General features: G+C 37.7%; 55 protein-coding genes (2 of these 55 running past the window's edge). 1 reads left to right on the top strand and 54 read right to left on the bottom strand.

Translation table 11 applies throughout. The features are described 5' to 3' along the window. From KI343_RS03050 to KI343_RS03005, 10 genes are all read right to left on the bottom strand, one after another. Window positions 1–542, bottom strand: the beginning of a protein-coding gene (locus KI343_RS03050; RefSeq protein WP_212924966.1) for a competence/damage-inducible protein A. Its footprint begins 706 nt before the window's first position; the window shows 542 of its 1,248 coding nt (coding positions 1–542); the start codon lies at window positions 540–542; the stop codon falls past the left edge of the window. Further along, the gene (pgsA, locus tag KI343_RS03045) at window positions 539–1,117 is read right to left on the bottom strand and encodes a CDP-diacylglycerol--glycerol-3-phosphate 3-phosphatidyltransferase (protein WP_212924965.1); all 579 of its coding nucleotides are present in this window, start codon (window positions 1,115–1,117) and stop codon (window positions 539–541) included. Before pgsA ends, KI343_RS03050 begins: the two co-directional genes overlap by 4 nt. Before the next feature lie 329 nt (window positions 1,118–1,446). Next, window positions 1,447–2,346 (bottom strand): helix-turn-helix domain-containing protein, encoded by a 900-nt coding sequence (locus KI343_RS03040; protein ID WP_212924964.1) that lies wholly within the window; start codon window positions 2,344–2,346, stop codon window positions 1,447–1,449. 272 nt (window positions 2,347–2,618) lie between these two features. Further along, a complete protein-coding gene (locus KI343_RS03035; RefSeq protein ID WP_212924963.1) occupies window positions 2,619–3,404 on the bottom strand; it encodes a DUF3388 domain-containing protein in 786 nt (261 codons plus the stop codon). A 448-nt stretch (window positions 3,405–3,852) separates the two neighbouring features. Continuing rightward, window positions 3,853–4,104: a DUF3243 domain-containing protein gene (locus KI343_RS03030; RefSeq protein WP_212924962.1), complete on the bottom strand. Its 252-nt coding sequence runs from the start codon at window positions 4,102–4,104 to the stop codon at window positions 3,853–3,855. 214 nt (window positions 4,105–4,318) lie between these two features. Beyond that, window positions 4,319–5,035, bottom strand: coding sequence for an elongation factor P 5-aminopentanone reductase (ymfI, locus tag KI343_RS03025; protein ID WP_212924961.1), 717 nt, complete (start codon window positions 5,033–5,035; stop codon window positions 4,319–4,321). After that, window positions 5,032–6,327, bottom strand: coding sequence for an EF-P 5-aminopentanol modification-associated protein YfmH (yfmH, locus tag KI343_RS03020; RefSeq protein WP_212924960.1), 1,296 nt, complete (start codon window positions 6,325–6,327; stop codon window positions 5,032–5,034). Before yfmH ends, ymfI begins: the two co-directional genes overlap by 4 nt. Continuing rightward, a complete protein-coding gene (gene yfmF / locus KI343_RS03015) occupies window positions 6,320–7,606 on the bottom strand; it encodes an EF-P 5-aminopentanol modification-associated protein YfmF (RefSeq protein WP_244856683.1) in 1,287 nt (428 codons plus the stop codon). Before yfmF ends, yfmH begins: the two co-directional genes overlap by 8 nt. 192 nt (window positions 7,607–7,798) lie before the next feature. Then, window positions 7,799–9,193, bottom strand: a complete 1,395-nt coding sequence (locus KI343_RS03010; RefSeq protein WP_212924958.1) for an amidase — start codon at window positions 9,191–9,193, stop codon at window positions 7,799–7,801. Next, window positions 9,190–9,375 carry a hypothetical protein gene (locus KI343_RS03005; RefSeq protein ID WP_212924957.1) on the bottom strand — a complete coding sequence of 62 codons (186 nt, stop codon included), beginning with the start codon at window positions 9,373–9,375 and terminating at the stop codon, window positions 9,190–9,192. Before KI343_RS03005 ends, KI343_RS03010 begins: the two co-directional genes overlap by 4 nt. A gap of 176 nt (window positions 9,376–9,551) precedes the next feature. Between KI343_RS03005 and KI343_RS03000 the strand changes: the two genes are divergently transcribed. Then, entirely contained in the window at window positions 9,552–11,618 is a 2,067-nt protein-coding gene (locus tag KI343_RS03000) for a catalase (RefSeq protein WP_212924956.1), read from the top strand. Window positions 11,619–11,729: 111 nt separating this feature from the next. Here the strand turns inward: KI343_RS03000 and KI343_RS02995 are convergent, their stop codons facing one another. The 44 genes from KI343_RS02995 to KI343_RS02780 form a co-directional block, all read right to left on the bottom strand. Next, window positions 11,730–12,455, bottom strand: coding sequence for a GntR family transcriptional regulator (locus KI343_RS02995; protein ID WP_212924955.1), 726 nt, complete (start codon window positions 12,453–12,455; stop codon window positions 11,730–11,732). Window positions 12,456–12,707: 252 nt separating this feature from the next. Beyond that, window positions 12,708–15,038 (bottom strand): FtsK/SpoIIIE family DNA translocase, encoded by a 2,331-nt coding sequence (locus tag KI343_RS02990; protein WP_280530105.1) that lies wholly within the window; start codon window positions 15,036–15,038, stop codon window positions 12,708–12,710. Between the two features lie 259 nt (window positions 15,039–15,297). Beyond that, entirely contained in the window at window positions 15,298–15,498 is a 201-nt protein-coding gene (locus KI343_RS02985) for a YlzJ-like family protein (protein ID WP_212924954.1), read from the bottom strand. Further along, window positions 15,498–16,241 carry a ClpP family protease gene (locus KI343_RS02980; RefSeq protein ID WP_280530106.1) on the bottom strand — a complete coding sequence of 248 codons (744 nt, stop codon included), beginning with the start codon at window positions 16,239–16,241 and terminating at the stop codon, window positions 15,498–15,500. Before KI343_RS02980 ends, KI343_RS02985 begins: the two co-directional genes overlap by 1 nt. A gap of 514 nt (window positions 16,242–16,755) precedes the next feature. Further along, window positions 16,756–17,991: an aspartate kinase gene (gene dapG / locus KI343_RS02975; protein ID WP_212924953.1), complete on the bottom strand. Its 1,236-nt coding sequence runs from the start codon at window positions 17,989–17,991 to the stop codon at window positions 16,756–16,758. A 159-nt stretch (window positions 17,992–18,150) separates the two neighbouring features. After that, window positions 18,151–19,203: an aspartate-semialdehyde dehydrogenase gene (gene asd / locus KI343_RS02970; protein ID WP_212924952.1), complete on the bottom strand. Its 1,053-nt coding sequence runs from the start codon at window positions 19,201–19,203 to the stop codon at window positions 18,151–18,153. A 39-nt stretch (window positions 19,204–19,242) separates the two neighbouring features. Beyond that, entirely contained in the window at window positions 19,243–19,848 is a 606-nt protein-coding gene (gene dpaB, locus KI343_RS02965; RefSeq protein ID WP_212924951.1) for a dipicolinate synthase subunit B, read from the bottom strand. A 2-nt stretch (window positions 19,849–19,850) separates the two neighbouring features. Further along, window positions 19,851–20,729, bottom strand: a complete 879-nt coding sequence (gene dpaA, locus KI343_RS02960) for a dipicolinic acid synthetase subunit A (RefSeq protein WP_212924950.1) — start codon at window positions 20,727–20,729, stop codon at window positions 19,851–19,853. A 263-nt stretch (window positions 20,730–20,992) separates the two neighbouring features. Continuing rightward, complete coding sequence (locus KI343_RS02955) at window positions 20,993–21,259, bottom strand: YlmC/YmxH family sporulation protein (protein WP_212924949.1); 267 nt, start codon at window positions 21,257–21,259, stop codon at window positions 20,993–20,995. A gap of 410 nt (window positions 21,260–21,669) precedes the next feature. Further along, the gene (locus tag KI343_RS02950; RefSeq protein ID WP_212924948.1) at window positions 21,670–22,917 is read right to left on the bottom strand and encodes a M16 family metallopeptidase; all 1,248 of its coding nucleotides are present in this window, start codon (window positions 22,915–22,917) and stop codon (window positions 21,670–21,672) included. A gap of 24 nt (window positions 22,918–22,941) precedes the next feature. Then, window positions 22,942–23,895, bottom strand: coding sequence for a polysaccharide deacetylase family protein (locus tag KI343_RS02945; RefSeq protein WP_212924947.1), 954 nt, complete (start codon window positions 23,893–23,895; stop codon window positions 22,942–22,944). Window positions 23,896–24,180: 285 nt separating this feature from the next. Continuing rightward, window positions 24,181–26,295: a polyribonucleotide nucleotidyltransferase gene (gene pnp, locus KI343_RS02940; protein WP_212924946.1), complete on the bottom strand. Its 2,115-nt coding sequence runs from the start codon at window positions 26,293–26,295 to the stop codon at window positions 24,181–24,183. 251 nt (window positions 26,296–26,546) lie between these two features. Further along, window positions 26,547–26,816 carry a 30S ribosomal protein S15 gene (gene rpsO / locus KI343_RS02935; RefSeq protein ID WP_212925037.1) on the bottom strand — a complete coding sequence of 90 codons (270 nt, stop codon included), beginning with the start codon at window positions 26,814–26,816 and terminating at the stop codon, window positions 26,547–26,549. Between the two features lie 307 nt (window positions 26,817–27,123). Beyond that, on the bottom strand, window positions 27,124–28,065 hold the full coding sequence (locus KI343_RS02930; protein ID WP_212924945.1) for a bifunctional riboflavin kinase/FAD synthetase: 942 nt from the start codon (window positions 28,063–28,065) through the stop codon (window positions 27,124–27,126). A 25-nt stretch (window positions 28,066–28,090) separates the two neighbouring features. Beyond that, a complete protein-coding gene (truB, locus tag KI343_RS02925; RefSeq protein WP_212924944.1) occupies window positions 28,091–28,978 on the bottom strand; it encodes a tRNA pseudouridine(55) synthase TruB in 888 nt (295 codons plus the stop codon). A 99-nt stretch (window positions 28,979–29,077) separates the two neighbouring features. Next, window positions 29,078–29,419 (bottom strand): 30S ribosome-binding factor RbfA, encoded by a 342-nt coding sequence (gene rbfA / locus KI343_RS02920; RefSeq protein WP_042534967.1) that lies wholly within the window; start codon window positions 29,417–29,419, stop codon window positions 29,078–29,080. Between the two features lie 122 nt (window positions 29,420–29,541). Continuing rightward, window positions 29,542–29,820, bottom strand: coding sequence for a DUF503 domain-containing protein (locus KI343_RS02915; protein WP_212924943.1), 279 nt, complete (start codon window positions 29,818–29,820; stop codon window positions 29,542–29,544). Further along, a complete protein-coding gene (gene infB / locus KI343_RS02910; RefSeq protein WP_212924942.1) occupies window positions 29,817–31,913 on the bottom strand; it encodes a translation initiation factor IF-2 in 2,097 nt (698 codons plus the stop codon). Before infB ends, KI343_RS02915 begins: the two co-directional genes overlap by 4 nt. Window positions 31,914–32,196: 283 nt before the next feature. Further along, the gene (locus tag KI343_RS02905) at window positions 32,197–32,505 is read right to left on the bottom strand and encodes a YlxQ family RNA-binding protein (protein WP_212924941.1); all 309 of its coding nucleotides are present in this window, start codon (window positions 32,503–32,505) and stop codon (window positions 32,197–32,199) included. Window position 32,506: 1 nt separating this feature from the next. Continuing rightward, complete coding sequence (gene rnpM / locus KI343_RS02900) at window positions 32,507–32,776, bottom strand: RNase P modulator RnpM (RefSeq protein ID WP_212924940.1); 270 nt, start codon at window positions 32,774–32,776, stop codon at window positions 32,507–32,509. 13 nt (window positions 32,777–32,789) lie between these two features. Then, complete coding sequence (nusA, locus tag KI343_RS02895) at window positions 32,790–33,893, bottom strand: transcription termination factor NusA (protein ID WP_212924939.1); 1,104 nt, start codon at window positions 33,891–33,893, stop codon at window positions 32,790–32,792. 41 nt (window positions 33,894–33,934) lie between these two features. Then, window positions 33,935–34,405: a ribosome maturation factor RimP gene (gene rimP / locus KI343_RS02890; RefSeq protein ID WP_212924938.1), complete on the bottom strand. Its 471-nt coding sequence runs from the start codon at window positions 34,403–34,405 to the stop codon at window positions 33,935–33,937. A 331-nt stretch (window positions 34,406–34,736) separates the two neighbouring features. Further along, the gene (locus KI343_RS02885) at window positions 34,737–39,026 is read right to left on the bottom strand and encodes a PolC-type DNA polymerase III (RefSeq protein WP_212924937.1); all 4,290 of its coding nucleotides are present in this window, start codon (window positions 39,024–39,026) and stop codon (window positions 34,737–34,739) included. Window positions 39,027–39,309: 283 nt separating this feature from the next. After that, a complete protein-coding gene (gene rseP, locus KI343_RS02880) occupies window positions 39,310–40,584 on the bottom strand; it encodes an RIP metalloprotease RseP (protein ID WP_212924936.1) in 1,275 nt (424 codons plus the stop codon). Between the two features lie 247 nt (window positions 40,585–40,831). Further along, window positions 40,832–41,620, bottom strand: coding sequence for a phosphatidate cytidylyltransferase (locus KI343_RS02875; protein ID WP_212924935.1), 789 nt, complete (start codon window positions 41,618–41,620; stop codon window positions 40,832–40,834). Window positions 41,621–41,635: 15 nt separating this feature from the next. After that, a complete protein-coding gene (locus KI343_RS02870; protein WP_212924934.1) occupies window positions 41,636–42,394 on the bottom strand; it encodes an undecaprenyl pyrophosphate synthase in 759 nt (252 codons plus the stop codon). Between the two features lie 511 nt (window positions 42,395–42,905). Continuing rightward, on the bottom strand, window positions 42,906–43,463 hold the full coding sequence (frr, locus tag KI343_RS02865) for a ribosome recycling factor (protein WP_212924933.1): 558 nt from the start codon (window positions 43,461–43,463) through the stop codon (window positions 42,906–42,908). A 2-nt stretch (window positions 43,464–43,465) separates the two neighbouring features. After that, on the bottom strand, window positions 43,466–44,188 hold the full coding sequence (gene pyrH, locus KI343_RS02860) for a UMP kinase (RefSeq protein WP_212924932.1): 723 nt from the start codon (window positions 44,186–44,188) through the stop codon (window positions 43,466–43,468). Between the two features lie 82 nt (window positions 44,189–44,270). After that, entirely contained in the window at window positions 44,271–45,155 is an 885-nt protein-coding gene (tsf, locus tag KI343_RS02855) for a translation elongation factor Ts (protein WP_212924931.1), read from the bottom strand. Window positions 45,156–45,475: 320 nt separating this feature from the next. Next, on the bottom strand, window positions 45,476–46,231 hold the full coding sequence (gene rpsB / locus KI343_RS02850; protein WP_212924930.1) for a 30S ribosomal protein S2: 756 nt from the start codon (window positions 46,229–46,231) through the stop codon (window positions 45,476–45,478). Between the two features lie 225 nt (window positions 46,232–46,456). After that, window positions 46,457–46,960, bottom strand: coding sequence for a hypothetical protein (locus KI343_RS02845; RefSeq protein WP_212924929.1), 504 nt, complete (start codon window positions 46,958–46,960; stop codon window positions 46,457–46,459). A gap of 23 nt (window positions 46,961–46,983) precedes the next feature. Then, a complete protein-coding gene (locus tag KI343_RS02840) occupies window positions 46,984–47,766 on the bottom strand; it encodes a FliA/WhiG family RNA polymerase sigma factor (RefSeq protein ID WP_280530104.1) in 783 nt (260 codons plus the stop codon). Between the two features lie 21 nt (window positions 47,767–47,787). Beyond that, the gene (locus tag KI343_RS02835) at window positions 47,788–48,279 is read right to left on the bottom strand and encodes a chemotaxis protein CheD (protein WP_212924927.1); all 492 of its coding nucleotides are present in this window, start codon (window positions 48,277–48,279) and stop codon (window positions 47,788–47,790) included. A 1-nt stretch (window position 48,280) separates the two neighbouring features. Continuing rightward, the gene (locus KI343_RS02830; RefSeq protein ID WP_212924926.1) at window positions 48,281–48,916 is read right to left on the bottom strand and encodes a chemotaxis protein CheC; all 636 of its coding nucleotides are present in this window, start codon (window positions 48,914–48,916) and stop codon (window positions 48,281–48,283) included. Between the two features lie 2 nt (window positions 48,917–48,918). Then, window positions 48,919–49,395, bottom strand: coding sequence for a chemotaxis protein CheW (locus tag KI343_RS02825; protein ID WP_212924925.1), 477 nt, complete (start codon window positions 49,393–49,395; stop codon window positions 48,919–48,921). 24 nt (window positions 49,396–49,419) lie between these two features. After that, window positions 49,420–50,487: a protein-glutamate methylesterase/protein-glutamine glutaminase gene (locus tag KI343_RS02820; RefSeq protein ID WP_212924924.1), complete on the bottom strand. Its 1,068-nt coding sequence runs from the start codon at window positions 50,485–50,487 to the stop codon at window positions 49,420–49,422. A 168-nt stretch (window positions 50,488–50,655) separates the two neighbouring features. Continuing rightward, entirely contained in the window at window positions 50,656–51,516 is an 861-nt protein-coding gene (locus KI343_RS02815) for a MinD/ParA family protein (RefSeq protein ID WP_212924923.1), read from the bottom strand. After that, complete coding sequence (flhF, locus tag KI343_RS02810; protein ID WP_212924922.1) at window positions 51,513–52,616, bottom strand: flagellar biosynthesis GTPase FlhF; 1,104 nt, start codon at window positions 52,614–52,616, stop codon at window positions 51,513–51,515. Before flhF ends, KI343_RS02815 begins: the two co-directional genes overlap by 4 nt. Continuing rightward, window positions 52,613–54,646 (bottom strand): flagellar biosynthesis protein FlhA, encoded by a 2,034-nt coding sequence (gene flhA / locus KI343_RS02805; protein ID WP_212924921.1) that lies wholly within the window; start codon window positions 54,644–54,646, stop codon window positions 52,613–52,615. Before flhA ends, flhF begins: the two co-directional genes overlap by 4 nt. 20 nt (window positions 54,647–54,666) lie before the next feature. Further along, on the bottom strand, window positions 54,667–55,746 hold the full coding sequence (gene flhB / locus KI343_RS02800) for a flagellar biosynthesis protein FlhB (RefSeq protein ID WP_212924920.1): 1,080 nt from the start codon (window positions 55,744–55,746) through the stop codon (window positions 54,667–54,669). 1 nt (window position 55,747) lies between these two features. Then, entirely contained in the window at window positions 55,748–56,527 is a 780-nt protein-coding gene (gene fliR, locus KI343_RS02795; protein ID WP_212924919.1) for a flagellar biosynthetic protein FliR, read from the bottom strand. A 5-nt stretch (window positions 56,528–56,532) separates the two neighbouring features. Continuing rightward, window positions 56,533–56,802, bottom strand: a complete 270-nt coding sequence (gene fliQ, locus KI343_RS02790; protein ID WP_212924918.1) for a flagellar biosynthesis protein FliQ — start codon at window positions 56,800–56,802, stop codon at window positions 56,533–56,535. Between the two features lie 29 nt (window positions 56,803–56,831). Continuing rightward, entirely contained in the window at window positions 56,832–57,497 is a 666-nt protein-coding gene (gene fliP / locus KI343_RS02785; RefSeq protein WP_212924917.1) for a flagellar type III secretion system pore protein FliP, read from the bottom strand. Beyond that, a protein-coding gene (locus KI343_RS02780; protein ID WP_212924916.1) for a flagellar biosynthetic protein FliO crosses the window boundary here: on the bottom strand, window positions 57,490–57,671 show its 3' end. The gene runs 436 nt beyond the window's last position; the window shows 182 of its 618 coding nt (coding positions 437–618); its start codon lies beyond the right edge, outside the window — the gene reads right to left on this strand; the stop codon is at window positions 57,490–57,492. The genes fliP and KI343_RS02780 overlap by 8 nt, the downstream gene beginning before the upstream one ends.

Raw genomic sequence — 57,671 nt, 5'->3', positions numbered from 1 at the left:
ACTTGCTGTTTACCGGTTAGCTTTTCTAGAAACGGAAAAAGCTCTTCTGAAGAAATTTGTTTCATTTCCCGCGGTACTCCCGGTAAAAAGAACCAATGTGTATCCTGATAATCTACATACATTCCAGGCGCCATGCCAGCATTATTTTCTAAAACACGAGCTCCTTTAAATACGCGAGCTTGCTTCCGGTTATTGGGGGTCATCGTACGATTACGCGCTTTAAAATAATTTTCTATTTTCTCCATTGTTACCTTATGTTCTAAAATTTCAAGACCGGTAAGTTGCTCAAAGCCTTCACGGGTTAAATCATCTTCTGTCGGTCCCAGACCACCAGTAACAATGACAATGTCAGAGCGTGATCCAGCTAGGCGAAATGCTTGTTCAACACGCTCTAAATTATCTCCGACCACAGTATGATTATAAATATTAATACCATACGTAGCTAACCGCTCAGATAGCCATTGAGCATTCGTATTCGCTATTTGACCCAGTAATAACTCTGTTCCCACTGCAACAATTTCTGCTTGATACGTTTTAGTCATTTAGAATCCCTCATTACATGCCAGTTTTTAACAAAATAATCCACACCAGATATAATGGTGAACACTAAGGATAGATATAACATGATTGTGCCAAATGGAAAACTCACATAAGAAAACGGAAAGTTATGCAGCAATAAAACAGCGATAGCCACCATTTGTGTTGCTGTTTTTAATTTACCCATACTTCCAGCAGCCAAAACAATGCCTTCCCCTGCTGCAACTAATCTTAAACCAGTAACTGCAAACTCTCTGCTAATAATAATTATAACAACCCATGCTGGAGCAAGTTCTATCTCTACTAATAAAATTAACGCTGCAGAAACGAGAAGTTTATCTGCTAGAGGATCCATAAATTTCCCTAAATTGGTAACAAGATTATGTTTTCTAGCATAGTAGCCATCTACCCAGTCTGTACCTGCTGCAATGATAAAAATTAAAGCTGCAATAAAATGGGCAATCGGCAGTTGTGTATCTCCTATCTCCCAACTCCCCCAAGGCAATGGAATGCTCATAAGCATAATAAAAAACGGTATCAGTAAAATACGAGAAAAGGTTAACTTATTTGGTAAATTCATTTTACACCCTCCATTATTCATAAAGAGGCTGAGACAAAAGTGTTTTTATCCGTCCATTCCGAACATAATTTGTGCGAATACCAGCTTCGGAAATTTACGCCGCTTTTCGTGGGCTTGGCCTCCGTCTACTTTACAGAAGGCTTGCTGATTGGCAAACTGACAGAAGCATAGTCGCGCTTATGCCTGTGATAAAAAAAGAAGTTCGCTTTTTCTGCGAGGCCCGCCACGCTTTCCCACAGTAGTCTACGTATATTTCCTACGCTCTATTAGCATATTGTTCGGCTTCTAGACGCTACACTTTCTTTTGCCCCAACCTCTTCCTAATTAAATCAATCGTTGCTCATTTGCAAATCTAAGCGCTGGTGAACAGCGGAATTTGGATATTCTATTTCTGTTCCATTAACCGTAACAGCCAACGCTGGTGCGTTACCTATATTTAAGCTAATGGTATCCTGTCCAGAAATATCAATTTCTAAAGGAGATTCATTTCCATCAAAATTACCGCTAAATAAAGATTCACCTTCTGCACTAGTTACCTCTAGCCAAGTATTTAAATCAGGATCAGCTGATTCCAATGTTAAGGTTACTTCTTCCCCAACATTTGTTATTTCAAACACAGATGATGGAGAAGAACCTGTCCCCTCTTCAATAACTTCTACAGAAACATTTTCGTTCTCCTCTGTATCTTGATTGTCATCTTCTTCTGTTTCTTCTTTATTATTGTTTTCTTCGCTATTATTAGTTTCCCCAGTACTGCGTTCTTCATCTGGGTCTGTGATAATTACATTGCCATCTGCATTATTGTCCTCAATTGGCTCTCCTTCGTTTGATGATGAACTTTCACGCATGAAAAAGATAGCTACAGCGACTATGGCGATAATTAATAAAATAACTGTAATCATTGGAATCGATGACGATGAGCGAGATTCTTTATCAGCTTTACTTTCTTTTCTCGTTCGCTGTATGCGGCTATACTGAACATTTTCTTCTTCTTCTGTGCTAGGAAGTTCTTCTTTATGATCGGTTACTAGTTCATCTGGATTTATGCCAACAGCAGATGCATATTCCTTAATAAATGCACGTGTGTAGAACTTCCCTGGTAGAACCTCAAATTTTCCTTCCTCGATAGCAACCAGATATCTTTTTTGTATTTTTGTTTTTTCTTGCAAGCTATCCAATGAGATATCCTTGGCTAGCCGTGCTTCTTTTAATTTTTCACCAACATCCATTTAAAACACCTTCCACCTTTTTAGAAAAACTCGAATTCGCTTTCTCTAAGCAAAAAGTAGTAGTTTTTCTTATACTTGATACGTTAAACGCTTTTTAACTGCGACAAATGCTACTTTAGGAATGGGACTGGGACTGCTCATCCCATCGAAGAGCCTTTGCGATTACCCGTCACGCCAAAATGCGTTGCGGCTCTCTTCCCAAGGTAAAGCATTTCGATCGCCGCCCCGCAGAAAAAAACTTTCTAAAATATTATACTTGCCTGACGTGTAATTTAAAACATGGAAAATCCGTCCTGCCGAAAATTCTCATTCTCCACCGTTTCATAAGTGATTTCTTGGTCTTCCTGCGTACGCAGCTCAATAATATAATCAAAATCTTCCATACTGTACTCTGTCGATTGAACAAATATATCCGGATGCTCAATGACTTTTACAGTTGGCAATTGCATTATTTCCCTAATCAATTGCCAATGTGCTTCTTCATTCATTTTTCTCTTTGAGACGACGCCATCAATGATATAAATATTGTCTTGGTCATATTCCCCTTCAATTAAACTTTTCCGTACAGTTTGTTTAATCATGGTACTTGATACAAATAGCCATCTCTTGTTTGCACTTACACTTGCCGCGACTACAGACTCTGTTTTCCCTACTCTGGGCATTCCTCGTATCCCAATAAGCTTATGCCCTTCCACCTTAAATAATTCAGCCATAAAATCAACTAATATTCCAAGCTCATTTCGCACAAATCGGATGGTTTTACGGTCTTCATTATCATGGTGAATAAACTTCCCATGCCTTACGGTAATTTTATCGCGCAGTTTAGGTTTACGAAGTTTATGGACTTTTATCGCGTCCATCGTTTCTAAAATATATTTCAGTCTCGTTATATTTTCATCATACTTCGATAAGATAAGCATTGCTCTGCGGGAATTCTCAACCCCATTAATCATTATAATGTTGATAGAAAGCATTCCAAGTAAAGATGAAATTTCACCTAGCAGTCCCGGACGATTTTTTAAATTTTCATACTCTAAGTACCATTGTGTTCTATCCATTGTAAGCTCCTTCTTAAAAGTTATCTTTTCAAATAGGTAACTTATGACGTCTTACTATGTACCATCATCTCAAAAAAGATGTGTTTTCTTTTGAAGTCTCTTCGCTAAAACGTGTTTTACTTCTTCTTTGTTCTTTCTCCGCTAATAATTGTGGTTATCATATTTCTATGATCATTTTAGCCTCTACTTTTTGTATTGACCCTCTACCTATAATATACCATCTTTTTCGCTTTTCCTAAACAGCTAATGCTTTTTTTCGTTTCCTATTTTTAAGAGGTATGGAAAAGCAAGCTAACGGCTTCTCGGTATAGGCAATTTCTACGGCCCTCATTAGACGTGAATGTTCTGAGGAGAAGCTGCTGTTAGACGCCCTCTGTAACCATTCTATTATACACAAAGAGAAGCTATATAGGGTATACTATACAGCTTCTCTTTGAATTTTCATTATTTAATCATGCTTTTGGACAAGTTTAATCATAGCGCTGGCGAGAGCTTGTTGTTCTTCTTCCGAAGCTGTGCTCCACAATTCTTTTAGCACTTCTTGTTCTGGCGTTTTAGCATTAACACTTTCCGCTAAATAATCGCCAACTTCAGCTGCTAAATTCGTTAGTGTACTATGGTCAACTCCATTTTCTTCAGCTTGCTGCAAACGGCTTTTTAAAAAACCTTTCCATGAATCAAAGTTATCTAATACTGACATTTGGACATGCCTCCTCAAAAGTTTCTTTAGCATAATGCTCTTTGGCAGAGATATAGCTCTAAAGTCCAAAGCACCGTTGTCAGCCGCCTTCCCTTATCGATGAATTTGCCCATCTAAAAAAGCAAAGGATAACTATCCAACATGCGCTCTGCAACTTTCCTTAAGCATCTATAGTATTTGAGCAATTGTAGAAATTATGCATGTCCCTCGTCTTTTACAAACCGCCATTAATATGAATGATTTCGCCTTGGATATAACTGGATTCCTCTCCCAGTAAATAATGAATCAAATTTGCAACCTCTTCTGGCCGGCCGGCACGATTTGCAGGAACGTCATCGAGAAAAGCATTTGCTTCCTCAAGAGATAAATGATGATTCATCTTCGTATCAATAAAACCAGGGCTAACTGCATTTACTCGGATATTGGATAAGGCCACTTCCTTAGCCAACGCCTTCACAAATACATTTTGTGCCCCTTTCACGCTGGAGTAGACAACCTCATTACTTGCTCCATATTCCCCCCACACGCTTGTAACAAACAAGATGTTCCCTCGCTGCCTAAGAATCATTTCTGGCAAGAAGTGATGGGTAATCAGCCAAGGGGACTTTACATGAACTTGTAATAAATCATCCATTTCTTCTTCCTTCATGTCCTGGAAGAGCCCATGATATGCCTGACCGCTCGCGAAAACAACGGCATCCACAGAAAAAGGAATAGCGCGAATAAAAGCTTTGACTTCTTCTTCCTTCGCTAAATCTGCTTGGTAAGCAGCTAAAATAGCATGTTGATGATCAGATTGCAATAGTTCTTGAACAGGTGCTTGGTTGGAATGATAATGTAACATAAGCTGATATCCTTCATGAATAAGCTTTTTAGCAATAGCTGCGCCAATATCACCGCTTGCACCAATTAACAGGATATTCCCTTTCATTTTTCCTCCGATTGATTGGTAATGGTACATGTTGCCAAACGTTCTTCTTCAATCCAATTCTTCAGGAACCCATTGGCATCATCCACAGTCAATTTTTGAATAAATGGCACTATCTCAAATAAATTTACATTCTTAAATGAATAAGATGCAAACTGATTTGCAATAAATTCCAAGGAATTCATGCCTCGAAGTAACTGTCCCATCTTCTTCTTTTTCATTCGTTCAAAATCTTTTTCACTAATCTCCATATCTCTGGTTGATAAGAGCATCTTATGTACTCGCGAAGAAAATTCCTCCGGTTTCGTTGTATTTGTACCAATACAACTATATCCGAACGAGGATTGCAGATTACTTTCGAAAAAGAAGCTATTATCAATTAAATCTGCTTCATATAGCTCTTGATAAAACTCGCCGCCAGTTGAAAAGAAATGACTAAGGACCATATCAACTAATAAATCACGTTTTAAATATTCTTCCCCTTGAAGAGATTGATTTGGCTCTTTTATACCTACCGCACACTTTGAAATAGATACTGGCATATTAATTACTAAATTCTTTTCTTTAACCGTATCAGGTTCTTCCGGGAATGAACGCTGGATATCCTCTAATTTATCAAATGATTTCTTTTGTTGATTATCACTGATTAAATCCATCATTTGCTGTGGATCGAAATTGCCAGCTATAAATAAAATCATATTTTCTGGATGATAAAAAGTATGGTAACAAGTATACAAATCATCTTTCGTAATGGTATAAATCGAATCTACAGTTCCAGCAATATCAATGTTGACAGGGTGATTATGAAACAATGCTTTATTCGTTCCCATAAACAGACGCCAATCAGGCTGATCATCATACATGTTAATTTCTTGTGCGATAATTCCTTTTTCTTTTTCTACGGATTGCTCCGAAAAATAAGGATCCTGGACAAAATCAATTAATGTCAGTACGTTTTTCTCAATATTACTCGTTGCCGAAAATAAATAAGCTGTTTCTGTAAAAGAGGTAAATGCGTTTGGAGAAGCTGCTTGTTTGGTGAAATCTGCAAACACATCACGATCTTCTTTTTCAAATAGTTTATGCTCTAAAAAATGGGCGATTCCATCTGGAACAGTGATTGCTTCGTCTTGACCAATCGGAACGAAGCTTCGATCAATAGAGCCATAATTTGTCATAAATACACCATATGTTTTGGAAAGCTCTGGTTTTGGCAATAAACAAACATGAAGACCGTTATCTAGCTTTTTTTCATATAAAGTTTCCTTTACTGTATCAAAATATTGTTTATTCATGGGCTTCTCCTCCTTTACTTGTTAGTAAATAAACCGTATCTTCTTGAATCTGTTCTGCTACTTCGATAACTTGTTCTTTTGTAACTTGCCGGATATTTTCAAATAGCTGGTCAACTGTCATTTTTTTATTTCCAACTTCTTGCTGGAACATCAATTCAATCATTCCTCGTGTATGATCCAGCGTTTCTTTTAATTGATTTATAATAAGCAGCTTTGTTTCTTCCAATTCTTCTTCTTTAAAGTCACCTTTTTTCATAGCTTCCAGTTGTTCACGAATAATTGTTAATGCCTTCTCGTAATCTTCTGGGGCAATCCCGCTCACTACCATGAGTAAGCCTTTATGACTTTCTATGCGGGATGATGCATAATAAGCAAGACTGTTCTTTTCACGGACGTTGATAAATAATTTAGAGCTTGGGAAACCGCCAAAAAGTCCATTAAACACCTGTAATGCGGCATATAAATCATCTTTAAAAAGAATATTCGTGCGATAGCCAATATGCAACTTCGCCTGCTGTAACTGATCCTCTTCGATTACTTCCTTAGGTTCCGCTTCATTTGATGATACAGCTGTTTCGAAGACATTCTTTGGAACTTCTTCCTTCTGTTTAAAATAACCTTTGAGTAAAGCTGTCATTTTATCTGCATCAAAGTCGCCGCTGACATAGATATCCATTCTATCCTTTTGGCGAAGCTGTTCGTAATACGCAAACAACTGTTCATTGGTAAGTTCATTTAAATCTTCTTCATAACCGTGCACATGCGTACGGTAAGCTTCATTCGAACACATCTCATCAATTAAACGGATATTAGCATAGCTTGCTTTATCGTCTTTGATGGATTTAATATTTTGAAGTAAAATTTCCTTTTCCCGATCAAATACACGCGGATGAAATGCATTCCCTGTCTGATTGGGTTTATTAACAATTTCATGTAAAAGCTGCACCGCACGTTCAATAACTGAGTTACTATCAGGAAGAAATTTTTCATTTGGAACTTCTAAGTAAAAGGTGATGATATGACTTTCCCCTTTTTTTGTGCCATTAATGGATAGCACAGAACCATAAAGCTCCGCCAATTCCTTTTGCAACTCCATTCTAGTAGGAAAAGATTCCGTTCCCTGTTTTAAAATATAAGGTATTAACGCCCTTTTTGTAACTGTCTCCTTTTCTAATGGGGCACTGAATTTAACTGCAAATGTTACGGTTTTATGCTTTTTATTCGGCAGCATGTGAAGCTGCACGCCATTTTCTTCTTGTCTTATTTCCTTTACACTCATGTTCATCCTCCATTCTATAACTAACTATATCTTATTTTATACGATTCATCGACTATCATCCATTATATTGAAAAGTAATCAAGATAGTACTGCTTTTACATGGAGGTCTTCTCTCTAGAATATTGAAATTGGTTTAGCTATCGGAAAATGTTTAACAGTTTCTCATTCCAAAAACGGCATGATTTTAAAGGATCATGCCGTTTTTAAGGTTTTTCTTAGTGGATCAGTACTTTCCCATATATTCCCAACTTGCAGCAACTGTTTCTCAGAAAGGTGATTTCCAATAAATTGCATTCCGACTGGAAGTCCCCTTTGGTCTAGTCCCATTGGTACAGATAAACTAGGTGTACCTGTTAAATTTACAGGCGCGGTAAATGGCAAACATCGTCGTATAACGTCTAAATTTTGATCTACCCAGTATTCGCTGTACGCTGGAGTGGTGATAGGTATCGTTGGTCCAAGCAATATATCAAATTCTTTAAAAGCTTTTTGAAATCCTTTAACCATCTTTCTCCGAGCTTGTTGGGCTTGAATATATTGTGGCGTATTGGTCAATGCGCCAGCCAAAAAGAAAGTTCGAATGTCTGTAGAATAATCTTCGGGTTGTGTCTGCAACCACTTTTGATGAAAAGCAGATGCTTCACCTGTGACAGTTACATAACCAGAAAATGTGGACAGAGATAATTCAGGAATTTCTATCTCCTTTATTTGCGCACCTAAATAGCTCAGTGTTTCGATTGCATCTTTAAATAGCCTTTCGATATCTGGGTCCAAACCTTGGAGGTAGTATGTTGGGATACCAATTTTTAATCCTTTCATTCCTTTGTGAATATCTTTCATGTAATTAGGTATCGGCACATTCAAACTTACTGGGTCATTGGGATCAAAACCAGCCATACTTTGAAGCATTATAGCCAAATCGGGTACCGACCGCGCCATTGGTCCCGCTGTATCTAATGACATAGCTGAGGGAAAAACACCATTCGTACTAACTAACCCGTAAGTTGGCTTAAGGCCATAAACGCCGCACATAGCAGCAGGTAACCGAATAGATCCGAAAGTGTCTGTTCCAGTCGCCAGTATTGTCAAACGAGCCGCTAAAGAAGCTGCACCGCCACCGCTTGAGCCACCTGGCATGCACTGAATGTCCCAAGGATTCCGTGTATTTCCAAAGAACGGATTCGTTCCAGTTGAGCCAGCGGCAAGCTCATGCATGTTTTGTTTCCCTAGCATTATTCCCCCAGCTCGTAACAATTTTTCGACGCTAGGCGCATTTTGATCAGGAATAAAATCTGTAAAAATTTTAGAGCCAACTGTCGTTCGTATACCTTTTGTATAGTAATTATCTTTAATACCTATTGGAATTCCGTGGAGAGGGCCTTTATATTTACCATGCATGAGATCTTCTTCTGCTGCTCTTGCTTGTTTTAAGGCTAAATCAGGAAGCGGCGTAACATATGTCTTTAATATGGAATCAAATTTATCCATGCGGTCTAATATAATTTTTGTCAACTCTACTGGGGATAGTTGCCGTGACTTGATTAACAGGCCCAGTTCTGTAGCAGTTAAGTAGGAGATGTCAGTCATAGCAATAACTCCTTATCAACAATCGTAATTGGTATTTCCGTATTTAAATGCGGGAATGCATCAAGTGAGATTTGTGCCTGTTTCATCGTCCTGAGTAGGTTATAAATATATGGAATATCATTCTCATAGGCTGATAACCCCTGTAAATGCAGTCCATACCTTATATAATTTGCATTATCCATCAAATTCCCCTTTCTGTGCTATTACACTATATGAAAGGCCTGAAAGAATATGCTTTAGGCAATCATTTTTAATCTTTGTCGGATTCTTAAACATCGTCTGTAGTTGTTCTAATTCAAGGAAATAAACATAAGTATAGAAATGGTATTTATATTTAAATGTCAGGAAGGATGATTATATGGATGAGAAGTCATCAAGGAAGCAAAATCCTGCTAATAAAAACAGTAAACAAGAACAATTAGACCAGTACCGTGTACGGAATACCGGGAAACCCATGACGACACAAGAAGGAAAAAAAAGATCACAAGATCAGGATCAATTAAAAGCTGGTGTGCGTGGGCCCTCATTGCGTCAAGATTATGAGTTTTTTGAAAAGATGTCCCATTTTGTGCATGAAGAAATACCGGAAAGGGTAGTTCATGCAAGAGGTTACAGTGCCCATGGGGAATTTGAATGTTATAAATCTATGAAACATGTGACAAAAGCAGGTTTTTTACAGAAAGCGGGTAAAAAGACGCCATTAACAGTCCGTTTTTCTACTGTACAAGGGCCCAAAGGATCCTACGATACGGCAAGGGATTTACGTTGTAAGGGCGTTAAGCTTTACACAGAAGAAGGAAATCTCGATCTAACAACCATTGCAATGCCTGTGTTAATTAACCAAGACGCGATGAAGTTCCCGGATGCAATGCATGCGTTCCAATCGAAGCAAGATGATGATATACCAACAGCAACCGGTGCACACGACCGCTTTTGGGATTATGTGGCCAATAACGATGAAGCGCTTCATATGGTACTGTGGATTATGTCTGACCGAGGCATTTTAAGAAGCTATCGAATGATGGAATCATGGTCTATTAATACGTACCTATTTGTTAACGAACAAGATGTAGCAACCTTTGTAAGGTACGTTTGGAAGCCTGTCCTAGGTGTCCATTCCCTGCTTCAGGATGAGGCACTCAAAATAGGCGGACTTGACCCCGACTTTCACAGAAAGGATCTCAGAGAAGCTATTGATTATGGTGCTTATCCTGAATATGAACTTGGGGTTCAGTTGATTCCCCTGGAGGATGAATTTAAATACGATTTTGATATTCTTGACCCTGCAAAATTTTGGCCTGAAGAACTCATTCCTGTTCAAATGATTGGTAAGTTAACATTAAATAAAAATATTGATAATTACTTTACGGAGTCTGAACAAGTTGCATTTAATCCTGGAAACGTTGTTCCGGGAATTGACTTTTCCAATGATCCCGTTTTGCAGGGAAGATTAATGGCATATAGAGATGCACAACAACACCGACTTGGCAGCTCCAATTATATTGAATTACCAATCAATAAGCCAATATGCCCATTTCATAATAATCAGCGACGGGGCTATATGAGGCAGCGCATCGATGTTGACCAAGTAAACTACCATAAAAATTCGCTAGCAGATAACACGCCATACACAGTCCCGCCAGAAGAAGGCGGCTATAAAGATTATCCTGGGAAAGTAGATGGACACAAAATTAGAGCGAGAAGCGAATCATTTAAAGATTATTATTCGCAGCCGAGAATTTTTTGGAATAGTTTGACCCCGATTGAAAAGCAGCATACGATCGAAGGCCTAAGTTATCAAGTTGGAAAGGTAAAAAGCAATTCTGTTCGACAGCAGGTTGTTGATAAGCAGTTAGTCCATGTTGATAAGGAAATGGCGTGTATAGTTGCTGATAACATTGGTGTGAATCGTCCAAGCGGATCCAATGTCCCTGTTTCAACAAGTTATCCTTCGCTTAGCCAGGCCAACACACCCAAATACGCATATACACAAAAAGTAGGGGTACTTATCGGGGATGGTTTCAATTCCTACGAGGTTAAAAATGTTCTTAACACATTAAAACAAAATGGTGTTTTTATAGTCATTATAAGCGACACTCTTGGTAAGGTCACCGGAGATGATGGCAGTACCACACTAAAAGTAGATGAAACCTTCATGACATCCAGTCCATATTTAGTTGATTCACTTTACGTTGTTGGTGGACGTTCCAGAAACCAGGAAAAATTCAATGCTGATGTTACAGAATACGTACATGTCGCTTATAAACATTATAAACCAATTGGTGTTGCATCTAATGGAAATCCTTATATTCAGGCATCAGAAAATAATAATTTAGCTGGGGTTATTTTTGCTAAAAATAATCCAAACTTTGGTGAAGAATTTGTCTCTGCTATTGCAGAACAGCGGTTTTGGAACAGAAGATAATATTTGTAAGCTTGGGAAGAGCATTTAAAAATGTTCTTCCCTTCTTCATTGTAATAGAAAAGCTTTTCATATACTGATCGTGTAAACAATAGATAAATAATCTCCCTCACATTATATCCGTTTTCTAACTACATGAAAGCTGAACTTGTCCGCCCGAAAATAATTGGCAGAGTAAAGAACAGCTTCATCCTCGCTTGTATAATGCATCTGTTTTAAAAGAAGCAAAGGCTGGTCTGGGGCACATTGTAAAATATTATAAATCCGCTCATGATAAATAACCGGCTCAATATTTGTCACGGCATAAGAAATTTTTTTTCCTGCTGTCATTTCAATCGTAGTAAAAATAGAGTCTTTTTCCAGGAGTTTCTCTATGGATATATATGAAGTCGGTATCTTATCTATACAAAAAACAACTGGTTCATTATCCGCAGTCCGAATTCTTTCGATCGCCGTTACATGTTCTAACGCAGGCTGATTAAAGAGCGCCTTATCCTTTTCTCCTGCTTCGAGTACATCTGTTGAAATATAGTGGGCGCCCGGCTTTTTACCGGATTGTTCGATCATGCTGGTAACGCTTCGCAGCTCTTCAATGCCTGCTTGAAAAACGGCCTTTGCATTAACAAACGTTCCAACTCCATGCCGTTTCGTAACAATATTATCTTCTTCCAGCATGCGTAACGCTTCTCTTAATGTAGCCCGTGAGACACCCAGTTTTTTGGAAAGCTCATATTCAGATGGAAGCTTTTCATCCTCCTGATATACCCCATCATCAATTCCTTGTTTAATTTGATCGATGACCTGTAAATATAAATGTCGCGCATCCCCACGTATAGACATATTTTTCACCTCTTTTCTTCAAATATTTATTGTCAAGTTATTTTTTACATCTGTTATTAATCCTACCACTTCTTATGCCAGTTTTGTACGTTAAAATAAACAAAAGTTTGTACATTTCTAAGAATACCGGGAACTTGAAATAAACGCTATACTTGTGTTGAAATAAATGCTTTGTTCTGGTGTTTTATGACACTTTTTGCCGTGAAACGAAAAAAAGCCCAATTTACCACTGCAGATAAATTGGGCTCCTTCTTAAGATGTGCTCGAGTGTTCCTCTGGCTGATTAGATATTAGTACCGCGCGGGGCTTGCTTCCTTCATATGGACCGACAATGCCGCGCGCTTCCATGGCATCTATTAAACGAGCTGCTCTCGTGTAACCAATCCGAAAGCGGCGCTGAAGCATAGAAACACTTGCACTTTGCATTTCTGTAATGAGTCCCACCGCATCATCATAAAGCTCATCATCCACTTCATCCATTACTTCATTTGTTTCTTCTGGAATCATCTCTTCCTGATAATTTGCTTGCTGTTGTTCAATACAGTGATCCACAATTCGTTCTACTTCTTCATCTGATAAGAAGGCGCCTTGCACACGGGTCGGCTTAGAAGTACCTGAAGGCATATATAACATATCGCCCCGCCCTAATAATTTCTCTGCACCTCCAGAATCCAAGATGGTGCGTGAATCCGTTGTAGACGAAACACTAAAAGCAATTCTTGAAGGAATATTGGCTTTTATGACACCAGTGATAACGTCTACTGACGGACGCTGTGTCGCAATAATCAAATGAATGCCTGCCGCTCGCGCCATTTGTGCAAGTCTTGTAATAGCATCTTCCACATCATTTGAAGCAACCATCATTAAATCCGCTAATTCATCGACAAGAACAACAATGTATGGTAAATAAGGTTGTTGCTCATCCGCATCAGCAGCTGCATTTTGCTTTCGGATATAAGCGTTGTATCCTTCCATATTTCTAGTACCGCTATCTGAAAATAAATCATATCTGCGTTCCATTTCTGCCACAATCTTTTTCAGTGCTCTCGAAGCTTTTTTAGGGTCGGTTACAACAGGGGTCAATAAATGAGGAATCCCATTATAAACATTTAGTTCCACTTTTTTCGGATCAATCATCATCATTTTAACTTCATGCGGCTTTGCACGCATTAAAATACTTGTAATGATCCCATTTACACAGACACTTTTCCCGCTTCCGGTTGCACCTGCTATCAACAAGTGAGGCATTTTATTTAACTCACCAGCAATAGCTTCTCCAGAAATATCCCTTCCCAAAGCAAATAATAATTTATTTGGTTTAGCGATTTGTTTGTCTAATACCTCTCGAAGCGACACCATAGATATCTCTTTGTTCGGAACCTCAATACCGACCGCTGATTTACCCGGAATGGGCGCTTCAATACGAATATCTTTTGCTGCAAGTGCTAAAGCAATATCGTCGTGAAGTCCTACAATCTTACTTACCTTGACACCAGACTCCGGATATACTTCATACTTTGTAACTGCTGGTCCAACATGTACTTTTGCAATTTTTGCTTTTACTCCAAAACTTTGAAACGTACGATCTAATTTACGAACAGTTGCCTGGATATGTGATTTTTCTTGTTGTTGTGAATTATGTCCCGGATTTGCTAATAAATTCATAGAGGGCAGCACATAGTCATGATTTTCCGTTGCTGTCATGGGCATTGGTTCATGATGCTCTTCTTCGTTAGCTGTATTTGCTTTTTCTTTTTGATTCTCTGCTTTTTCCTTTTTCTTATTTTCTTGTGGCTGTTCCTGGTACACAACATCTGTAAAATCATTAATAAGAAGCTCTCCGCTACTTCCTTCTTGACCAGTTGTTTTCGTTTTATCTGGCCCTTCTGGATTTACAGAAACAGCATAATCCATTTCTTTCTGTTCCTCTTTTCGTTCTGCTCGTCTCTCTCTGGAGCGCTCCATGCGTTCACGAAGATAAGAAAAAGTTGATTTAACAGATGCTACTATCTTTTTGACAAATTCCCCAATTGATAGATTCGTTAGGAATACAACGCCGACTAATAAACAAAAAAATACTACTATTCTAGACCCTGCTATAGAAAATAAATAGTAGGATACGGTAAATAATAGCGCTCCTATCATTCCTCCGCCTGTTTGTACGAGTGTCCCTGTGCCTTCTAAATATTGAAAGTACAGTTGCCAAGTTAATCCAAGAATAGAAACATCATTCGCATTAGTTAATAAGCTTTCCATTACTTGTACATGTGTGAGCAATAGCATGCCAGCAAAAAAAATGTAGAAGCCTATTAATCTTCTAGTTAAGAAATCTGGCGTTTGACGTTTGATAATTAAATAGAAACCAACTATAAATAAGGCAACAGGAACAATAAAATGCCATATTCCCAGGAAAAACTGAAATATATTTCCGAGCCAGTTGGGTATTGCACCGCCACTTAGTATAGTTGCCCCGCTTCCAAATATAGCAATAAATATTAATAATAGTCCTGTTAATTCCATTTGCAGTCCTTTTAACTGTTTCGAAGTCCGTTTTTTTCTTTTCTTTCTCTTTTTGGCAGCCACTTTATTCACCCCTCTATATAGAACAAAGATTAGAAGTATGTAAAACCATATGTCTTATTTCTTACTTAACAAACAAGGAAACTGGAATCAGTTCCCTTTATATCACAGAGAAAATCCATATGGAAAACAAGGGTTTTGTTCTTCTTTTCCGAGTTATCTCCTAAAAAGGCTGCTGTTCCAGTTGTTATGTCATCCATTATTGTCAAATTGTTAAATGGTTTATCTTTTTATTATTTTTCTATTATAGCATAGATTACCATCAACTGATAATTCTTCCTGGTAAAAAATCAGGATTTAAATAATCATTCGGATCACTAGAAATCAGTTGGTTAATTTGATATTTATTATCTTGATTTTTCGATACAAATACCGTTCTTCCTTGCCACTCAATTGCTTGTATTTCTTCATTCGATTCGTCTGGAAAAATATCCTGATAGGCTAATGGTGTGTAGAGTATCATTAAGAAACCCCTTCCTCTCTTGATTGTTCCCCTTGAATCAGATTGTTTAATTTCTGGATTGCTTCTTTAACACCACCAACTTCATCAATTAATCCATAGTTCACAGCTTCCTTACCTACCACGTTTGTGCCAATATCACGTGTTAAATTCCCTTTAGCAAACATCAAATCCTTTAATTTTTCGGTATCGATATTCGAGTGCTCTACAATAAACTGAATGACACGTTCTTGCATTTTATCAAGATATTCAAAAGTCTGTGGAACACCGATAACTAGCCCCGTCAACCTGACAGGATGGATAGTCATTGTTGCAGTTGGTACAATAAAGGAATAGTCTGTAGCTACTGCAATCGGCGCACCAATCGAATGTCCACCACCTAATACGATAGAAGTCGTCGGCTTGGACATAGAAGCGATCATTTCGGCAAGAGCTAAACCAGCTTCAACATCGCCACCGACTGTATTTAATAATATAATTAGCCCTTCAATTTTGGGATTTTGTTCAACAGCAATCAGTTGTGGCAGCAAATGCTCATATTTCGTTGTTTTATTCTGCGGCGGTAACTGGAGATGCCCTTCCACTTGTCCAATAATAGATAAAACATGAATATTGGAGTCCGGTGCTTGAGGAACATTCGATTGTCCAAGTTGTTGAATCTTCTCTACTAAAGAAGACGCATTCGTTTCTTCCTGTTCGGATTCTTTTTCAGCATTATCTTTATCATCATTCATATTTATACTCATCATAAAACCCCTTCCTGCTATTGTTATGATTAGTATAAGCACAATGCTAAAAATAATACGAAGGATGGATAGATGTTTCATTGTATGTAATTAAAAAAGGTGGATAAAAAAAGGCTCTTCACCAAAATCTATGGATGACAATTATAATGAATTTGTTATGAGCAACCGTTTTCCCCGCAGAAGTCTACGTGTTTTTCCTTCGCTAGCTAGACGTGATTAACATATTTATCCTTTACTATCAACCCATAGATTTAGATTTTGGTTTTGAACCAAAAAAGGACAAAGAGCATCTTCCCTGCCCTATGTCCTATTTCATTTGATGTTTATCGCAGTGTAACTGGCTGGGACTGCGATTACTCGTCCCATCGACGGGCTTTTGTAAGACTCCCACTTCAAGAAATGAGTAGAAAATTATATTTCTAAGTGGGAGATCTAACAGCCAGTAACGGCCCGATTCGTTCAACTAACCTTCAGTGGGGGATGAAAGAAAACCCCCACTGAAGGAAGTTTCACTTTATTTTAGAGTAGGTACCTCTACTGCACTTAAACCAAATACCTCATGTAATGCATTAACAGCTGTCACTAGCTCATGATCACGTACCAATACCCAAATCGTTGTATGACTATCTGCAGATTGCAATATTTGCACTCCAGCGTCTGTTAATGCCTGCACAATTTTGGAAGCCACACCTGGCACTCCAGTCATTCCAGCTCCAACAGCTGAAACTTTTGCACAGCCTTCTGTAATTTCAGGGTGAAAACCTAACACCTCTAAAATCTCAATTGCTTTTGCTGTAAGTTCCGCCGGTACAGTATAGGCAACCCCTGTTGGTGAAATATTAATAAAATCAACAGAAATACCTGCTTCAGCCATCGCTTTAAATACTTCCGATTGCACACGATAAGCTGACTCTTTGGTTTGCACCTTAATTTGTGTCACATTAGAAATATGAGCGATTCCAGTGATCATTCGCTCCGAAATATCCATTCCTTCTGCCTCCGTGCGGGCAGAAGTGACCAGCGTCCCTAATTTTTCTGAATACGTGGAACGAATACGCATTGGTATTTTTCCTTGCATTGCAATTTCTACTGCTCTTGGATGGATTACTTTTGCACCTTGGTAAGCCAGATTACAAATTTCTGTATATGTTACAACGTCAAGCGGCCGAGCATTCTTAACTACACGCGGGTCCGCTGTCATAATTCCTTCAACATCTGTAAAAATCTCTACACGTTCCGCTTCTAAAGCGACACCTAAAGCAGCTGCTGAAGTATCACTGCCACCGCGGCCGATGGTTGTTATTTCTCCAGATTCACTTTGACCTTGAAATCCTGCAACAACAACGACATCATGTGTTTCTAATTCCTTTACGATTCTTGCTGGATTAACCTCTTTTATTTTAGCTCGATTAAAATCTTCACTTGTTACGAAACCAGCTTGTGCTCCAGTTAAAGCTATCGCAGAAACATGATTTTTTTGCAGCTCATTAGATAGCACGACAGAAGAAATAATTTCGCCGCACGACATAAGTAAGTCGATCTCTCGACTATCATTTTTATTTGCTGGAAAGTCTATTAAACTTAGCAAACTGTCTGTTGCATAAGGGTCTGGTTTTCTTCCCAGCGCAGAAACAACAACGACTAATTTATATTCTTGAACAAGTGCATCTTTAATATGTCGAATAACATGTTCCCGATTGGTTTCTGATTGTACAGAGGTTCCTCCAAATTTTTGTACTAATACTTGCAATATTAACACCTCAACACTATCCAAGTAATAACTATGGATGCCTAATAGATTTATTACATCATCATTTAAAAGTAAAGCTCTTGCTTAGGTTCCATTATAGAAGCTGTTAAAAGAAGGGCCTCCCAACATCTATGACTGTTCCCAAAAAAGCCTTAAAATTTATTTTTTTAACCAGTTACGTTCCACTAAAACCTGGGCAATTTGTACTGTATTCCACGCAGCACCTTTTAATAAGTTATCAGATACTACCCAAAGATGAAAACCTTGTGGATTATCCAAGTCTTTTCGTACGCGTCCTACAAAAACTTCTTCTTTATCTGCCGCGGATTGCGGTGTCGGATAGTCCTGAGTAGCCGGATTATCTTGCACGACAATCCCATCTGCGCTCTCTAGTACATCCCAAATATCCTTCACTTTTACATCTGATTTACCTAATTCAATATAAACACTTTCGGCATGAGAAGTAGCAAACGGAAGCCGCACACAAGTGGCCGCAACATGTAACTCCTCATCATGCATAATTTTCTTTGTTTCATTAATCATTTTCATTTCTTCAAAGGTAAAACCATTTTCTTCAAACACATCAATTTGTGGCAATGCGTTAAAAGCAATAGGGAAATGTTTTTTATCTCCTTTGACAGGCAAAATCTCTGGCTTTAATTCTTTGCCTTCTAAATAATCTCTTGATTGTTCATATAATTCATCTACCGCTGCGTTTCCTGCACCTGATACTGCTTGGTACGTAGAAACGATAACCTTACTTATTCCAAAAGCATCTTTAATCGGTTTTAAAGCAGCAACCATTTGAATGGTAGAACAGTTTGGATTCGCGATAATCCCTTGATGATTAGCAATATCTTCGGGATTTACTTCTGGTACCACAAGCGGTACATTTTCGTCCATACGGAAAGCACTTGTATTATCGACCACTACTGCTCCTCTTTTTACAGCTTCCGGAGCTAATTTTTTAGAAACAGATCCGCCTGCAGAAAATAATGCAATATCTACACCTTCAAAGGATTCTGGAGTAGCTTCTTCTACAATAATTTTCTCGCCAAGAAATGTTTCTTCTTTTCCTGCTGAACGAGCTGAAGACAATAACTTTAATTGTTTTATTGGAAAATGCTTATCTTCTAGTATTTTTTTGATTTTCTGACCTACTGCCCCTGTAGCGCCTACGATGGCTACATTATATGTTTGTTGCTCTGCCATTCCAATAACTCCCTCCACTAAATAAATGTCAACTAAACTTCATTTTAACACATTTTTCGAGGAATAAGGTACAATAATTGGCTGAATTTGTTTTCCCTTTAATGCAGTCTCTACAGCAGGTATTAATTGATTTAGTTTTGCCGAGAGCGAGGAAGGTTTTTGATAAGGGTTATCTTGCCCAAAGGGAACGAAATACATATGTTTCGCGTTCAGCAAAACAGCTAAATTTTTTGCATTTAAACCGAGGGCATCATTGGTCGTTATTGCTAACACAATCGGCTTTTCGTTCCGTAAAGTAGACTTAGCTGCCATGAGGACAGCGTTATCCGTGTGTGCATTGGCGAGTTTGCTCATCGAATTCCCTGTTAACGGAGCAATAATCATCACATCAAGCGGCTGATCCGGACCATAAGGCTCTGCATCTGGAATGGTTGTGATTACCGGATGATTCGTTATTCTTTCAATCATTTCCACATTATCCTTTGCCTTGCCATGCTTGGTATCTGTATATTGAACGGTTTCTGTAATAAAGGGAATGACTTCTGCACCTTGATTGATTAATTCCTCCATAATCGGAAAAATATGAGGGAAGGTATGATGCGAACCTGTTAAACCAAATCCAATCCGCTTATTGGTTAAACTCATCCTCATTCACGCTCCTCATCTAGAATCTGCTCAATGACATTTGCCAGTATCTTGCCCGCTGTCCTAGGTGCTACAATACCAGGTAAACTCCGCGCTAACATCGCATTAATTCCACGTTTTTTCGCAAAATCAAAATCTGTCCCTCCTGGTTTCGATGCAAGATCAATAATAACTGCATTCGTTGGCAGATTTCTAATTGCTTCCTTTGTAACAACCAAACTTGGTATGGTGTTAATTAAAATATCGCAATCATCTGTATAGTTGCTTAATTCATGTAATGGTATGGCTCTTAACCCCATTTCTGTTATGCGAGCCAGATCCCTGATACTTCTCGCACATACGGAAACTTTTGCTCCAAGCGCAGAGAACTTATTCGCTACCGTATTTCCTACTCTGCCAAATCCCACAACCATCACCCGGGAGGAATGAACTGTCTGATCTGTATGCTCGAAAGCCATCATAATTGCGCCTTCAGCAGTCGGAATGGAATTGTAAATGGCTACATCGTCCCGATCCAGTAAAGGTACTAATGTAATTCCTGCTTTTTTCGTTACGTTTGTTAAATAATCATTCGATATCCCTGTAAAAACAATACAACTGGATTTCAGTTTTTGAAACCACGCTTCATTTAAATTTATTTTTTTATCTGTAAAAACGGTTTCGATATTCCCGCTAGAATCCGTACCTGTAATTGGTAATATAACAACATCTAACTTGCTTTGATCCAATTCATATAATTCTACTTCATTTAACCCTGTAAATCCTTGTTCCAGTTTATCAAACCCACAAAGGATTACTTCATTATCATCATTGCTTTTTAATATCTTTATCAACTCTAAATATCTTGCATCTCCACCTATCACTGCAACTTGTCGACTCATTTTACGTATAACCTCCAGACAACTTTTAACGTATTCATGATTCGATATAGCTTATGAATTTTTAAGTCGGTGGTGAACAATTAAGCCATAAAAGTACAGTCTACTATTGAAAATTTGGCATTCGCCAAGCCTTTTTCGTGATATTCCATTACATATATGCAAATAAGAGAAATGATAACCGCTCGCAGAATAAAAAGCTTGTTTATCTTAGGAAAAGGTATATCTAATTTCCTTTTCCAACAAAATAAACAAGCTTCACTATTTTATATTCTGTTAACTTCCCCTTCTCCAGGCAGCTTTGTATCAATCATTATCATATCTTCGCCAATTTTTCGTATCGATCGCCAATGAATTTTGGTCTCTTCACCTTCTTTAACAAGACCGAACCATTTGTAACTCGGGATAATAAACGCCTCGATTTGACCTGTTTTAGGATTGATTTCTAAATCAGTTTGCCCAAGCATACCAAGCCTTTTGCCTTCGTTTACATTGATAATTTCCTTATCTCCCATATCTCGAAAGCGTACCATAGAAAAACTCCTTTTGTTTTTAATACACTATATGTTCGAATCAGGAAAAACATGCTCTCCTTTTATGGCTCTTCACCAAAACCCATGGTTGACAAATTAAGCTTAAATTGATAAAGGTAACCGCTGCGACGGGTTATGATGGGGTGAGTAATCGCAACCCCAGAAAAACACTACGCTTTCCGTGGGCTTGTCCTCAGCCTCCTTTAAAGAAGACTTGCTGACTGTCAAGCCGACAGGCGCAGACAGAAGCATAGTCGCACTTATGCCTGTGGTAGAAAAAAGAAGACCACTTTTTCTGCGGGGTCTTCACACTGGGACTGCGATTACTCGCCCCACCGAAAACCATTGCGCATTCCCACAGGAGTCTCCGTATTTTTCCTCCGCTAGCTAGTTTTCGCTACCATATTTATTCAACTATTGATTTTGGTGTTGCTCCCCTTTGAATCATTTGGAGCAATTAATGCTCGAGATGGTTTTTGCTCTAATACTTCTTGAATCACGTTACTTACTTGCTGGTCGTTAATGCCATCAATTTCTAAAATTAAGTCGTCTAAGGAACGATGGTTTTGCAATAACAATTCATTTCGACCATTCCGTGACATTCTACTATTGGTACTTTCTAATCCCAACATGAGATTTCCTTTGATCTGTTCCTTACTATTTCGTAATTCTTTTTCTGTTAAACCCTGTTTCACAAAATGATCAAGCGTAGAATAAATAACTTCTTCTAGTTGCTCAAGCTGATCTTTTCCTGTCCCTGCGTAGATAGTCAGCAATCCATTATCTATAAATGAGGCATGATAAGAAAAGACGGAATACGCAAGTCCTTTTTTCTCGCGCACCTCTTGAAATAAGCGTGAGCTCATGCTGCCTCCAAGTACATTATTCATAATAGATAGCGGATATAAATGCTTATTACCTGCTTCATAACCATGGTAACCAAGACATAAATGGGCTTGTTCTGTATCCTTGCTTCGATAAATGGCTTCCTGTAAAAATACCGGCTTCGTTATTTTTTCTTCACTCGCTTTTCTTGTAAAAGATCCAAAATAAGAATCGACATCCTTTATAAATGAACTAGACACATTACCAGCCACCGAAACAACTACACGATCTGGAGTATAATTATCCTCTACATATTTATGTAATTGTTTTTGGTCAAAGGATTGTAATTGTTTCTCTGTACCGAGAATAGGAAATCCTAATGGATGGTTGCCATACGCTGCTTTCGCTAAAAGGTCATGAACAATATCATCAGGAGTATCCTCGCACATTTTGATTTCTTCGTATACTACTTTCTTTTCCCTCTCCATTTCTTCCTCATTAAAGCTTGATCCGAAAAACATATCTGCAAGTATTTCAAGAGCTAATTCCTTATGTGTATCTAATACTTTTGCATAAAAACATGTATATTCTTTAGAGGTAAAAGCATTAATTTGTCCGCCAATGGAGTCAAACGCTTCTGCGATATCTTGTGCACTTCTTGTTTTTGTCCCTTTAAAGAACATATGCTCCAAGAAATGGGAAATCCCATTATTATCTATAGTTTCATTTCTAGATCCTGTTTTAACCCATATTCCAATCGTAACTGAACGAACAGCCGGCATAGATTCTAATATAATACGTACGCCATTACTACTTGTATATTTTTCTATCAATGAATATCCTCCTAAACACCCTGGTTAACGCGATTCGCTTAACAATGATTCTACAGTTCCTATTTTATAACCTTTTTCTTTAATAACGTTAATCATTTGCTCTAAACCATTAGCAGTTGCTTGTGTGGGATGCATTAAAATCATTGCCCCAGGATGAACATTATTTTCTATACGATTAACCATAACCGAAACAGATGGATTCTTCCAATCAATTGTATCCACTGTCCAAAGAATTGTTTCCATCTCCAGTTCTGCTGCGGTTTGCACTGTTTCCTCTTTATAACTTCCGCTTGGCGGTGCGAACCATTTAGGCTGCTTCCCTGTTATTGTTTTCAAGATTTGATTTGTTTCCTCTATCTGAGTATACGCATCTTTGTTCCCGAGCGCTTTCATGTCAGGATGATTATAGGCATGGTTACCGATTAAATGACCTTCTTCCTCAATCATTTTAACCATATTTGCATTATTTTGGGCCCACTTACCCTCTATAAAAAAAGTTGCTTTCACTTGATTATCTTTTAATATTTGGAGCATTTCAGGAATATAAGCTTCCCCCCAAGAAACGTTTATTAAAAGAGAAACCATTTCCTTCTTCGGATGTCCACGATAGATTGGAGATGGCGGTAAATCTTCTAATAAGATATTGGGAGAGGTTTCATTATATACAAGTAAGTCTTCATCCCATTTATCTGCTTGTTTCATTTTCTGGTAGGATTCCTCCACATTCACTTCTAAACCATTCCGTCCAGGCGTTTTCTTCCAAACAGAATCAATGTAGGCGTCTTCCGGATTTTCCTGGTAAGCCTCTTTCTTATTCTCAATTTCCATATACAGCTTGTCTTTTGGTACGGACACTTCTCTTTCCAATGGAGCAATTACTACCGAATCCGTTTGAAAAGGGTTATATCGTATATCAAATACCGTAAAAATTAAAATAAGAAACACAAGGACATGTACATACTTTAAGTATCGCTTCATACTTAATCCCTCCCCTTTATCATTTCTATGCTTGACGGGGACAAGTATGAATTTATTTTTTAGCCTCTAGTGAATGAGAAAAGGCCTGATTTAATTATGTTTTAACCAAGCGTTCAATCCCTTTTTAATTACGTTAAAAAAAAGAAACTGAATTAAAAAATCAGCTTCTTTTTTGGCGGGAATATCTTCTTCCCTAAGTAAAAACTTTCCTTTTATGGCTCCTACCAAAATCTACGGTCCTGCTTTTCCGCTAATACAAGCCCTGATTTTGGTGTTAACCCCTTCTCAGGATTGGGAATTCTCTTCTTTTTGTTCTTGTAGAACTGCTTTTCTAGAAAGATTGACTCTTCCTTGGCGATCAATTTCTTTTACTTTTACCATAATTTGATCCCCAATAGATACGACGTCCTCTACTTTATTTGTACGTTCTTCTGCAAGCTCGGAAATATGAACAAGTCCATCTTTTCCTTTAAAGAGTTCAACAAAGGCCCCAAATTTTTCAATACGTTTTACCGTACCGAGATACAATTGACCAACTTCAACTTCACGTACAAGATCTTCTATAATTTTCTTCGCTTTTTGATTCATTTCGCTATCTGTTGATGAAATAAAGATATTCCCATCTTGTTCAATATCAATTTTCACACCGGTTTCATCAATGATTTGATTAATTTGCTTTCCACTTGGTCCGATGACATCACGAATTTTATCTGGATTAATATTCATTGTTAAGATTTTTGGTGCATACTCAGACAGCTCATCCTTTGGCTCATCGATTGTTTGAAGCATAGAATCCAGAATATGCATACGGCCTTTTTTCGCTTGCGTAAGTGCTTCTTCTAGAATAGCTCTTGATAAACCATCAATCTTAATATCCATTTGCAAGGCTGTAACACCTTTTTCTGTTCCAGCGACTTTAAAGTCCATGTCACCGAGTGCATCTTCCATTCCTTGAATGTCAGACAAAATCGTATAATCGTCCCCGGATTTAACAAGGCCCATAGCAATACCAGCAACTGGTGCTTTAATTGGCACGCCCGCATCCATCATTGCTAATGTACTTGCACAAATACTTGCCTGTGAAGTAGACCCATTCGACTCGAGAACTTCTGATACTAGGCGGATTGTATAAGGGAAGTCTTTTTCATTCGGCACTACTTTTTCAAGAGCACGTTCTCCTAACGCACCGTGGCCAATTTCACGACGGCCTGGTCCACGAATCGGCCCAGTTTCCCCAACGCTATATTGCGGGAAGTTATAATGATGCATAAATCGTTTCGTTTCTTCTAAATCAAGTCCATCTAAAATCTGCACATCTCCTAGCGCTCCCAATGTACATACACTTAGAGCTTGGGTTTGTCCACGAGTAAATAAACCAGAGCCATGCGTACGTGGAAGAACATGAATACGTGAAGATAATGGGCGGATTTCATCTACTTTTCGGCCATCTGGACGTATTTTTTCTTTTGTAATCAGACGACGAACTTCTTCTTTAACAAGTTTATCTAATACAGATTTAACTTGTTTAATGGTTTCTTCTTCTGCCTCTTCTGCTTCATATTTTTCAATGATTTCTTTCTTAACAGCATCAATTGCCTCTTCACGAGCATGTTTTTCGACAACTTGAATCGCAGCTAATAACTTGTCTTTTGCTTCTGCTTCGACATTTGCCATAAGTTCTTCATCTAATTCTGAAACGGTAACTTCGAATTTTTCTTTGCCGCAAGCTTGGACAATTTTTTCCTGGAAGGCAACAAGACGTTTGATTTCTTCATGACCAAACATAATTGCCTCGAGCATAACGTCCTCTGGCACTTCATCGGCACCAGCCTCTACCATGTTAATAGCATCTTTCGTTCCGGCAACTGTTAAATCAATATCACTTTTTGCTTCTTGTTCAACTGTAGGGTTAATAATTAATTCTCCATTTACGCGTCCCACATGGACACCTGCAATCGGCTGTTCAAAAGGAATATCTGAAATACTTAATGCTATGGATGAGCCAATCATTGCAGCTATTTCTGAAGAACAATCTTGGTCCACGCTCATTACCGTACTTATTACTTGCACCTCATTACGAAATCCGTCTGGGAATAACGGTCGAATTGGACGGTCAATTAGTCTTGAGGACAAAATTGCTTTCTCACTAGGACGTCCCTCTCTCTTAATAAACCCCCCAGGGATCTTTCCTACTGCATACAATCTTTCTTCATAGTTAACGGTTAATGGAAAGAACGGTAAGTCTTTTGGTTCTTTGGAAGCTGTTGCTACAGATAATACGGAAGTGTCTCCGTAGTGTATCATACAAGCCCCGTTTGCCTGTTTTGCCAGCTCCCCTACTTCAACCGTAAATTTCTTTCCTGAAATCTCCGTAGAGAATAGCTTTTTTTCATCTGCCATTAGTTTTGTTGCTCCTTTCAAGGCTACAGCAATTAAAATGTGTATGTAGCACTTCATTTAGTACAAATTTTCTTCTATATTATATTTTACAAAAGAATCTCTTTTTATAGCATAAACGATAGCCTACTAGGAATCAATCGCTACTTTCAACTGTACCTAGGGATTAATTTATTTTCTATCGGTTTAAAGAATGCATGCTTACGTTTCTAAACATAAAAGAAAAAGCAGGATTGCTCCTGCTTTTTGCGTTATTAACGACGTAAACCAAGTTTTTTGATTAATTCACGATAACGAGTAACATCTTTATTACGTAGGTAAGTTAAAAGATTACGACGTTTACCTACCATTTTCAAAAGACCGCGACGTGAATGGTGGTCTTTTTTATGTGTACGTAAATGTTCGTTTAATGCAGTGATTTCTGCAGTTAAGACAGCAATCTGAACCTCTGGAGATCCAGTGTCTGTTTCATGAACCTTGTACTCATTAATAATTTCGTTTTTACGTTCTTGTGTAATTGCCATAATGGCACCTCCAAAAATATTATTTGTCATCCCCAATCCCCTAGCATACGTCGGAGTTACGTGATGCCAAGCGATGGTTGTACAAATATAAGGATAGCGTTTTTGAAGAAAAAAATCAAGTATAAAGTGAAACTTCATTTCCGTGGGGGTTCTTTTTATTCCCACGGAATGGGACTGCGATTACTCGCCCAAACAAAACCACTGGTAGTTGAACCAATCGGGCCGTTACTGGCTGTTCGTTCTCCCCCCTAGAAATGACATTTTACTTTTTTCTTGAGGCGGGGATCCAGCAGTCAGTTCGAGAGGTCTATTTATTTGCTAAATAAGCCCTAATTTCTTTATCATCTTGTTTCATTCTTTCAATCAATGCTTCTTTCGAGTCAAATTTTATCTCTTCTCTTGTATAGGATAGCCATTCTACCGTCAATTCTTCCCCATACAAATCACCATCAAAATCAAAAAGGTATACTTCGACAGACATATCTTCTTGATTTTTTGTAAATGTAGGGTTTGTACCAATATTCGCCATTCCGCCATATATTTTATCCTTATGGCGAACACGCGTAGCATAGACGCCTTGCTTGGGCAGCAGAGCGTCTTTTGATAGAGACAAATTAGCAGTTGGGTACCCTAGCTCACGGCCGCGACGCGCACCTTTAACAACCAATCCAGTCGTTGCAAACGGCCGTCCTAATAATTGCTCTGCTTGCTCCATATTGCCAGAAGCCAGTTCTTCTCTTATTCTCGTAGAACTAATCTTTTCCTCATCTAAAGTAACCTTACCAATTGTTTCCCAAGTAAAATAGTCTCTAGCATAGAGATGCATGTCTTTCATTTTCCCTTTTCCTTTATGGCCAAATGAGTAATCAAACCCTGCAACAAGATGTTTAATATTCAGCCCAATAATAAAATGATCTATAAATTCTTGCGGGCTGAGTTTAGATAATTCTTGATTAAATCGAATAATGTATAGTCGATCCACTTGAAGGTTCTTCAATATCGTTTGTTTCTCTGAAGAGGTTGTTATGTACTTAACATGCTGCACATTTTTTCTTAAAACGACAGATGGGTGAGGAAAAAAAGTAATGACTGCACTCTCCATATTATTTTGCTTGGCTTTATTTACAGCTTGCTGAATAACTTTTTGATGACCTTTGTGGATCCCATCAAAGAAGCCAATCGCACTAACTGTTTTAGGTAAACTTTCCTTGCATAACGTATGCGGATAGGATAATTCAATTGTTTTCATCCTGCTTCACCTGCACTTTCTCTCGTTAGAATACCCTAAGTGGTTTGATTTGGTCAGGCTTTTCCGGATGCCTTCCGTAAATCGCCAACACTTCTTGGTTGTTCGTAAACACAAACGGTTCGTCAGTCTTAGGAGCATCGCTAATGGCTAATTTCTGACCATTTTTTATGCGGACCTTTAACGCTTCATTTACTTCTTTATGCAAGAGATGACCTAATCCTTCTGAAATTGGGCTTAAAAGCTGCTCTTGTTTGTTCTCTGCAGCTGCTTCTTCTATCATAGCAAAAGTTACCGTATTTTTCTTGGAAAAACTACCGGTTTTTATGCGTTCCAGTTGATGCATATGTGCTGGATAACCTAATACCTTCCCAATATCCACACACAAAGTACGGATATACGTACCTTTTGAGCATTCCACATACAAGTCAAAGGTATTTTTTTTATCATCGATGGCCAAAAGCTGTATATCATGAATGAAGACTTCTCTAACTGGTCTTTCTACTTCTTCATTTGCTCTTGCATATTCATAAAGTTTTTTTCCATTTACTTTCACCGCAGAATACATTGGTGGAATTTGTTGGATGGCACCTTGAAATTTCTGTAAAGCGTTCTCTATTTCTGTTTTCGTGGGCATAGAAACAACTTCTTTTTCCTCTATCACTTTTCCTGTTGCATCTTCTGTTTCTGTTGTTGTCCCTAATGCTACTGTACCAAGATAAATCTTTTTTGTATCCGTAAGAAATGGGACAATTTTTGTAGCGTTGCCAATACAAATTGGTAAAACGCCTTCTACTTCTGGATCCAGTGTTCCTGTGTGGCCTACTTTTTTTGTATTGAAATAGCGGCGGCATTTCGCTACACAATCAAAAGAAGTCATTCCTTTGGGTTTCCAAAGAGGCAGGATACCATTCATGGTGAAAGCACATCCTTTCCAGCTGAAAATATAAATTCAATTTATGTAGTAAAAAACTGATCCTTGCCTAGAAAGCGCAGAAGGATCAGTTTTCTCACATTACTTATTTAGATCTCTAAGAATAGAATCTATTCGGTTACCTTGCTCTATTGCTTCGTCAAATTCAAAGGTAAGTTCAGGCGTTTTGCGCAAACGTATTCGCTTGCCAATTTCTGAACGGATAAATCCTTTTGCTTTTGCAAGTCCTAATAATGTTTCTTGCTTTTTCTTCTCATCACCTAATACCGAAATAAAAATCTTAGCTTGTTGTAGGTCGCCGGTTACTTCTACATCAGTAACCGTCACAAAACCAACGCGCGGATCTTTAATTTTTCTTGATAAGATATCACCTAATTCTTTTTTCATCTGCTCTGCAACTCGATGGGCTCTTAATTCAGCCATTTATCTCACCTCACATAACTCTATACATTTTCATTACCACGGTGAATACTCTATTTAATGGGGCGAGTAACCGTAATCCCATTCAGCGGGGGTAGAAAACTCCCGCTGATTAAGATTTCATTTTATAATCGTTCTATATTTGTAATGGTTCTTTCTAATTCAGAAAAAGTATCTATGGTGTTTAAAGCTTGTTGTATTACTTTTTCGGCATGCACATAATCCGTCGAAATAATAACAATCCCAAGTTTCGTTCGTTGCCACATATCGTGAAATTCGAGCTCTGTTACAGAAACGTTAAAAGATTGGCGCAGCTTATTAATGATCCGCTTTAATACGGAGCGTTTGGCTTTTAATGAATTCCCTTCATACAGCATACACTCTACTTCTGCATAGACAATCATTTACGTTCAATTTCTTCCATTACATAGGCTTCGATAACGTCGCCTTCTTTAATATCATTGAAATTATTCAGTGTAATACCGCATTCGTAATTTTTTTGTACTTCTTTTACGTCGTCTTTAAAACGTTTCAAGGCAAGTAATTCACCTTCATAAAGAACAACGCCATCACGAATGAGGCGAATGCCAGCATCTCTCGTAATTTTTCCTTCTGTAACATAACTTCCTGCAATCGTACCAATACGTGACACTTTGAACGTTTCACGTACTTCCGCTTGACCAATAACTTTTTCTTCGTATTCCGGATCAAGCATACCTTTCATAGCTGCTTCAATTTCTTCAATTGCGCTGTAAATAACACGATGAAGACGTAAATCAACTTTTTCGGATTCTGCGGCTCTTTTCGCATTAACATCAGGACGAACATTGAAACCAATAACAATCGCATTTGATGCAGATGCCAAGATAATATCAGATTCTGTAATCGCTCCGACACCCGTATGAATGATTTTAATATTCACACCCTCTACTTCTATCTTACGTAAAGAAGCAGCTAATGCTTCAACAGATCCTTGCACATCTGCTTTCACAATAATATTTAATTCTTTCATTTCACCTTGCTTAATTTGTTCAAATAAATCATCTAAGCTGACTGTTGATTGTCCGCCGCGACTTTCATCAATTTTCTTCTCTTGACGTGCGATACCAATTTGACGCGCTTTTTTCTCATCAGCAAACGCAAGAAATTGGTCACCTGCTTGAGGAACATCTTGTAAACCAGTAATTTCAACTGGAGCTGATGGACCTACTTGGTTAACACGTTGTCCGAGATCATTTACCATTGCACGAACTTTACCATACGTATTGCCGACAACTAGTGGATCTCCTACATGTAATGTTCCGTTTTGAACAAGCAGTGTTGCTACAGACCCTCTGCCTTTATCTAATTGTGCATCAATCACTGTACCAAAAGCTCTCGCATCTGGATTTGCCTTCAATTCCTCAACTTCTGCAACTAATAAAATCATTTCCAGGAGATCGTCAATACCTTCTCCTTTAATTGCAGCGAGATTAACGAAGATGGTACTGCCGCCCCAATCTTCAGGAATCAATTCATGTTCCGTTAATTCCTGCATCACGCGGTCTGGATTTGCACCTTCTTTATCCATTTTATTAACCGCTACGATAATTGGTACCTCAGCAGCTTTTGCATGGTTAATAGCTTCCACTGTCTGTGGCATAACGCCATCGTCTGCCGCAACAACTAAAATGGCGATATCTGTTACTTGGGCACCGCGAGAACGCATACTTGTAAATGCAGCGTGACCAGGTGTATCTAAGAATGTAATTTTCTTTCCATCATTTTCAACTTGATAGGCTCCGATATGCTGTGTAATACCGCCAGCCTCTCCTGCTGTAACTTTAGTATGGCGGATAGCATCTAATAATGTTGTTTTTCCATGGTCAACGTGTCCCATTATTGTAACAACAGCAGGACGTTCTTGTAATTTATCACTATCGTCTTCTTCAATATATTTGTCGAGGTCTGTATCTTCTAAAATAATTTCTTTTTCAACCTCAACATGATATTCTTCACAAATTAACTCTATAGCATCATCATCAAGGTCTTGGTTTTTCGTAGCCATAACACCCATAAACATTAATTTCTTGATGAGTTCTGCAGGTTCTTTCTGAAGTTTTTCAGCTAAATCTTGTACAGTTAATGTACCATGGTACGTAATTTTACTTGGAGTCTCTTTCACTAATGACTGCCCCTTTTGTGAATGTTGTTGTTTACCTCTTTTAGAGGATGTTTGTTTATTATTTTTAGGATTATCTTTTTTAGTATGCTTATCTGCATTTGATTTATTTGTTGCTTTTTTGTTCTTTTGTTGTTTATCTGTATTTACTTGATTATTCTTGTTATCTTGTTTTGGTTGCGGGTTAAATCTTTCATCCAATTGTTTAATCTCTTTATCAGAAATAGTAGACATATGATTAGAAACTTCTATATCTTTATCTTTTAAAAATTGAATGACTTCTTTACTCGCAATGTTATTTTTCTTTGCATATTCATATACACGTATTTTGCTCATACGTTCACCCCCGGATTAATTTATCCAACGAACTAAAAGCACAGAGCGCCTACCTAAATGTAGAGATTGCACCCCCGTTCTTTGGGGGGTGGTTCGACATTTATTGAATTTCCTTAGAGGTATGCGGACATCGCGCTAAGATAAGGTTTAACCAGCTTTCCATCACCTTTTGGCTGAGAGATAAAGACTTACCCCATAAGCATATGCGACGTAACTCCTCTAAAGTTTGGCGCTCGGAGCTAGACAGCTATATCCATAGCCTGGGAGTTCATTCACGAAAAGGTTATACTTTCCTAGTTAATAGAGAAAGGAGTTTTTTTGCAAAGCCTGAATCTAATATTGCTATAGCTACACGCTGTTCTTTCCCGATTGCTTGCGATAAAACATTTCGGTTATCAACAAATCGATACGGAATATTGTACGAGGCACATTTATCCGAAAGTTTCTTTTTTGTTTGCGGCCCAATGTCTTCTGCCAATAAAACAAGCTTTGCACGACCTTTGCGAATATCCTTTACAATAGTATCTTCTCCTGTTGAACACTTCCCTGCTCGAACAGCGAGACCAATGATGTTCAAATAGTTAGGATTCATTTCAATCTCCCTCTACTAAAGCTTCTAACTCATCGTAGATTGTTGGACTTATTTCTGCATTCAATGTTTTGTTAAGTATACCTGTTTTCCGAGCCTGTTCAATCACAGACTTATCTTTGGAAAGGTAAGCTCCGCGTCCGTTTTTCTTCCCAGTTTCATCAACGAACACTTCTCCCTCTTTATTACGAACAATGCGAATTAAATCTTTTTTAGGCTTCATTTCATTTGTAATAACACATTTTCTCTCTGGCACTTTTTTCTTCTTCTTCAAGTGTCATACCTCCTTATTCAAACAGGTCTTGATCATTGTCAGAATAAGCTTCTTCTAATTCTACATCATCCAGTAAACCTTCTGCACGTGCATCAGACTCACTTTTTATATCAATTTTCCAACCAGTAAGTTTTGCAGCTAAACGTGCATTTTGCCCTCTCTTACCAATTGCTAGTGATAATTGGTAATCAGGAACAATTACCGTCGTTGCTTTTTCTTCTTCATCTACAGAAACTTTCAATACTTTGGAAGGACTTAGTGCATTCGATACGTACACAACCGGATCTTCTGACCACTCAACAATATCGATTTTTTCACCTTTTAATTCTGTTACAATCGCTTGCACACGCTGACCTTTTTGACCTACACATGAGCCTACTGGATCTATTTCTGGGTCTGGAGCATGAACAGAAATTTTAGAGCGGTCTCCGGCTTCACGCGCAACGGATTTAATTTCAACAATTCCATCATAAATTTCCGGAACTTCCATTTCAAATAATCGTTTTAATAGACCTGGATGTGAACGAGAAATATAGATTTGTGGTCCCTTACTTGTATTTTCAACTTTGGTCACAAATACTTTTAGACGGTCATGAATATGATATTCTTCTGTCGGCATTTGCTCTGCTTCTGCTAACTTAGCTTCAATTTTCCCGAGATTTACATAGACGAAACGTGAATCTTTACGTTGGATAATTCCTGTCATCACATCTTCTTCTCTATCTATATATTCTGAGAAAATAACGCCACGCTCTGCTTCACGAACACGCTGCGTTACAACTTGCTTGGCGGCTTGTGCAGCAATACGTCCAAAATCTTTTGGTGTTACTTCTACTTCTATAATATCCTCTAATTCATAACTTGGACTGATATTTTTAGCTTCTTCAATAGATATTTCCAGTTGTGGGTCTTCTACATTTTCAACAACTGTTTTTCTTGCATAAACAGCCATTTTTCCTGTAGTTTCATTTAGCTCTACCCGGACATTCGATGCAGATTTAAAATTCTTTTTATAAGCAGAAATAAGTGCCGCTTCCAATGCCTCCATTAAAATATCCTTGTCAATTCCTTTTTCTTTTGCTAAATGATCAATCGCATCAAACAACTGCGTGCTCACTTTTTCTTTTCCCCCTTCTAGATGTTCTTCTTGCACTTTTATTAAAATGAAACTGCAAGTCTTGCTTTTGCTATTTTTTGATAAGGTATCTCCACTGTTTTCTTTCTGGTTTTTACTTTGTATTCAATACAAACAGTATCATTCTCTACGTTTTGCAGGATGCCCTCATACGTCTTTTCACCATCAATTTGCTCATATAACTTTACAAAAACATTGTTGCCAATATTCTTTTTCAAGTCTTCTAAAGATTTTAATGGTCTTTCAACTCCTGGGGAAGATACTTCTAAAAAATAAGCTTCTGTAATCGGATCAGCTTCATCCAGCTTTTCACTTAACAACTCAGAGACTTCGCCACACTCTACAATGTCAATACCGCTTTCTTTGTCAATATAAACACGCAGAAACCAATTTTTGCCTTCTTTTACATATTCAATGTCAACTAATTCTAAATTTTTCTCTTCTAAAATTGGACTAACTAATTCAGTTGTTATATCAATTACCTTGGAACTCAAGTGTAAACCTCCTTTAACAATGTCCTGACGCCTTCATTCAATATAAAACCCCTGCCTAAAAAAAACGGCGAGGGGTAACAGAAAGTCTTGTTTAGGCGAGGTATGAATAAAGAGTGGGCATGCACCCACTCTTTTCATTCGTACGTATCGAACATTCTAACCAAAAATAGTATAGCACATTCTATAACCCTTTGCAAACCACTAAAACAGACCTCTTACCGTTTTTATGGCAGATAATCTACCCTCTTATAATAAGTTTTTCCGAAAAGAGCTGACTTTATCCATCAATTCTTTTAGGTTATCAATTTCGCAGTTTTGCAGCCATGTTCTATTAGAATAAAGAGAGCTGGTTTTTTTCTTCCATTCCTTCTAAGCATCCATGATTATCTAAATACTCTAGAACTGTTTTAGAAATTTTACTTCTTTCTCTCAGATCTTCTTTCGACAAAAATTCGCCTTCTTCACGTGCTTTAACAATATTTATTGCTGCATTGGTACCTATACCATCTACCGCATTAAAAGGCGGAAGTAATGTGTCCCCATCCACAATAAATTCTGTAGCGCTTGATTTATATAAATCAACTTTCTTAAAAGATAATCCACGCTCACACATTTCTAATGAAAGCTCTAAAACAGTAAGTAAGTTTTTCTCTTTCGGAGAAGCATCGTTCCCCTTATAACTAATTTCTTCCATACGCTTACGAATGGCATCCGAGCCTTTAATCATGGTGTCTAATTCAAAATCATCTGCACGAACAGTGAAATAGGCAGCATAAAATAAAATTGGATAATGCACCTTAAAATAAGCAATCCGCACAGCCATTAGTACATAAGCTGCTGCGTGAGCTTTCGGGAACATGTATTTAATCTTCTTACATGACTCGATGTACCAATCTGGAACATTATTTTTTTTCATTTCCTCAATCCATTCATCTTTTAGCCCTTTACCTTTCCGAACAAACTCCATGATTGTAAAGGCTAACGAAGGATCTAATCCTTTATGCATTAAATACACCATAATATCATCACGACATCCGATAACATCCGGCAGCTCGCAAATTCCATCATTAATTAATTCTTGGGCATTTCCCAACCATACATCTGTCCCATGGGATAATCCAGATATAATCAATAGTTCTGCAAATGTCTTCGGTTTTGTATCTTCAAGCATTTGTCTAACAAATTTCGTACCAAATTCAGGTACGCCCAATGTTCCGGTTTTACACTGAATTTGCTCTGGAGTAACGCCTAAAGATTCCGTTCCTCCAAAAATCTTCATCACTTCTTCATCATCTGTCGGAATCGTTTTGGGATCAATACCGCTCAAATCTTGCAGCATACGAATAACCGTTGGATCATCGTGTCCAAGTATATCTAGTTTCAACAAATTATCGTGAATAGAATGGAAATCAAAATGTGTGGTTCTCCATTCACTGTTTCGGTCATCTGCCGGGAACTGTATTGGTGTAAAGTCATAAATCTCTTTATCATCTGGAACAACTATAATTCCTCCAGGGTGTTGACCTGTTGTTCTTTTAACCCCTGTACACCCCTGCACAAGCCGATCTATTTCTGCATTTTTATATACAAGCTGATGGTCTGAAGCATAGCCTTTTACATATCCATAAGCGGTTTTTTCAGCTACAGTTCCTATCGTACCTGCTCTGTACACATTATCTACACCAAACAGCTCTTTGGTATAGTTATGGGCACGCGGCTGATAGTCTCCAGAGAAGTTCAAATCAATATCAGGCACTTTATCTCCTTTAAAACCTAAGAAGGTCTCAAATGGAATATCCTGTCCATCTTTTTTTAAGGCTTCACCGCATTTCGGACAATCTTTATCCTCTAAGTCAAAGCCACTGGCAACAGAACCATCTGTATAAAACTCCGAGTATTTACAATTTGGGCAGACATAATGCGGTGCAAGCGGGTTTACTTCTGTAATTTCTGTCATCGTCGCAACAAAGGAGGAACCTACAGATCCCCTCGAACCTACAAGATAACCATCATCCAATGATTTTTTAACAAGCTTATGCGAAATTAAATAAATAACGGCAAACCCATTTCCAATAATACTTTCAAGCTCTTTCTCTAACCGGCTGGAAACAATTTCAGGTATTGGTTCCCCATATATTTTTTTAGCCATGCTATAGCATAAATCACGCATTTCTTGTTCTGCTCCTTCAATTTTTGGAGTAAACAAGCCGTCTTGAATAGGAGAAATATCTTCTATCTCATTTGCCAGCTGCTGCGTATTTTGAATAACGATTTCTTTTGCTTTCTTTTCCCCTAGGAAAGCAAAACAGTTAAGCATTTCATTCGTTGTTCGAAACGGTGTATTAGGCAATGTTTGTCGATTTAATGGATTACCGGCTTGGGATGCAATTAAAATTTGACGGTATTGCTTATCAAAATCTTGCAGATAGTGTACATTTCCAGTCGCTGTTACTAATTTATTCATACGCTCGCCAAGGTTAACAAGCTTTCGCAATATATCTACAATCTGCGCTTCATTTTGTACTAAATCCTTGTCCACCAGGTGAATATAATTTTCTGGCGGTTGTACTTCGATATAATCATAGAATTCCGCAACCTGTTCGGCTTCTTCTTCGGATTTTTGCATCATGGTTTCGAAGACTTCTCCTCTATCACAGGCACTTCCAATTAATAGTCCTTCCCGGTATTTTTGCAGCAAGGACCTTGGCACTCTTGGCTCACGATAGAAGTAATGGATATGTGCGTGTGAAACAATCTTATAAAGATTTTTCAAACCTTCCTGTGTCTGCGCGAGAATTGTACAATGGTAAGGCCTTGAACGCTGGTATGCGTTGTTCTCTCCCATATGATTATTTAATTCCTGATGATTCGTAATTTCTTTTTCGATTAATTTTTTTACAAGCTTCCATAACAGATATCCCGTAGCTTCCGCATCATAAATGGCTCTATGATGTTGCGTAAGCTCAATATCCATATGCTTACACAGTGTGTTTAAGCGGTGATTGCGCAGTTCGGGAAGCAAGAATCTTGCTAACTCCAATGTGTCAATAACCGGATTTGCTGCTTTTTCAAGACCAATCTTTTTAAAGCCCTGATTTAAAAAGCCCATATCGAAGCTTGCGTTATGAGCAACTAAAATATCATCGCCCATCCAAGTCTGAAAATCTTTTAGCACCTCACTTATTTCTGGTGCGTCTTTTACCATATCATCGGTAATTCCAGTTAGATCCGTCGTTGTCTGTGATAATGGATGGTGTGGATTCGCAAATGACTCAAATCGATCAATGATTTCTCCGTCTTTGACCTTTACAGCAGCTAATTCAATAATCGTATCGTATACAGCAGAAAGCCCTGTTGTTTCTACGTCAAAGACAATATAGCTTGCCTCTTGCAAATCACGGTCGCTCACGTTGTAGGCAATAGGAACACCATCATCCACTAGATTTGCCTCGACGCCATACAGAACCTTTACTCCATATTTCTTTCCCGCGTAATAAGCGTCTGGAAAGCCTTGTACCCCCGCGTGGTCTGTAATTGCAACGGCCGGGTGTCCCCATTTACTTGCCTGTTCAACCAAAGCATCTGGAGAAACAACTGCATCCATTTGACTCATGGTTGTATGTGCGTGTAACTCTACTCTTTTTTCATTTTCTCTCGCTTCATCCTGTCTTTCCCTAACTTGTACCTCATGAATATCTTTTGCCATCATTGCTAACTCATTTGTGTACATGTCGGTTTGGATGCTTCCTCTTGCCTTCACCCACATACCTTTTTTAACAGATTGAAACTTACTGACATCCTCATCGCCTTTGGAGAACATTTTGATTTGTAACGAATCTGTATAATCAGTTGCTTTAATAATCAACAGACTGCGGCCAGACCTTAACTCTCTAATTTCACAATCAAATACATAGCCTTGAACAGTAATTCTTCTTTCTTCTTCCAGGATTTGATTCATTTCTACTGGTTCATCTTGAATCTTATAACCAATCGCTAATGGCTGGTTTACAGGTGTATCTTTTTCTTTATCTCGTTTTTCTTTTTCCTGTACGGTTTTCTGAACAAGTGCTTGATCTTCTTTTGCTTTATTATCCTGAAAAGCTTGCATTTCTTCTTGGTTCGCCTTTACTTCCAATTCAATCGAATATGGCTTGGAACCAATACTATAGCAAAACTGGCCGAAAGCAGGTTCTAATCTTTTCTTCAATATATTTGATTCCGTTTCATTTCTTGAAGTTAACATAATCTTATTATCTTCAATACGTGGCGTTTGTTTCATCATCATCTCTTGATGCGCGGGTAACATCGTTGTGGTCGTCAAAAAATGTTTCCAATAAAAACTTATATCTTTTTCGCTACATTGCTTATTATCTGTAAGTAATGTCAGCTCTACCTTCTCAGCAATCGATGAGAAACTTTTTTGTAAGGACTGATACAAATACAAATATTCATCAAATGGAAGAACATCTTCAATATGGATATAAAAATGCCATTTTTTTTCGGTTTTATAAATCTCTACTTTTTCTAAATAACTTGAGGCAAAATACGCTTGAATCGATTTTTCCGAAAGCTGAATTTGCTCAAGTAATAATTTCATCTTCTCTTGCTTTGAAATGCTCATCTGTGTCCCTCCAATTGTAGATAGATTTTTGACTACACAGGAAGAAAATATCTTCAATCTATAGAAACTTTCCTTTATTATTATATTGATTAATAACTTTTCATACAGAAGAATCATTACGAAAGAAAAATACGGATTTCCAATCGATCATCAAATCTCCGTCATTCTAACTTGCATGACATAACCTGAAAAAAACCAATTATTTAATAATCTGCTCAGATACAAACACGAAACCCTTGCCTATAATCCGACAAGGGTAACTTATTCGTGTTACTATTCTATTTTACAGGAATAAACGCTGAATGTCATTCCATGTGACAACAATCATCAATAGCATTAAGAGTGCAAATCCGATAAAATGGAAAACTCCTTCTTTTTCTGGAGCTACCGGTTTTCCTCTGACTGCTTCAATCCCGACAAACATTAGTCTTCCGCCGTCTAGTGCCGGAAGAGGAACTAAGTTCATGATTCCTAAGTTAATGCTTAACATGGCAGTCCACATTAAAAAGTTTGTAAAACCAGATTGCACAACTTGATTGGTTGCGTCATAAATCCCTACTGGTCCAGATAGAACATCAATGGAGAGCTGACCGGTTACCAGCATGACTAAGTTGGTAATGATAAGCTTCGATGTTTCATACGTTCTTTCAAATCCAAATACCAATGTTCCAAGGATATCTTTTTCAAAAGCTCGATTTACCCCTATTTGCCCGATAGTAATCGGTTCGCGATTCTCGTCGACTGCCTCAGCTTCGCCTGGCACTACGGTAACTTCGTGTTCTGTATTGTCTCTAGAAATGACTAAATCTAATTCTTGGCCAGGGTTCTTTTGTACAATTTGTGTAAACTGAATCCAAGTGGAAATAGACTGATCTCCAATTTTCGTAATCACGTCATTTTCCTGCAGTCCTGCTTCTTCTGCTGGACTTCCTGGTTGAATTTCACCCATCTGCGCTTCCTCTACAGGAACCCCTTGGATGAGTCCAAGAATTAAAAAGATAGCTATCGCCAAAACAAAGTTCATCATCGGTCCTGCAAAAAGCTGCATCGCACGCTGACCAACCGTTTTAGAAGCAAATTGTCGATCATAAGGTGCGATTTGTGTTTCCCGCTCGTCTACAACAAACATCGCTTTACGATCCACATCGAAATGCAGCTTCGTAACTTCATCATCTAGCTCATAGCCTTCAATAAATAACTGGTGATCAAGGTCCACATTCTCTACTTCAATCGTGCGCGCATGAGGATGCTTTGATTTATTATTCACAATGATTTTTGTTACTTTTTCTTTCTCGTTAAACTCAAGCGCAATATGATGCCCCGGTTTTAATTCAACGATTTCTGGGTCGTCTCCGGCAACACGAACGTATCCCCCAGCTGGGATTAATCGGATTGTATAGAGTGTTTCATTTTTCGTGAATGATAATATCTTTGGACCAAATCCAATTGCAAATTCACGCACAAGCATGCCAGCCCGCTTTGCAAAGATGAGATGACCCCATTCATGGATAGAAACGAGCACTCCAAACATTAATATAAAAGCAATAACAGTCGTCATGACAGCACCTTCCTTTTGTACAAGGTAGAAAGTTGATTTTCTGCGATATTTCACATAACAATTCATTGTTTTTGATAGCTTCGAGCTTTAACAAGAAGCTATACACTTACTTAAAGAACAAGATACCATGTCTTGTCCGATGATTTAAAATAAAAATTTGTTATGTATGATGAAAAGAAAGCTCTTCACTTAGTATATTCAACCATACCAGTTACTTTACTAATTCTACAATATTCGCTTCAATATGTTAAAAAAAGTGAATAAAATGCAGTAATGGAAAAACAAAAAGCATGCTGTCAAATCGGTCTAAAATACCGCCATGCCCCGGCAAAATTTTTCCAGAATCCTTCACATTATATACACGTTTAAACGCAGATTCAACTAAATCACCTATTTGTCCAAAGCTTGAGGCAACAATGGTAACAATAATCAGTGTTAACCATGATTGTTCAAACGGTTCGATCATATGAAAAACCATTGCAACAATTACTGCTACAAAAATACCGCCCAGTGCTCCTTCAACAGTCTTCTTAGGACTAATTGTCGGCCATAATTTATGTTCCCCAAATTTCCGGCCAAATAAATAAGCCCCTGTGTCAGTTGCCCAGATGATACAAAAAGCAAACAATATATTTCTTAATGCATTCTCACCATCTCTAGTCTCTAATAAATAAAAAAATCCTAAACCAACATAAAACGCTGCTAGGATTACGAAACCAACCTGATCAAAGGTGAATTGGTTTTTGACAAGCACCGTGTACGCTAATAATACGAAAATAATGATAGAAATCAATTCATACTTCGTAAACAATTCTCCATTAGCAAAAACATCATTAGGCAGCAAAATGACCCACATTAAAAGCGCTGATAAAGCATATGGAAAGAAATTCTTGCCTGCATGACGCATTCGTATTAATTCAAACAATCCTATTGTTGCTAATAAATAGATAAAAATGGTAAACGGCAATCCGCCAAAAATAATGATTGGCACAAACACAAGTAGAGCCAATATTGCTGTAATCGTACGTTGCTTCATTAAATCATCATCACCTTATATACCTCCATATCGTCTTTTTCGTTGTTGATATGCAAGTAATGCTTCATAGAATGTTTCTTCTGTAAACTCCGGCCATAGCTTTTCTGTAAACCAGAATTCCGTATAAGCAAGCTGCCAAAGCATAAAATTACTCAAACGGCACTCCCCACCAGTGCGGATCAGCAGATCTGGGTCGGAAACACTATTGGTATATAAATGTTTAGAAAATATTTCCTCATCTAAACTATCTATATCCATGCGTTCTTCTTTTAACTCTGTCGCAATTTGCTTAACTGCTTTTAAAATTTCATGACGACTGCCATAATTAATTGCAAAATTTAAGATGAGGCCGTCATTATTTTTTGTTTTTTCAATTGCATAGCTAACTGCTTCCTGCGTATGGCTTGGTAACGCCTGAAAATCACCTATCGTTTGAATACGAACATTATTTTCCATTAAACTTGGTAAATAAACATGCAAAAATTCTTTTGGGAGTTTTAAAATATATTCCACTTCTTGCTTTGGTCGTTTCCAGTTTTCTGTTGAAAAGGTATAAAGCGTTAAAACCTTCACATTCGATTTGACTGCTGCTTTAACAATTTTATTCACCGTAGATACGCCCTCTTTATGACCAGCAAACCTAGGTAATCCCCGTTTTTGTGCCCATCTGCCATTTCCGTCCATAATAATAGCGACATGATTAGGAACATTTTCTCCAGAAAGCGAATCTGTTTCTTTTGGTTGTTTTGATAAAAAAGGAATTTTAATAGACATTTTCCGTCCCCCGAATGGTTGTTTGTTCATAACCCTCTTCATCTTCATAGTTTGTTCAAAAAAGCTTGATATAAAAGGCCTAGAAATTCATGCATCATTTGAACTTTTTTGAACATCCTCTAAAAGAACAAGGGATGAAAGGCATGACCATGCCAATACTTAATAATATAGAATGTATTCAGTTTAACATATAATACACGTGCGTGAATGCCAGTGACATTAATACAAAAACCCCCTTTAATAAGAGGGCTTAATGGCATCTTACTACGTTAGCAGAAAACTGTCACCTTTAAACAAAAATTTTTTGCTTTCATTTAGGGTCTTCCCCAAAACCTTTGGTTGACAAATTAGATATAAATGTTCATATCCGCGACCGCTACGCGAGGTTAGGTGAGATTATGAATCCCAGACACTACACTAGCTAATCACATTATCCTAATTATTTTTTCAACGATAGGTTTTAGCGTTGACCCTTTATTTTATACCGATAGAAGGGTATATATACCTTCTATTATACTTCCATAATTTCATTTTCTTTGTTTTTTGCTAATTCTTCTATTTGTTTAATGAAATTATCTGTGGTTTCTTGAACATCATCTTGAAATGCTCTTAAATCGTCTTCTGTCATATCACCATTTTTTTCGGCTTTTTTAAGCTGATCATTTGCTTGACGACGAAGGTTACGAATTTGTACACGAGATTCTTCTGCGTATTTCCCAACAACTTTTACTAATTCTTTTCTTCTTTCTTGGGTTAATGCAGGAATATTGATTCGAATTACGTTTCCATCATTCGATGGAGATAGTCCTAAATCAGCTTTTTGAATTGCTTTATCGATATCACCAATTGCAGACTTATCATATGGTGTAACTGTTAACAATCTTGCTTCAGGAGCACCTACTTGAGCCAATTGATTAAGCGGTGTAGAAGCACCATAGTAGTCAACATAAACATTGTCTAAAAGGCTAGGGTTTGCACGTCCAGCGCGAACAGAGGCTAAATTTTTTGAGAAAGCTTGAACAGCTTGTTCCATTTTTTCTTTTGTATCTTTCATTATTGATTCTGACATCCTTAGTTCCCCCTTATCGTTGTTCCAATATTTTCACCTTGTATAACGCGTTTAATGTTACCTTCTTCCGTAATAGAGAAGACGATTAATGGTAAATCATTATCCATGCATAATGAAGAAGCTGTAGAATCCATAACACCTAATCCTTCATTTAGCATTTCTAAATAAGTAAGAGAATCATATTTCTTAGCTTCTTTGTTGATTTTAGGATCATCTGTATAAACGCCATCAACATTATTTTTTGCCATTAATATTACTTCTGCTTCAATTTCTGCCGCACGTAATGCTGCTGTCGTATCTGTAGAAAAATAAGGATTTCCCGTTCCCGCAGCGAAAATAACAACACGCTTTTTCTCTAGGTGGCGAATCGCTTTTCGGCGTATGTATGGCTCAGCAACCTGTCTCATTTCAATGGACGTTTGTACTCTTGTTTGTACATCAATTGTTTCTAGTCCGTCCTGTAGGGCAAGAGAATTCATAATTGTCGCGAGCATGCCCATATAATCAGCCGAAGCTCTATCCATACCCATTTCTGAACCTACTTTTCCACGCCAAATGTTTCCGCCGCCCACAACTATAGCAACTTCTACGCCAAGATCTACAATTTCTTTTACTTGTTTTGAAATGGATTGAATTACTTTAGGAGAAATTCCGTATCCTTCTTCTCCACTTAATGCTTCTCCACTCAATTTTAACACAACTCTATTATAATGTGCTTCCGTCATAATAACCTCCAGAGAAAAAATTGTTTAACTTATATTGAGTTATAAAAGAGGGAACAAATTAATGTCCCCTAATTTGTAAAGCTTATTTTTTAATTTGGCTCATTACTTCTTCCGCGAAGTTATCTTCACGTTTTTCCATTCCTTCGCCTACTTCATAGCGAACGAAAGTTTTTACAGAAGCACCTTTATCTCCAACATATTTTTTCACTTTTTGGTCTGGATCTTTTACAAAGCTTTGATCTAAAAGAACGATTTCTTCAAAGAATTTACCTAAACGGCCTTCAACCATTTTTTCAACAATTTTTTCTGGTTTCCCTTCACTTAATGCTTGCGTTTTAAGCACTTCACGTTCACGGTTTACTTCTTCTTCAGAAACCTCATCGCGTGATACATAGCGAGGGTTGATAGCAGCTACATGCATAGAAATATCTTTTCCTAGCTCTTCATCCGTAGTACCTTCTAATAAGGTTAGTGCGCCAATACGTCCTCCCATGTGAAGGTACGCACCGAATGTATCGTTATCTGTTTTTTCTAATACAGTGAAACGACGAAGAGAGATTTTTTCTCCAATTTTAGAAACTGCTGTTGTAATGACATTTTCTACTGTTTCAGAACCATCTAAAAGATTTTGTTGTAAAGCTTCTTCCACAGAAGCTGGATTGTTTTTCACAATGTGTTTTCCAAGGTCAGTAAGTAATTGTTTAAACTGATCATTTTTTGTAACAAAATCTGTTTCACAGTTAACTTCAATAATTGCTGCTTTGTTTCCTTCAACTTCAATATGAGTTAATCCTTCCGCAGCAACGCGATCTGCTTTTTTAGCAGCTTTCGCCATACCTTTTTCACGAAGGAAATCAATTGCTTTTTCGATATCTCCGTTTGTTTCTGTTAGTGCTTTCTTACAATCCATCATTCCAGCACCTGTTTTTTCACGTAATTCTTTAACCATTTGAGCAGTAACTGCCATGTTAATTCCTCCTTAAAATATTCATTCCGTTTCACATGTATCTAATTTCATTTCTGCTTTGGGAAAACTTCGTCATTACATCGTTTATTCTTGCCACAAAAGATGTCCGCTACCACTTTTTTGATGGGACGAGTAATCGCAACAATGTTGTCAGGTTAATGCAACCGCTACGGAAAAACACTACGCTTTTCGCGGACTTGCCCCATTGGAACCTGTTATATCAACAGCAAGTAACAAGTAAGCTAAACGGTTTAACCTCTTTCTTGAAAAAAGGGTGATAAAAGGCTTCTATCCTCTTATCACCCTCACCTTTTAAAAGATTACTCTTGAGAAGCAGCTTCTTCAGCAACTTCAGCTTCTACCTGGTCTTGTTCAGGAACTTCTTCAGTTTCTTCACCTTGTTTCACTTCTAGAATAGCATCTGCCATTTTTGAAGTAAGAAGTTTTACTGCACGGATTGCATCATCATTCGCAGGAATAACATAATCAATTTCATCCGGATCACAGTTTGTATCAACAATACCGATGATTGGAATATTTAATTTATGTGCTTCTGCGATTGCAATACGCTCTTTACGAGGATCGATGACAAACAATGCATCTGGAAGTTTCTTCATTTCTTTAATTCCGCCTAGGAATTTAACAAGACGATCTTTTTCTTTCAATAAGTTTACTACTTCTTTTTTAGGTAGTACTTCGAATGTACCGTCTTCTTCCATTTTTTCAATATCTTTCAAACGGTTAATACGTTTGCGAATTGTTTGGAAGTTAGTTAATGTTCCACCTAACCAACGTTGGTTCACATAGAACATACCAGAACGGATTGCTTCGTCACGTACTGAATCTTGAGCTTGTTTCTTTGTACCAACGAAAAGAACTGTACCGCCATTTGATGCGATTTCTTTTACGTAGTTATACGCTTCATCCACTTTCTTAACCGTTTTTTGTAAGTCGATGATGTAGATGCCGTTACGCTCTGTGAAAATGTATTTTTTCATTTTCGGATTCCAACGGCGTGTTTGGTGACCAAAATGTACACCAGCTTCTAGCAATTGTTTCATTGAAATTGCTGCCATAATAAATTCCTCCTAATTGGTTTTATTCCTCCGCATTTTTCCTCTTTATAAGAATACTGTATTACAGCACCAATCTTATAAATCCAAATGCGTGTGTTGTTATGGTCCAACTAAATATAGTTAAACTATTTACACCAAAAGTTACTATACCATAACATCCCTATGTAGGCAAGCTATTTCAGTGACTTTTTTTGTGTAAAAAGAAAACAGATACCTTGCCGAGCATCAATTCTCAATTGAACGGCCTGACTTCCGCTTTTCTAAATGAAGTTTGATAATTATTTCTGCTTCTGTTTTTCCGCAGTTTAGCTTGTTAGCGATATTATCTACTGTCTCGCCTTTCGCATGAAGCTGCAATATTTTTGCTTCCAGGGATGTTTCTACTTCATCCTTCAAAGCAATGGTTTGATATGCATCCAATCCTGATATTTCTTGATCTTTTATCACAAGGGGGACGGTATCTCCTTGTTTCCTGTTAAGAGGCTCTGGTTTCATTTCCTCCGAGCTGGTTTTCTCATGTTTAAATGCCGTTTTATCAGGTTGACTATCTTCCTGCAACAGATTTTGGAGTCTTCTATTCTCCTCGCGTATTTCTTCTAGGGTATCTTTTAATACGCTTTGCGTTTGCTCATTTACACCAGCGTTCTGCTTACTTTTTAACAATAAATAGATAGCTAATATTGAAATACCATGCAATAAAAAGCTAATCATCCATAATAATGTTGACATAATTTTCCCTTCCCATACTTACTTTATGAAAGCTGACTTATTTTACGGAGTATGGAGCGTAATTTAACAATACTCCGTTTATGAATTTGCGAAATCCGAGAAGTAGTTAACCCAAGAACTTGTCCAATCTCTGTAAAGGTTAACTCATCTTGATAAAAAAGACTGATTACGAGCTGTTCTTTTTCATTCAGAGACTTGATACCTTCTATTAACTCTTGCTTCCATTCTTGCTGTATTAGTTGAGATTCTGGTCTTAGGTTTGGGGTATCTGATATATTATAGCCAATCCCCTCTTTTAAGTCACCCTCCTGACCTTTTGGCTTATCTTCTATAGAGAACATACTGCTTAGTACGGAATCTCTTAATGTTGTCTCTACTTCCTGGACAGTCATCCCTGTAAGTGCTGCAATATCTTTTGGTTGTGCTTCCCGCTGATACATCTGCTCAAATTTTTCGCTTGCGTGCTCTACTTTTTTTGTTTTCTCACGTATAGAACGAGGAAGCCAGTCCTCTTTTCTTAAACCATCTATAATAGAACCTCTGATTCGAAATGAAGCATATGTATCAAATTTCAAATCTCGTTTTAAATCAAATTTTTGCAGCGCATCATAAAGACCAAGCAACCCATAACTGCGTATTTCTTCGCGATCCACACTGCTAGGCAATTGACTTACAATTCTTTCCGTGTGAAAGGAAACGAGGTACATATAATTATCGATGAGCATATTTGCTGCTTCATTATCTTGACTAGCCATCCATTTATTCCATAATGCTTGTTCTTGTAAAGGATCTAATGAACTCAACATGACACGCTCCTTCCAAATCGGTTAAATCGTATAGATATCATGATTTCTTTTTCGAATAGAAAGCATGGAAGTGCTCGGATCGAATTCAATTGTTCTTCCAACGTTACCGCCAACATCCGAAGAAACAATTCGAATATTTGATTTACGAAGCGCTTCTTGCACTGCCTCTATATTTTTGTCACCAATCCGCATAAAACTTGTTCCCTTCCCCGTTTGAAACATTTGAGCGCCACCAGCCATTTTAGCTTTGATATTTCTAGCCCCTTTTACTTGCAACATCTCTAGTAATTGAGGAATCGCGGTATCTGCATACTTCATAGGATTAAAATTGCTTGTTTTAGCTTGGCTGGAATCTGGTAATAAAATATGTGATAGACCTGCTATTTGACGTTTTTCATCATACAATACTGTACCAACACAAGAACCTAGCCCTAATGTTCGAATATTAGCAGGGGTCTGGACTGTTTTCGTATCTGCAATACCCACGTTTACAATTGTCTTTGTTATACTCATTTTAATTCCATCCTAATTTAGCAAAAAGCTTTTGAAATGAACTCGGGTCAGGGATAAATAGGAAATTCCCGTTAATATTTTCATGACTTTCTTCCTCTTGCCTTATTTCCGTGTCAATAATAATTGCATAATCTGTCACTTGTGAAATTTCTAATAACCCCATTGTCATGATGGCACCAGCCATGTCCATCCCCAAATGCGGTACAGAAGGTTGCAGGTTCATCCCTGTAAAATCAGAAAGCGCAGTAAGGTACGAACCGGTTAAGATATTTCCAATTTCACTTAAAGCCGACATTGCGATATCCAAATCTGCACCCTCCGTTTGTTCAGATAAGCGGGATTGATTATTATAGGTTATTTTTTGAACCAAGTATTCCGCTTCTCTCATATCAAAGACAATAGCCATAACGCCAGTCATTTCGCCTTCCACTTGAAACATTAATCCGACAATTGGCTGCTCTGGCCCTCCAACTAATTCAATCACTTCATTAAAATCAGCAATCTCAACGTTAGGAACCATCATATCTATTTTCTGCCCTAGCAACTGAGATAGGGATGTTGCTGCATTTCCTGCGCCAATATTCCCTATCTCTTTCAGAATATCCTTCTGCAAATCAGTTAAATGAAAGGCATCCATCATTAATCATCCATTTCTTTCAACTTTATTTCTTCTAAATCTAATAATTTATATATATCCAACAAGATAATGAGTCGGCTATCGATATTAGCAATAGAATGGATGTATTCTTTTTTAACTGTCCCGATTAGTTCTGGCGGATCTTCGAAAAGACTTACTGGAATATCTAAAACATCATTTGCATTATCAATAATCAAGCCCACCTGATTTTCTCCAATTCTTGTAATAATAATTTGATCGTTTTCCTTATCAGATGCCTGTTTCTGATTCAATCGAATACGTAAATCTATGACAGGAATAATCTTCCCTCTTAGATTAATAACCCCTTTTATATACTTGCGTTCATGTGGAACCCGAGTAATTGGTAATGCTGTCTCAATGGACTCTACAATTTTCACCGGCAAGCCATATTCGCTGCCATTTAAATCAAAAATGATTGTTTTTTCTAGCTGTTCTTCAACTAATTGTTTCTGTTCCATTTAAAACTGCCCCCTTCTCCTTATTTACTGAATTAGATTACTTAATTGACTAGCCATTTGATTTAAGGGTAATTGATAATCAGCTAACCCTTCATTAATTATCGACTTTGGCATTCCATATACAATAGCTGTTTCTTCCGTCTCTGCTATCGATAAAACATGGGGATTGTTTTTTTTCAGTTCTTTTAACCCCAATGTTCCATCATTCCCCATACCAGTTAGTACGCATGTAACAATTTGATAGTTTTTCAAAGCACATAAAGAGCGAAATAAAGTATTTACAGACGGACGATGACCATTTTCCGGCGGTTCTTGGTTTAATGAAATTACCAATGCCATGCCACTGCTTTTTACTTCCATATGGTAGCCGCCCGGAGCAATATAAACGGTCCCTTTTTTCATCAATTCGCCGTGTTCTGCTTCCTTCACCGTTACTTGACTCATATGATTTAAACGTTCAGATAGAGATGCGGTAAATCCAGGCGGCATATGCTGTACAACAGCCACAGGAGCACGAAGATTTTTTGGTAAAGCTGTAATTACTTCTTGCAGGGCTCTAGGCCCTCCTGTCGAGGTTCCAATTGCAACAAGCTTCTTTGATGCTAAACTTGGTTTTCCAGGCATTGTTATCGGCTGCTTAATATGCTCTATCGGTACATGGGCTTTTGCTTCATTTATCTTTTTATGTACTTTAACTTTAGCCGCGGTGTATACTTTATTACAAATTTCTTTTTCTACCTTTTTAATATCTAACGAAATAGCACCTGATGGTTTTGTTATAAAGTCAACAGCACCAGTAGAGATGGCTTGAATCGTTTGATCGGTGCCTTTTCTTGTTTCGCTGGACAGCATGACTACTGGAACAGGATACTCAACCATAATCTGCTTTAGAGCTTCTAAACCGTCAAGTTTAGGCATCTGCACATCCATGGTGACGACATCAGGCCGCAGTTTTTTCGCTTTGTTTACTCCATCTAAACCATCTGTTGCTGTTCCAACAACTTGGAATCTACCATCTTCTTCTAATATTTCTGTAATCATTTTTCTCATAAAGGCAGAATCATCCACGACAAGTACATTAATTAGAGCCATTCTCTCACCTCACAATCTTATAAAATTTCATTCAGGGGAGGGATTACTCCCCTCGCTACAATCCGGTTTTCCGTGGGTATCATCCCCATGTAAATCTTCGGTCAGCTAGGTTATAGAATATTCATTTTAGGGAAAAGCCCTAAAGAAAGTCTTCTTATAAACAATAGTTTACGGGCGGTTCTCCACGATAAAATACTTTATCCGCTCTAGGAAACTGCCAGACTTCCGCGAACGATTGCTAGTTTGTTGAACATACGATTGCAGAATCAATTCCATAGCTTTGGATGCCTTTGTCTTAGGGTATAGGATGGTGTATGGTTCTTGGTGCATTACCGCCTTTACGACGTTTGCATCTTCTGGAATCAGTCCTAGCGCTTGTGCACCCCCATCTAAAAAACGATGAATTACTTTATGAAAATTATTTAAAACTGTTTTACCATCCGAGTTATTCCTTGAACGATTTAAGATAGTGTAAATAGGCATATTTACTTGATTCACTAAAATATGCTTTACCATTCCATATGCGTCCGTAATCGAAGTCGGCTCGGGAGTAGTTATCACAAAACATTCATCTGCTGCTAAAATAAAAAATAATGCCGTTTCTGTCACGCCCGCCCCCATATCAAATAGTACAAAATCGTATTCTCTTAATACAGACGCTAAGCCTTGAGAAAAAATCTTTTTATTATGTTGGTCGATTTCTAAAATATCCCGAAGGCCCGACCCTCCTGGAATATAGTCTACGCCATAATTACTTTTTACAATTGCTTCTTCTATGGAAATACGATTATTTAAAGCATCTGCAATAGAATGTTTGGTTTGCATACCAAGGAGTAAATCAATATTGCCCATACCAACATCCAGATCAAATATTAAAATACGATTATTTTGACTTGCGAGTTTGATCGCAAAATTTAAAGTGAAGTTTGATTTTCCAACGCCGCCTTTGCCACTGCATATAGCGATTGTTTTAGCAGTCCGATGGGAGGCAAGCTGGCTTCGCAATTTTTCAGCTTGATCATAGCTCATTGTTTCTCACCTATGATGAAATGGCTAAGGTTATTTAACGTAGGATCAACCATATCCTCTGGCACGTCCTGACCGTTTGTCATATACCCTATTCGAATCCCAGAATAATTTGATGCTAAATTTAATATATTCCCGTATTGCTCCGTTTCATCTAACTTCGTCAATAGGAGTCCATGTATTCCAATAGCATCAAACTTACCATAGATATCAAGAAAATCCTTGGGTTTTGTTGTCATTGATAGAACAAGATAATTGGTTACCTCATTTGGATCTATCCAATCTGTAATATCCTTTAAATAAGTTGCATCTCGATAATTTCTGCCAGCTGTATCCACTAATATCACATCATAATCCTGTAATTGTTCAATATATTGACGATATTCTTGTTTATTGTAAGCTACCTCTATAGGTATATGAAGAATCTTCGCATATGTTTTCAGCTGTTCAACAGCTGCTATTCGATACGTATCTAAAGTAATAAATGCGATTTTTTTATTTTCTGTCAGTTGCATTCTTGCCGCTATTTTTGCAATGGTTGTCGTTTTTCCCACTCCAGTTGGTCCAACAAACTGAACAACTTTATGAGTATGGGTAAAGCCTAATTGGATGGCTGCTAATCGCTTTTTTACTTTTTCATGAATGCTCTGTTTTAACGTTTTCGTATCTTTTTCTTCAGAGGATGACATATTACCCTCTTCTTTGATCAACTTTAAAGCGATGTCAGGCAGAACCTCCTGTTCAACTAAACTATCATAGATTAATTGTTCCTCTGGGCTTAACTTCAACTGAAGCTGTTTACTCTGTGCTTCCAGTAGTTTATAAACTTGTTCCATCTCATTCGAACGTGGAGAAACTTTTTGAGATATCATCTCTTTTTCAGGGACAGTAATTTCCTTTTTACTTGCCTTCTTTTTCGAAGGAGCTACTGGCTCTGGATCATGGCCAACAACTACTTCAATATAATTCTTTTTAAATAACCCGAATATACCGCCCACTTTAATTTGCCTAGATTGTAAGATAACTGCATCTTTGCCGAAATCTTTTCGGACTTGCTTCATCACTTCTGGCATCGATGGAGCCTTGTATTTTTTTATTTTCATGCGATATTCACCACCCCAACACTTTGTACCTCAACGGTCGGTTCTAATTCGTTATATGACAAGACGACTACTTGAGGCAGGAAACGGTCTATCAATTGTTTCAAGTACATTCTAACTGCCGGAGAGCATATGATGATGGTTGTTTCTTCTTGCAACGATACTTTTTCAGCTTCTTTATGAATCGCTTGAACAATTTCTTGCTGCTGTTCCGGGTCTAATGCTAAGTAGTTTCCGTGTTCTGTCTGCTGAATATGTTCAGCTATCACTTTTTCAACTTTTCCAGACACAGTAATTACTTTTAATAGATTATTATCTTTCACATAACTCTTTGTAATTTGCGATGCTAATGCTTGTCTTACATACTCACCAAGCACCTCCGTATCATTCGTCATTTTAGAAAAATCAGCCAATGTTTCAAAAATCACTGGTAAATTTCGAATAGATACGCCCTCTCTAAGCAACTTCGCTAATACTTTTTGAACATCTCCAATAGATAGTGGTTCAGGTGTTACTTCCTCAACTAAAATTGGATTAGTTTCTTTTAAATGATCAATAAGCTGTTTGGTTTCTTCTCTTCCTAATAGTTCAAATGCATGTTTTTTAATAACCTCTGTAAGATGCGTCGATACGACAGAAGGCGGATCCACAACTGTGTATCCAGATAATTCTGCTTCATCCTTCACATTTTCACTGATCCATTTAGCCGGCAAGCCAAATGCTGGCTCCTTCGTATCTATACCCTCAATATCATCTTCTAAAAAGTCCGGCGCCATAGCTAAATAATGATCTAACATTAATTCTCCGCTGGCAACCTGATCTCCTTTTATTTTTAATTGATATTCATTTGGCTGAAGCTGAATATTATCCCGGATGCGAACAACTGGTATAACAAGCCCTAATTCAATAGCCAATTGCCTGCGTATCATGATTACTCTGTCCAGTAAGTCGCCTCCTTGAGATGCGTCCGCTAGCGGGATTAATCCATACCCAAACTCAAACTCAATGGGATCCATATTTAACAAGTTTACAACATTTTCCTGCTGTTTCAGAGCTGTCGAGGCTGTTTCTTCTTCCTCTTCCTCTGTAACTTCCTCCGGTTCGGCTGCTCTTTTTTCCATCCAATAACCGCTAAAAGCTAAAAAGCCGGCAAGTAGTGTTGTTAGGAAAAAGTTTATTGGTGTTAAGCCAAGCAAGAAAATGGCCCCTGCTGCGATATATAATAGTTTTGGGAACTGCAGTAATTGGTCTGTAACATCAGAACTTAAATTACTTCCTCTAGCTGATCTTGTAACAACAATCCCTGTTGCAGTGGAAATAAGCAATGCAGGAATTTGACTGACCAAACCATCCCCGACAGTAAGCCTCATAAATGTGTCAACAGCTTCTTGCATAGGCATGCCCATTTGAACAACGCCTATAATAATTCCAAAAAGAATATTTATAAGAAGAATAACTATCCCGGCAATGGCATCTCCTTTTACAAATTTACTTGCACCGTCCATCGAACCATGGAAATCTGCTTCATTCTCAATTTTTTCTCTTCGTTCTTTCGCTTGGGTCTCTGTAATCAACCCCGCATTTAAATCCGCATCGACGCTCATCTGTTTCCCAGGCATCCCATCAAGGGAAAATCTAGCGGCTACTTCAGATACACGCTCTGCACCTTTTGTAATAACAATAAAATTAATAATAACTAAAATAATAAATACAACAAACCCAACTAAAGGATTATTTCCAATTACAAAAGAGCCGAATGTTTCTACAACCCCTCCTGCATTACCTTCTGAGAGAATGGCCCGAGTCGTTGACACATTTAGAGCTAGCCGAAATAATGTCAAAAGTAAAATCAGCGTTGGAAACACTGAAAACTGCAACGGTTCCGTTGTATTCATTGCTACTAAAATGACAACCAATCCTAGTATTATATTAATTAATATGAGAAAACTTAGAAGTCCCCCAGGCAAAGGAATTACCAGCATTACGATTACTAGTATCACACCTAAGAGAACAGCTATATCTCGGACTTTCATTTCCATTCTCTCCTAACTTCTTACGCTTTTTTCTCCATTTGATACACATAAGCAAGAACTTCTGCAACAGGTTGAAAGTAATCTTCCGGGATAACCTCACCAATTTCTACAGCTGCATAAAGCGCTCTTGCTAGTGAACGATTTTCTACCATATGTACTTTGTGTTCTTTTGCAATTTCTTTGATGCGTTGTGCGATACTATCTGTCCCTTTTGCAAGAACAAAAGGTGCTTCTGCTTTTGCTTCATCATACTTAATTGCAATAGCATAATGCGTAGGGTTTGTAATAATAACATCTGCATTCGGTATTTCACTCATCATTCTTCTTGTTGCTATTTGTCGCTGTTTCTCTTTCATCTTTGATTTTATTAAAGGATCCCCTTCTACGTTTTTATACTCATCCTTAAGGTCTTGTTTAGACATCCGGATGTTTTTCTCAAAATCATACTTTTGATACAAATAATCAAGGACACCTAAAAAAATCAATAAAGCAATGGCAGAAAAACCCATCATCACCGTAACTTTTGCAAAGAACTTTAGAGCTCCTTCTGGACCCAGGAATGATGTCATCAGCATTTGATCCTTATTTATCCAAATCACGGTAAAGGTAACTGCCCCAACCATGGTAATTTTTAATAAAGATTTCAGAAATTCGACAAATGCACGAATCGAGAAAATTCGTTTTGCCCCCTTAATCGGGTCAATTTTTTTCAAGTCAAACTTTAAGGGCTCCGTACTGAATAAGAATTTAACTTGAAGTAAGTTTGCCGCTAAACCAGAAATAATGGCAATCACCATAATTGGCGCAACCATAATAATCGCCTGCAAGGCTGAATCGTTAAACATGGTTTGAACGGAATTATTTGTTACATCCCAATGTATATATTCCGTAAATGATTTCCTAAAAAAAGCAGTCATATGTTGGAGTATATAACTGCCAAATACAAACAAGCTAAGAAAACAGCCAAGAAGCAAGATTGCTGTATTCATGTCCTGGCTTTTTGCAACTCTTCCTTTTCTCCGTTCATCCTGTCTTTTCTTTGGAGTCGCTTTTTCTGTTTTTTCACCTGCAAAAAATTGTAAATCTAATGCCAATGACACACTAAGCACCTCCAAATAAAACCATTAGCTGCTCCATCACTTGATACATTGTTTGAAATACATATTGTAATAAATTCACATAGAGCGCTAGGAAAACGAGAATTGCAACAAAACTTACAAGAATTTTAATCGGCAGCCCAACAACAAACACGTTCATCTGTGGAACAGTACGCGCCACGATTCCTAGTGCAACATCTACTAAAAACAAGCAGCCTACAATCGGAATAGCTATCTGAAAAGCAATAAGGAACATCGTATTAAACGTGGTTAATACAAGCTCTATAATGCCCTCCCTTCCAAAAGGAACGAACTGGTCTAATGGAATATACGAAAAACTATTCATCATGCCATTTAAAATCATATGGTGTCCATCGACAGACAACAGGAATAGCAAAGCAATAATATAGAAATATTGTCCTGTTAATGGGCTTTGTGCACCTGTTTGCGGATCTACAACGTTGGCAATGGCAAACCCCATTTGAAAGTCAATAAAACCGCCAGCAATTTGAATAGCAGAAACCAAAATAAAAGCAATTAATCCAATACAAATTCCAACAAGTGCTTCTTTAACCAGCAGAAACAAATATAAATCATTTAACACCACATCACTGATATCCACAGAAGAAATTAAAATGATTGTGAGGAAAAAGCTAATTCCTATTTTAAATTGAACAGGAACTGACCGATAAGAGAATAGAGGCATAATTACAAAGAATGCCATCATGCGCACAAATATTAAGATGAAAGCAGGAACAAGATTCCAATTAATAAGTTCAATCATTTGATCTACCCTATATATTGGTTAATATTCATATACAGATCAGATGTAAATTCAACAATTGTTGTTAACATCCAGGGTCCGAAGAATACTAAGCCAAGTAATACTGCTAAAATTTTTGGAATAAATGCCAATGTTTGTTCTTGAATCTGCGTCGTTGCCTGGAAAATACTTACAAGCAAACCAACTGCTAATGCAAGCAGTAATAATGGAACGGTCATTAATAAAACAGTATAAATCCCTCTTTCAGCCAGGGTTAATACAAATTCACTACTCATTGATTCTACTCCTTCCAGTACGTCCTTTTCTAAAAACCACCGAGTAGTGACTGTGTAATCAAATACCAGCCATCCACCAAAACAAATAGTAATATTTTAAATGGTAATGAAATCATCACCGGTGGCAGCATCATCATTCCCATCGACATAAGTATACTTGCAACAGCCATGTCAATAATTAGAAAGGGAATAAAAATCATAAAACCCATTTGAAAGGCCGTCTTTAGTTCACTGATTGCAAATGCAGGAACTAAAGTTGTTAGTGGAATATCCTGTACAGTTGCCGGTGCCTCTGCTTTTGTATAATTTAAAAATAATTGCAAATCCTTCTGCCTCGTATGCTGTGCCATAAACTCTTTCAGCGGAACACTCGCATTATCATACGCTTCTTCTAAAGTAATTTCTTCGCTAAAGAGCGGTGATAATCCCTTTTCATAGACTTCTGAAAATGTTGGCGCCATGATAAAGAACGTTAAAAATAACGCAATACCAATTAAAACTTGGTTAGGCGGCATTTGCTGTGTCGCTAACGAAGTACGTACAAATGACAAAACAATGATAATCCGTGTAAAACAAGTCATTAAAATTAAAATTCCTGGAGCCAAGGAAAAAATCGTCAATAATAATAATAACTTCACAGAAGTTGCAATATTCGTAGGATCAGAACTTGAAAATATATCTATGAATTCATTCATTTACATCGTCCTTATGTTTCTTAATAAGATCTTGGCGATTTTTACGAATCGACTTTAGCTCTCTTGTCAGTAATTGATCAAAGGATTGATCAGATTTATTGGCTTTTTCCTTCTTTCCTTTCAAAAAGAACGATGAAGCATCCAAGTCCTTTTCCGTCCGTTGATCCATCAACT

This window comes from Oceanobacillus sp. J11TS1 (assembly GCF_018333215.1).
In the GTDB taxonomy this organism is placed as follows: domain Bacteria; phylum Bacillota; class Bacilli; order Bacillales; family Amphibacillaceae; genus Oceanobacillus.
Note: the sequence above shows the minus strand (reverse complement) of the source record. Positions and strands in the feature narration are given on the sequence as shown.

What these genes read in the sequence shown, in the direction of transcription:
- KI343_RS02995 (WP_212924955.1), bottom strand. Translation starts at nt 12,455, where the DNA reads ATGTCTATACGTGGGGATGCGCGACATTTATATTTACAGGTCATCGAT.
- flhF (WP_212924922.1), bottom strand. Translation starts at nt 52,616, where the DNA reads ATGAAAATAAAAAAATACAAGGCTCCATCGATGCCAGAAGTGATGAAG.
- KI343_RS02930 (WP_212924945.1), bottom strand. Translation starts at nt 28,065, where the DNA reads ATGAAAACAATTGAATTATCCTATCCGCATACGTTATGCAAGGAAAGT.
- KI343_RS03000 (WP_212924956.1), top strand. Translation starts at nt 9,552, where the DNA reads ATGGATGAGAAGTCATCAAGGAAGCAAAATCCTGCTAATAAAAACAGT.
- pyrH (WP_212924932.1), bottom strand. Translation starts at nt 44,188, where the DNA reads ATGACGGAAGCACATTATAATAGAGTTGTGTTAAAATTGAGTGGAGAA.
- KI343_RS02915 (WP_212924943.1), bottom strand. Translation starts at nt 29,820, where the DNA reads ATGATTGTCTATGCAGAAGTAGAGTGTATGCTGTATGAAGGGAATTCA.
- fliQ (WP_212924918.1), bottom strand. Translation starts at nt 56,802, where the DNA reads ATGAGTAGTGAATTTGTATTAACCCTGGCTGAAAGAGGGATTTATACT.
- KI343_RS02980 (WP_280530106.1), bottom strand. Translation starts at nt 16,241, where the DNA reads ATGAGTATAAATATGAATGATGATAAAGATAATGCTGAAAAAGAATCC.
- pnp (WP_212924946.1), bottom strand. Translation starts at nt 26,295, where the DNA reads ATGGCAGATGAAAAAAAGCTATTCTCTACGGAGATTTCAGGAAAGAAA.
- KI343_RS02885 (WP_212924937.1), bottom strand. Translation starts at nt 39,026, where the DNA reads ATGAGCATTTCAAAGCAAGAGAAGATGAAATTATTACTTGAGCAAATT.
- KI343_RS02830 (WP_212924926.1), bottom strand. Translation starts at nt 48,916, where the DNA reads ATGGATGCCTTTCATTTAACTGATTTGCAGAAGGATATTCTGAAAGAG.
- pgsA (WP_212924965.1), bottom strand. Translation starts at nt 1,117, where the DNA reads ATGAATTTACCAAATAAGTTAACCTTTTCTCGTATTTTACTGATACCG.
- dpaA (WP_212924950.1), bottom strand. Translation starts at nt 20,729, where the DNA reads ATGAGTCGACAAGTTGCAGTGATAGGTGGAGATGCAAGATATTTAGAG.
- KI343_RS03005 (WP_212924957.1), bottom strand. Translation starts at nt 9,375, where the DNA reads ATGGATAATGCAAATTATATAAGGTATGGACTGCATTTACAGGGGTTA.
- truB (WP_212924944.1), bottom strand. Translation starts at nt 28,978, where the DNA reads ATGAATGGTATCCTGCCTCTTTGGAAACCCAAAGGAATGACTTCTTTT.
- KI343_RS02905 (WP_212924941.1), bottom strand. Translation starts at nt 32,505, where the DNA reads ATGAATCCTAACTATTTGAACATCATTGGTCTCGCTGTTCGAGCAGGG.
- rpsO (WP_212925037.1), bottom strand. Translation starts at nt 26,816, where the DNA reads ATGGCAATTACACAAGAACGTAAAAACGAAATTATTAATGAGTACAAG.
- fliR (WP_212924919.1), bottom strand. Translation starts at nt 56,527, where the DNA reads ATGATTGAACTTATTAATTGGAATCTTGTTCCTGCTTTCATCTTAATA.
- KI343_RS03030 (WP_212924962.1), bottom strand. Translation starts at nt 4,104, where the DNA reads ATGTCAGTATTAGATAACTTTGATTCATGGAAAGGTTTTTTAAAAAGC.
- tsf (WP_212924931.1), bottom strand. Translation starts at nt 45,155, where the DNA reads ATGGCAGTTACTGCTCAAATGGTTAAAGAATTACGTGAAAAAACAGGT.
- frr (WP_212924933.1), bottom strand. Translation starts at nt 43,463, where the DNA reads ATGTCAGAATCAATAATGAAAGATACAAAAGAAAAAATGGAACAAGCT.
- KI343_RS02840 (WP_280530104.1), bottom strand. Translation starts at nt 47,766, where the DNA reads ATGTTGAGTTCATTAGATCCTTTACAAGAACAAGCATTATGGAATAAA.
- dpaB (WP_212924951.1), bottom strand. Translation starts at nt 19,848, where the DNA reads ATGAGTTTAACCAATAAGCGGATTGGATTTGGTTTAACAGGTTCGCAT.
- fliP (WP_212924917.1), bottom strand. Translation starts at nt 57,497, where the DNA reads ATGAATGAATTCATAGATATATTTTCAAGTTCTGATCCTACGAATATT.
- KI343_RS02870 (WP_212924934.1), bottom strand. Translation starts at nt 42,394, where the DNA reads ATGTCTATTAAAATTCCTTTTTTATCAAAACAACCAAAAGAAACAGAT.
- flhA (WP_212924921.1), bottom strand. Translation starts at nt 54,646, where the DNA reads ATGAAAGTCCGAGATATAGCTGTTCTCTTAGGTGTGATACTAGTAATC.
- KI343_RS02945 (WP_212924947.1), bottom strand. Translation starts at nt 23,895, where the DNA reads ATGAAGCGATACTTAAAGTATGTACATGTCCTTGTGTTTCTTATTTTA.
- rbfA (WP_042534967.1), bottom strand. Translation starts at nt 29,419, where the DNA reads ATGGCTGAATTAAGAGCCCATCGAGTTGCAGAGCAGATGAAAAAAGAA.
- KI343_RS02815 (WP_212924923.1), bottom strand. Translation starts at nt 51,516, where the DNA reads ATGAGCTATGATCAAGCTGAAAAATTGCGAAGCCAGCTTGCCTCCCAT.
- KI343_RS02820 (WP_212924924.1), bottom strand. Translation starts at nt 50,487, where the DNA reads ATGGCTCTAATTAATGTACTTGTCGTGGATGATTCTGCCTTTATGAGA.
- infB (WP_212924942.1), bottom strand. Translation starts at nt 31,913, where the DNA reads ATGAGCAAAATACGTGTATATGAATATGCAAAGAAAAATAACATTGCG.
- KI343_RS03010 (WP_212924958.1), bottom strand. Translation starts at nt 9,193, where the DNA reads ATGACTGACATCTCCTACTTAACTGCTACAGAACTGGGCCTGTTAATC.
- rpsB (WP_212924930.1), bottom strand. Translation starts at nt 46,231, where the DNA reads ATGGCAGCAATTTCAATGAAACAATTGCTAGAAGCTGGTGTACATTTT.
- KI343_RS02875 (WP_212924935.1), bottom strand. Translation starts at nt 41,620, where the DNA reads ATGAAGCAACGTACGATTACAGCAATATTGGCTCTACTTGTGTTTGTG.
- ymfI (WP_212924961.1), bottom strand. Translation starts at nt 5,035, where the DNA reads ATGAAAGGGAATATCCTGTTAATTGGTGCAAGCGGTGATATTGGCGCA.
- KI343_RS03040 (WP_212924964.1), bottom strand. Translation starts at nt 2,346, where the DNA reads ATGGATGTTGGTGAAAAATTAAAAGAAGCACGGCTAGCCAAGGATATC.
- KI343_RS02955 (WP_212924949.1), bottom strand. Translation starts at nt 21,259, where the DNA reads ATGGTACGCTTTCGAGATATGGGAGATAAGGAAATTATCAATGTAAAC.
- KI343_RS02835 (WP_212924927.1), bottom strand. Translation starts at nt 48,279, where the DNA reads ATGAGTATAACAAAGACAATTGTAAACGTGGGTATTGCAGATACGAAA.
- KI343_RS02845 (WP_212924929.1), bottom strand. Translation starts at nt 46,960, where the DNA reads ATGTCAACATTATTATGGATGATTAGCTTTTTATTGCATGGTATTTCA.
- KI343_RS02825 (WP_212924925.1), bottom strand. Translation starts at nt 49,395, where the DNA reads ATGGAACAGAAACAATTAGTTGAAGAACAGCTAGAAAAAACAATCATT.
- rseP (WP_212924936.1), bottom strand. Translation starts at nt 40,584, where the DNA reads ATGACGACTGTTATTGCTTTTATATTAATGTTTGGAGTGCTCGTTTCT.
- yfmF (WP_244856683.1), bottom strand. Translation starts at nt 7,606, where the DNA reads ATGAGTGTAAAGGAAATAAGACAAGAAGAAAATGGCGTGCAGCTTCAC.
- yfmH (WP_212924960.1), bottom strand. Translation starts at nt 6,327, where the DNA reads ATGAATAAACAATATTTTGATACAGTAAAGGAAACTTTATATGAAAAA.
- KI343_RS03035 (WP_212924963.1), bottom strand. Translation starts at nt 3,404, where the DNA reads ATGGATAGAACACAATGGTACTTAGAGTATGAAAATTTAAAAAATCGT.
- KI343_RS02985 (WP_212924954.1), bottom strand. Translation starts at nt 15,498, where the DNA reads ATGATACTCTACACACCATTAGCCTATCAGGATATTTTTCCAGACGAA.
- asd (WP_212924952.1), bottom strand. Translation starts at nt 19,203, where the DNA reads ATGGCAGAGCAACAAACATATAATGTAGCCATCGTAGGCGCTACAGGG.